Source organism: Dactylosporangium sp. NPDC049742, from assembly GCF_040674675.1.
In the GTDB taxonomy this organism is placed as follows: Bacteria; Actinomycetota; Actinomycetes; order Mycobacteriales; family Micromonosporaceae; genus Dactylosporangium; species Dactylosporangium maewongense.
This window is the reverse complement of sequence record NZ_JBFANF010000002.1, coordinates 360,177-417,847: the sequence shown is the minus strand read 5'-3', so window position 1 is coordinate 417,847 and position 57,671 is coordinate 360,177. Positions and strand designations below refer to the sequence as shown.

The 57,671-nt window shown below is 71.4% G+C and carries 46 protein-coding genes, 1 tRNA gene and 1 riboswitch (1 of these 48 only partly in view); of the genes, 25 read left to right on the top strand and 22 right to left on the bottom strand.

From position 1 onward, the window contains the following. The 3 genes in view from AB0J72_RS05345 to AB0J72_RS05335 are tightly spaced (at most 9 nt apart) and all read left to right on the top strand, a layout consistent with a single transcriptional unit that may run on beyond the window. A protein-coding gene (locus AB0J72_RS05345; protein WP_344513665.1) for a response regulator transcription factor crosses the window boundary here: on the top strand, positions 1-599 show its 3' portion. It extends 142 nt beyond the left edge of the window; 599 of the gene's 741 nt are visible here — the last part of the coding sequence; its start codon lies beyond the left edge, outside the window; the stop codon is at positions 597-599. Between the two features lie 9 nt (positions 600-608). Further along, positions 609-2,072, top strand: coding sequence for a HAMP domain-containing sensor histidine kinase (locus tag AB0J72_RS05340; RefSeq protein ID WP_363394624.1), 1,464 nt, complete (start codon positions 609-611; stop codon positions 2,070-2,072). Next, the gene (locus AB0J72_RS05335) at positions 2,069-3,733 is read left to right on the top strand and encodes a trypsin-like peptidase domain-containing protein (protein ID WP_363394622.1); all 1,665 of its coding nucleotides are present in this window, start codon (positions 2,069-2,071) and stop codon (positions 3,731-3,733) included. Before AB0J72_RS05340 ends, AB0J72_RS05335 begins: the two co-directional genes overlap by 4 nt. A gap of 77 nt (positions 3,734-3,810) precedes the next feature. Here the strand turns inward: AB0J72_RS05335 and glpK are convergent, their stop codons facing one another. Beyond that, a complete protein-coding gene (glpK, locus tag AB0J72_RS05330; RefSeq protein WP_363394620.1) occupies positions 3,811-5,283 on the bottom strand; it encodes a glycerol kinase GlpK in 1,473 nt (490 codons plus the stop codon). 108 nt (positions 5,284-5,391) lie between these two features. Between glpK and AB0J72_RS05325 the strand changes: the two genes are divergently transcribed. From AB0J72_RS05325 to AB0J72_RS05305, 5 genes are all read left to right on the top strand, one after another. Continuing rightward, positions 5,392-8,793, top strand: a complete 3,402-nt coding sequence (locus tag AB0J72_RS05325; RefSeq protein WP_363394618.1) for a cyclic nucleotide-binding protein — start codon at positions 5,392-5,394, stop codon at positions 8,791-8,793. 8 nt (positions 8,794-8,801) lie between these two features. Continuing rightward, positions 8,802-9,017 (top strand): hypothetical protein, encoded by a 216-nt coding sequence (locus AB0J72_RS05320; RefSeq protein WP_033358663.1) that lies wholly within the window; start codon positions 8,802-8,804, stop codon positions 9,015-9,017. 37 nt (positions 9,018-9,054) lie between these two features. Beyond that, a complete protein-coding gene (locus AB0J72_RS05315; RefSeq protein ID WP_363394616.1) occupies positions 9,055-10,458 on the top strand; it encodes a hypothetical protein in 1,404 nt (467 codons plus the stop codon). Positions 10,459-10,532: 74 nt separating this feature from the next. Next, entirely contained in the window at positions 10,533-11,780 is a 1,248-nt protein-coding gene (locus AB0J72_RS05310; RefSeq protein ID WP_363394614.1) for a CehA/McbA family metallohydrolase, read from the top strand. Between the two features lie 139 nt (positions 11,781-11,919). Continuing rightward, on the top strand, positions 11,920-12,297 hold the full coding sequence (locus tag AB0J72_RS05305) for a hypothetical protein (RefSeq protein ID WP_363394612.1): 378 nt from the start codon (positions 11,920-11,922) through the stop codon (positions 12,295-12,297). Here AB0J72_RS05305 and AB0J72_RS05300 read toward each other — a convergent pair. From AB0J72_RS05300 to AB0J72_RS05290, 3 genes are all read right to left on the bottom strand, one after another. Continuing rightward, positions 12,294-14,405: an EAL domain-containing protein gene (locus AB0J72_RS05300; protein WP_363394610.1), complete on the bottom strand. Its 2,112-nt coding sequence runs from the start codon at positions 14,403-14,405 to the stop codon at positions 12,294-12,296. The two genes, AB0J72_RS05305 and AB0J72_RS05300, sit on opposite strands and share 4 nt — an antisense overlap. Positions 14,406-14,419: 14 nt before the next feature. Then, entirely contained in the window at positions 14,420-15,214 is a 795-nt protein-coding gene (locus AB0J72_RS05295; RefSeq protein WP_363394608.1) for an SAM-dependent methyltransferase, read from the bottom strand. Positions 15,215-15,338: 124 nt separating this feature from the next. Beyond that, complete coding sequence (locus AB0J72_RS05290) at positions 15,339-17,189, bottom strand: bifunctional metallophosphatase/5'-nucleotidase (protein ID WP_363394606.1); 1,851 nt, start codon at positions 17,187-17,189, stop codon at positions 15,339-15,341. A gap of 209 nt (positions 17,190-17,398) precedes the next feature. Between AB0J72_RS05290 and AB0J72_RS05285 the strand changes: the two genes are divergently transcribed. From AB0J72_RS05285 to AB0J72_RS05275, 3 genes are all read left to right on the top strand, one after another. After that, positions 17,399-18,307, top strand: a complete 909-nt coding sequence (locus AB0J72_RS05285) for a glycoside hydrolase family 16 protein (RefSeq protein WP_363394604.1) — start codon at positions 17,399-17,401, stop codon at positions 18,305-18,307. 226 nt (positions 18,308-18,533) lie between these two features. After that, the gene (locus AB0J72_RS05280; protein ID WP_363394602.1) at positions 18,534-19,517 is read left to right on the top strand and encodes an NAD-dependent epimerase/dehydratase family protein; all 984 of its coding nucleotides are present in this window, start codon (positions 18,534-18,536) and stop codon (positions 19,515-19,517) included. Between the two features lie 416 nt (positions 19,518-19,933). Continuing rightward, complete coding sequence (locus AB0J72_RS05275; RefSeq protein ID WP_344513770.1) at positions 19,934-20,857, top strand: sigma-70 family RNA polymerase sigma factor; 924 nt, start codon at positions 19,934-19,936, stop codon at positions 20,855-20,857. Between the two features lie 699 nt (positions 20,858-21,556). Here the strand turns inward: AB0J72_RS05275 and AB0J72_RS05270 are convergent. Together AB0J72_RS05270 and AB0J72_RS05265 are read right to left on the bottom strand one after the other, a co-directional pair. Next, positions 21,557-22,303 (bottom strand): methyltransferase domain-containing protein, encoded by a 747-nt coding sequence (locus AB0J72_RS05270; protein ID WP_363394600.1) that lies wholly within the window; start codon positions 22,301-22,303, stop codon positions 21,557-21,559. 45 nt (positions 22,304-22,348) lie between these two features. Further along, positions 22,349-23,335, bottom strand: coding sequence for an NlpC/P60 family protein (locus AB0J72_RS05265; RefSeq protein WP_363394598.1), 987 nt, complete (start codon positions 23,333-23,335; stop codon positions 22,349-22,351). Positions 23,336-23,343: 8 nt separating this feature from the next. Further along, positions 23,344-23,488: riboswitch (cyclic di-AMP (ydaO/yuaA leader) on the bottom strand. 291 nt (positions 23,489-23,779) lie between these two features. On the opposite strand from AB0J72_RS05265, the gene AB0J72_RS05260 reads away from it, so the two are divergent. From AB0J72_RS05260 to AB0J72_RS05230, 7 genes are all read left to right on the top strand, one after another. Continuing rightward, a complete protein-coding gene (locus tag AB0J72_RS05260) occupies positions 23,780-24,553 on the top strand; it encodes an ABC transporter ATP-binding protein (protein WP_360560192.1) in 774 nt (257 codons plus the stop codon). Between the two features lie 16 nt (positions 24,554-24,569). Continuing rightward, complete coding sequence (locus AB0J72_RS05255; protein ID WP_363394596.1) at positions 24,570-25,334, top strand: ABC transporter ATP-binding protein; 765 nt, start codon at positions 24,570-24,572, stop codon at positions 25,332-25,334. After that, complete coding sequence (locus tag AB0J72_RS05250; RefSeq protein WP_363394594.1) at positions 25,331-27,130, top strand: AMP-binding protein; 1,800 nt, start codon at positions 25,331-25,333, stop codon at positions 27,128-27,130. The genes AB0J72_RS05255 and AB0J72_RS05250 overlap by 4 nt, the downstream gene beginning before the upstream one ends. Continuing rightward, positions 27,127-28,014 (top strand): branched-chain amino acid ABC transporter permease, encoded by an 888-nt coding sequence (locus tag AB0J72_RS05245; protein WP_344513697.1) that lies wholly within the window; start codon positions 27,127-27,129, stop codon positions 28,012-28,014. The genes AB0J72_RS05250 and AB0J72_RS05245 overlap by 4 nt, the downstream gene beginning before the upstream one ends. Then, on the top strand, positions 28,011-29,111 hold the full coding sequence (locus AB0J72_RS05240) for a branched-chain amino acid ABC transporter permease (RefSeq protein ID WP_363394592.1): 1,101 nt from the start codon (positions 28,011-28,013) through the stop codon (positions 29,109-29,111). The genes AB0J72_RS05245 and AB0J72_RS05240 overlap by 4 nt, the downstream gene beginning before the upstream one ends. A gap of 37 nt (positions 29,112-29,148) precedes the next feature. After that, positions 29,149-30,432: an ABC transporter substrate-binding protein gene (locus AB0J72_RS05235; protein ID WP_363394590.1), complete on the top strand. Its 1,284-nt coding sequence runs from the start codon at positions 29,149-29,151 to the stop codon at positions 30,430-30,432. A gap of 209 nt (positions 30,433-30,641) precedes the next feature. After that, complete coding sequence (locus AB0J72_RS05230; RefSeq protein ID WP_363394588.1) at positions 30,642-34,328, top strand: PQQ-dependent sugar dehydrogenase; 3,687 nt, start codon at positions 30,642-30,644, stop codon at positions 34,326-34,328. On the opposite strand, the gene AB0J72_RS05225 is transcribed toward AB0J72_RS05230, so the two are convergent. Together AB0J72_RS05225 and AB0J72_RS05220 are read right to left on the bottom strand one after the other, a co-directional pair. Beyond that, positions 34,329-35,165, bottom strand: coding sequence for a DUF5753 domain-containing protein (locus AB0J72_RS05225; protein WP_363394586.1), 837 nt, complete (start codon positions 35,163-35,165; stop codon positions 34,329-34,331). 76 nt (positions 35,166-35,241) lie between these two features. Then, complete coding sequence (locus AB0J72_RS05220) at positions 35,242-35,538, bottom strand: hypothetical protein (protein WP_363394584.1); 297 nt, start codon at positions 35,536-35,538, stop codon at positions 35,242-35,244. A gap of 702 nt (positions 35,539-36,240) precedes the next feature. Between AB0J72_RS05220 and AB0J72_RS05215 the strand changes: the two genes are divergently transcribed. Further along, entirely contained in the window at positions 36,241-38,904 is a 2,664-nt protein-coding gene (locus AB0J72_RS05215) for an EAL domain-containing protein (protein ID WP_363394582.1), read from the top strand. A gap of 627 nt (positions 38,905-39,531) precedes the next feature. Here the strand turns inward: AB0J72_RS05215 and AB0J72_RS05210 are convergent. After that, positions 39,532-39,798, bottom strand: coding sequence for a hypothetical protein (locus tag AB0J72_RS05210; RefSeq protein WP_363394580.1), 267 nt, complete (start codon positions 39,796-39,798; stop codon positions 39,532-39,534). Positions 39,799-40,089: 291 nt separating this feature from the next. After that, a complete protein-coding gene (locus AB0J72_RS05205; RefSeq protein WP_363394578.1) occupies positions 40,090-40,737 on the bottom strand; it encodes a hypothetical protein in 648 nt (215 codons plus the stop codon). Between the two features lie 149 nt (positions 40,738-40,886). On the opposite strand from AB0J72_RS05205, the gene AB0J72_RS05200 reads away from it, so the two are divergent. After that, a complete protein-coding gene (locus tag AB0J72_RS05200; RefSeq protein ID WP_363394576.1) occupies positions 40,887-41,948 on the top strand; it encodes an LLM class flavin-dependent oxidoreductase in 1,062 nt (353 codons plus the stop codon). 639 nt (positions 41,949-42,587) lie between these two features. On the opposite strand, the gene AB0J72_RS05195 is transcribed toward AB0J72_RS05200, so the two are convergent. Continuing rightward, a complete protein-coding gene (locus tag AB0J72_RS05195; RefSeq protein ID WP_344513716.1) occupies positions 42,588-43,307 on the bottom strand; it encodes a M50 family metallopeptidase in 720 nt (239 codons plus the stop codon). Positions 43,308-43,337: 30 nt separating this feature from the next. Between AB0J72_RS05195 and AB0J72_RS05190 the strand changes: the two genes are divergently transcribed. From AB0J72_RS05190 to AB0J72_RS05180, 3 genes are all read left to right on the top strand, one after another. Next, positions 43,338-43,844, top strand: a complete 507-nt coding sequence (locus tag AB0J72_RS05190; RefSeq protein WP_363394574.1) for a GNAT family N-acetyltransferase — start codon at positions 43,338-43,340, stop codon at positions 43,842-43,844. Positions 43,845-43,934: 90 nt separating this feature from the next. Further along, a complete protein-coding gene (locus AB0J72_RS05185; RefSeq protein ID WP_363394572.1) occupies positions 43,935-45,524 on the top strand; it encodes a serine/threonine-protein kinase in 1,590 nt (529 codons plus the stop codon). A 44-nt stretch (positions 45,525-45,568) separates the two neighbouring features. Further along, complete coding sequence (locus tag AB0J72_RS05180; RefSeq protein ID WP_363394570.1) at positions 45,569-45,940, top strand: DUF1801 domain-containing protein; 372 nt, start codon at positions 45,569-45,571, stop codon at positions 45,938-45,940. An 863-nt stretch (positions 45,941-46,803) separates the two neighbouring features. Here the strand turns inward: AB0J72_RS05180 and AB0J72_RS05175 are convergent. The 3 genes from AB0J72_RS05175 to AB0J72_RS05165 are packed head-to-tail and all read right to left on the bottom strand — an operon-like array spanning position 46,804 to position 49,572. Then, positions 46,804-47,550, bottom strand: a complete 747-nt coding sequence (locus AB0J72_RS05175; protein ID WP_363394568.1) for an FAD:protein FMN transferase — start codon at positions 47,548-47,550, stop codon at positions 46,804-46,806. Positions 47,551-47,559: 9 nt separating this feature from the next. Then, entirely contained in the window at positions 47,560-48,150 is a 591-nt protein-coding gene (locus tag AB0J72_RS05170) for an FMN-binding protein (RefSeq protein ID WP_363394566.1), read from the bottom strand. A 39-nt stretch (positions 48,151-48,189) separates the two neighbouring features. Next, a complete protein-coding gene (locus tag AB0J72_RS05165) occupies positions 48,190-49,572 on the bottom strand; it encodes a ferredoxin reductase family protein (RefSeq protein WP_363394564.1) in 1,383 nt (460 codons plus the stop codon). 144 nt (positions 49,573-49,716) lie between these two features. Between AB0J72_RS05165 and AB0J72_RS05160 the strand changes: the two genes are divergently transcribed. Then, positions 49,717-50,241, top strand: coding sequence for a hypothetical protein (locus AB0J72_RS05160; protein WP_363394562.1), 525 nt, complete (start codon positions 49,717-49,719; stop codon positions 50,239-50,241). Positions 50,242-50,407: 166 nt separating this feature from the next. Here AB0J72_RS05160 and AB0J72_RS05155 read toward each other — a convergent pair whose 3' ends face one another. From AB0J72_RS05155 to AB0J72_RS05125, 7 genes are all read right to left on the bottom strand, one after another. Then, positions 50,408-50,884: a GNAT family N-acetyltransferase gene (locus tag AB0J72_RS05155; RefSeq protein ID WP_344513730.1), complete on the bottom strand. Its 477-nt coding sequence runs from the start codon at positions 50,882-50,884 to the stop codon at positions 50,408-50,410. 144 nt (positions 50,885-51,028) lie between these two features. Further along, complete coding sequence (locus AB0J72_RS05150; protein WP_363394560.1) at positions 51,029-51,646, bottom strand: DsbA family oxidoreductase; 618 nt, start codon at positions 51,644-51,646, stop codon at positions 51,029-51,031. A 55-nt stretch (positions 51,647-51,701) separates the two neighbouring features. Further along, positions 51,702-52,910: a hypothetical protein gene (locus AB0J72_RS05145; protein WP_363394558.1), complete on the bottom strand. Its 1,209-nt coding sequence runs from the start codon at positions 52,908-52,910 to the stop codon at positions 51,702-51,704. A gap of 14 nt (positions 52,911-52,924) precedes the next feature. Beyond that, complete coding sequence (locus tag AB0J72_RS05140) at positions 52,925-54,451, bottom strand: alkaline phosphatase D family protein (protein ID WP_363394556.1); 1,527 nt, start codon at positions 54,449-54,451, stop codon at positions 52,925-52,927. Between the two features lie 91 nt (positions 54,452-54,542). Beyond that, the gene (locus AB0J72_RS05135) at positions 54,543-55,484 is read right to left on the bottom strand and encodes a helix-turn-helix domain-containing protein (protein ID WP_363394554.1); all 942 of its coding nucleotides are present in this window, start codon (positions 55,482-55,484) and stop codon (positions 54,543-54,545) included. Between the two features lie 85 nt (positions 55,485-55,569). Next, complete coding sequence (locus AB0J72_RS05130) at positions 55,570-56,013, bottom strand: hypothetical protein (protein WP_363394552.1); 444 nt, start codon at positions 56,011-56,013, stop codon at positions 55,570-55,572. Positions 56,014-56,090: 77 nt separating this feature from the next. Beyond that, positions 56,091-57,134 (bottom strand): nitronate monooxygenase family protein, encoded by a 1,044-nt coding sequence (locus AB0J72_RS05125; protein WP_363394550.1) that lies wholly within the window; start codon positions 57,132-57,134, stop codon positions 56,091-56,093. A gap of 151 nt (positions 57,135-57,285) precedes the next feature. Between AB0J72_RS05125 and AB0J72_RS05120 the strand changes: the two genes are divergently transcribed. Next, positions 57,286-57,486: a hypothetical protein gene (locus AB0J72_RS05120; protein ID WP_363394548.1), complete on the top strand. Its 201-nt coding sequence runs from the start codon at positions 57,286-57,288 to the stop codon at positions 57,484-57,486. 94 nt (positions 57,487-57,580) lie between these two features. Here AB0J72_RS05120 and AB0J72_RS05115 read toward each other — a convergent pair. Next, a tRNA-Arg gene (locus AB0J72_RS05115) sits at positions 57,581-57,656 on the bottom strand. Between the last annotated feature and the right edge of the window lie 15 nt (positions 57,657-57,671).

Sequence of the window (57,671 nt, the reverse complement as noted above, 5' to 3'; positions counted from 1 at the left end):
CGGTAGACGCGGTGACCACCGGTGCCGAGGCGGTCACCGCGGCCCGCGACGCGAAGCCCGACCTGGTCGTCCTCGACGTGATGCTGCCCGACCTCGACGGTTTCGAGGTCATCCGGCGGCTCCGCGAGGGTGGCGTCCGGCTTCCCGTCGTGTTCCTCACGGCCCGGGACGGCACCGAGGACAAGGTCCGCGGCCTGACGCTCGGCGGCGACGACTATGTCACCAAGCCGTTCAGCCTGGAGGAGCTCACCGCGCGGATCCGCGCCGTGCTGCGCCGCACCGCCGGCGACCCGGGGCCCAACCGGCTGGTCTTCCACGACCTGGAGCTCGACGAGGAGACCCACGAGGTGTCCCGCGCCGGGCAGACGATCGCCCTGTCGCCGACCGAGTTCAAGCTGCTGCGCTACCTGATGCTCAACGCGGGCCGGGTGCTGTCCAAGGCGCAGATCCTCGACTTCGTGTGGAACTACGACTTCCGCGGTGACGACAGCATCGTGGAGTCGTACATCTCCTACCTGCGGCGCAAGGTGGACATCGCCGAGCCGCGGCTGATCCACACCCTGCGCGGCGTGGGCTACGTGCTCCGCCTCCCCGTCTGAGGCCCGCCGATGGTGCGGTTCATCGCCGACGTGCCGCTGCGGGTCAAGCTGATCGCCGCGGTCCTCACGCTCGTCACCATGGCACTGCTGGTCATCGGCGTCGCCAGCGCCCTGGTCATGAAGAGCAGCATGTTCGACAAGGTCGACCAGCAGCTGCGGACGATGGCCGAGACCGTCGACCTGACCCGGCTGGCGCTGACCGACACCAGCCAGGACACGATCCTGCAGAGCAACTACTACATCGCCTGGGTCACGCAGCTGCGCTCCGGCAAGCTCGAGACCGGCGTCGTCGGCACCCGTCAGGACGCCGACGCGCCGCCCATCCCCGGCACGTGGGAGGACCTCGAGAAGCACCTCGGCGTGCCGTACACGGCGACCACCGCGAAGACGCATGAACGCTGGCGCATCCTGATCATCCAGCGCCAGGACACGCTGCTGCTCGTCGCGGAGAGCCTCTCGATGGTCGACAGCGCCGTCGACGAGCTCGTCGCCGCGGAGCTGTTCGTCGGCGCCGGCGTCCTCGTCGTGCTCGCCGCCGTCGGCGTCGCCATGGTCCGCGCCAGCCTCCAGCCGCTGCGCGAGATCGAGCGCACCGCCGCCGCGATCGCCGCCGGCGACCTCACCCGCCGGGTGCCCGAGAGCCCGCCGGAGACGGAGATGGGGCACCTCGCCGCCGCGCTCAACGCCATGCTCGCCCAGATCGAGGGCGCCTTCAGGCTGCGCGAGGCGTCCGAGGAGCGCATGCGGCAGTTCATCGCCGACGCCTCCCACGAGCTGCGCACGCCGCTGACCACGATCCGGGGCTTCGCCGAGCTGTACCGGGTGGGCGCCGTCAGCGAGCCCGCGGACACGCTGCGGCGCATCGAGGACGAGGCCTCCCGGATGGGCCTGCTGGTCGAGGACCTGCTCATGCTGGCCCGCCTCGACCAGGAGCGCCCCCTGGCACTGGCCGACATGGACCTGCGCGTCATCGCCAGCGACGCCGTGGCCGCCGCCCGGGCCGTCGCCCCCGACCGCACCGTCGACCTGGAGATCGAGCGGGACGAGCCGATCGAGGTCAACGGCGACGAGTCCCGCCTGCGCCAGGTCGTCGGCAACCTCATGACCAACGCCCTCACCCACACGCCCGCCGGCACGCCCGTCGCCCTGCGCCTGCGCCGCGACGGCACCGATGCCCTCATCGAGGTCGCCGACCACGGCCCGGGCCTCACCGAGGAGCACGCCGCCCGCGTGTTCGAGCGCTTCTACCGGGTAGACAAGGCGCGCACCCGCAGCAAGGCCAGCGGCTCGCACAGCGGCAGCGGCCTGGGCCTGGCGATCGTGGCCGCCCTCGTCTCCGTCCACCACGGCACCGTCTCCGTCTTCAACACCCCCGGCGGCGGCGCCACCTTCCAGGTCCGGCTTCCTCTCACAGGCGGTTCCCAGGCCGCGGTCAGTGGTTTGCAAGCTGCCGTCGCCAAGCTCAAATCATGAGCGAACAGCAGGGATGGGCGCCGAACCCAGCCGAAGAGCAGGGTCGGGCGTCAGCCCCGGCCGCACAGCCGGCCACCGAGCCGGCCGGCACCACCACCGGGCCTTCGAGCCCCACGCCGCCCGGCATCCCGCCGGCTGACGGCACGCCGGCGGGCGCCGCCCCGGCCTTCGGCACCACGCAGGACCACCTGATGCGGTCCGAGACGCCCCCCACCTGGCCGGCGAACCCGGCCGCTACGGCCGCCGGTGCCGCCGACATCCAGGACCCGGCCCGGACCTGGCCCACCACCCCGCAGGCTCCACGGGCCATGCCGGTCACGCCGGTCACGCCGGCCGCGCCCACCGCCCTCGGTCCGCAGACCGTCGCCTTCGGCCCGCAGACCGCCGCCCTCGGCCCGCAGCCTGCCGTCCCTGGCTCGCCGCCCGCCGTGCCCGCTGGTCACGACCCCCAGACCGCCGCCTTCGGCGTGCAGCCCGCGGTGCCCGCCGTCCCCGGCGCGCAGCCCGCGGTGCCCGCCGGTCACGGCTCGCAGCCCGCCGCGCATGGCGCGCCCGGCGCGCGGCCCGGCGCCGACGGACCCATCCAGACCTGGCCGGCGTCGCAGCACGCAGCTCCGCAGGCCGGCCACCTCCGCTCCGTCGCGCAGAGCGGCCCCATCGCGGCCGGGCAGAACGGGCCGTACCCCTTCTCCGGACAGCAGCCCGCCGCCCAGCACCACGCCGGACAGCAGCCCGTCGGGCAGTACCTCGGCGGACAGCACCCCGGCGGGCAGGAGCAGCCGCACCTGCCGACGGCGCAGCTGCCCCCGCACGTGCCGCACATGCAGCGGCCGGTCCACTGGCAGCAGCAGCCGCAGCCCGGGTCGGTGTTCGCGCCGCCCGCCGCGCGCGGGCGCAGCCGGGTCGGGCTCGCCGTGGCGGGGATCGTCGCGGCGATCGGGCTGTCGGCGGTGTCGGCGTTCGGCGGCGGGCTCGCGGCCCTCGAGCTGCGGCCGGCGGCCTCGCCCGCGGTCGTCGGCGCCGCCAACTCGTCCGGCTCGGCCGGCTCCTCCACCACCCTGTCCGACGTCGCGGCGCAGGTGCTGCCCAGCGTGGTGTCGATCAGCACGGGCAACGCGGTCGGCTCCGGCGTGGTCATCACCGACGACGGGGCGATCCTCACCAACAACCACGTGGTCGCCACGGCCCGGGGCACGTCGGTGCAGGTGACGTTCTCCAGTGGGCAGACCGCCCAGGCGAAGATCGTCGGCACCGAGCCCGCCACCGACCTGGCCGTGGTCAAGATCGTGGGGGGCGGCACCTACACGCCGCTCGTGTTCGGCGACAGCTCGACCGTCAAGGTCGGCGACACGGTGCTCGCCGTCGGCAGCCCGCTCGGCCTCGACGGGTCCGTCACCGCCGGCATCGTGAGCGCCGTCAACCGCACGATCGACGAGGGCAACGACGGCCAGTCCGCCGCCGCGAAGATCAGTGGGGCCATCCAGACCGACGCCGCGATCAACCCCGGCAACTCCGGCGGCGCGCTGGTCAACACCGCCGGTCAGCTCGTCGGCATCAACACCGCGATCGCGACCTCGGGCGACACCGCCGGCAACATCGGCGTCGGCTTCGCCATCAGCAGCAACACCGCCAAGACCGTCGCTCAGCGCCTGCTGAGCTAGAAGCTGGTTTCCCCTCCAGAAAAAGAGATCCGGTGGTGCGCCTGGCGGGGCGCCCACCGGATCTCTCTGTGCGGGCCTCAGACCCAGCCGAACGAGCGCTCCACCGCCTTCAGCCAGGACGCGTGCCCCTTGTCCCGGGTCTCCGCGGACATGGACGGCGACCACTGCCGGTCCACCCGCCACTTCTCCCGCAGCGTCTCCGTGTCGGGCCAGAACCCGACGGCGAGACCCGCGGCGTACGCGGCACCCAGCGCCGTCGTCTCGGACACCGTCGGGCGGACCACCGGCACATCCAGTACATCGGCCTGAAACCCCATCAAGAGGTCGCTGGCCGTCATCCCTCCGTCGACTTTCAGGGTCTCCAGCGGCACGGCGGACTCGGCCATCATGGCGTCCACGACGTCCTTGACCTGCCAGGCAGTCGCCTCCAGGGCGGCCCGGGCGAGGTGCCCCTTGGTGACGTAACCGGTCAGGCCGGTGATGACGCCGCGCGCGTCGGGGCGCCAGTGCGGGGCGAACAGGCCGGAGAACGCCGGCACGATGTAGCAGCCGCCGTTGTCGGCGACGGTGGCGGCCAGGTCGTTGATCTCCGGCGCCGAGCTGATGAGGCCCAGGTTGTCGCGCAGCCACTGCACGAGGGAGCCGGTGATCGCGATGGAGCCTTCCAGGGCGTACACGGCCGGGGCGTCGCCGATGCGGTAACCGACGGTGCTCAGCAGGCCACGCGTGCTCGCCACCGGCTGGTGACCGGTGTTGAGCAGCAGGAACGAGCCGGTCCCGTAGGTGCACTTCGCCTCGCCGGGCGCGAAGCAGGCCTGGCCGAAGAGCGCCGCCTGCTGGTCGCCGAGGGCGCTCGCCACCGGCACGCCGTGCAGCAACGTCTTCGCCTCGCCGTACACGTGCGAGGAGGGGCCGATCTCCGGCAGCATCACGCGCGGGATGCCGAACGCCGACAGCAGCTCGTCGTCCCAGTCGAGCGTGGTGAGGTTCATCAGCATCGTCCGGCTGGCGTTGGTGACGTCGGTGACGTGCCGGCCGGTGAGCTTCTCGATGAGCCAGGTGTCGACGGTACCGAAGTGGATCTCACCCGCCTCGGCGCGGGCGCGCAGGCCGGGCACGTTGTCCAGCAGCCAGACCGCCTTCGGCCCGGCGAAGTACGTCGCGAGCGGCAGCCCGCACCGCTCACGGAAGCGGTCGGGGCCGGCGTCGCCGGCGAGGGAGCGGATGAGGGCGTCGGTGCGGGTGTCCTGCCAGACGATCGCCGGGTGCACCGGCTCGCCGGTCTCGGCGTCCCACAGGATCGTGGTCTCGCGCTGGTTGGTGATGCCGATGGCGGCGACGTCGGCGCGGGACAGGCCCGCCTGGTCGAGGGCGCGGGTCGACACGGCCTGGACCTGGTGCCAGATCTCGACCGGGTCGTGTTCGACCCAGCCCGGTCTCGGAAAGCTCTGGCGGTGTTCGCGCTGGTCAAGCGCCACGATGGCGCCGTCGGCGTCGAACACGATCGCACGGGTGGAGGTCGTGCCCTGGTCGATGGCGAGGATGTACACGCTGCCATCTTCGCCGAAGAGTTGTCACGTTCGGGACGGAACCTTCCCGTGGTCGCGTTCGCCGCCTACGCTGCCTGCCGGGAAACAGTGGCCCTATCAGGAGCGATCGTGGCCGTCATCGAGACGCGCATCAGTGTCTGGGAGGCCCTCGCCGGGCGCGCCCCAGGAGTCCCGCTGGGCCCGGCCGACCATGGTCTGTGGCAGGCGGTCACCGACCGGCTCAACCCTGCCCGGGCCCGTCCAATCCTGCGCAAGGCGGTCGAGGCGGTCACGCTCACGTCCGCCCGCGGCGTCGACTACGTGATGGTGCGCTCGCCCGACCGCGGTGAGGCCTGCTACCTGCGGCTCACGCCGGACGAGTGGAGCCTGGCGCAGCTGATGGACGGCACCCGGACCGTCGCGCGGCTCGTCGCCGACTTCGCCCGCATCGCCGGCCGGCTCGCCCCCGACCAGGTCACCCGGGTCGTCGCCGACCTCGCCGGCAACCGCATGCTCGACGAGCTGCCGGTCGACGCGTTCCACCGGCTGCACCGCGTACACCGGCGGCCGTGGCCGATCCGGCTCGGCAAGGCGATCGTCGCGACCGCCCAGGGCCGCCGGGTGGTCATCGCCCGCGTCGACCCGATCGTCACGTTCCTGTACAAGGCCGGCGGCCGGCTGTTCTTCACCCGGGTCGTCGCGGTGCTCGCCGGGCTGGTCGCGCTCGCCGGCCTCGGCGTCTTCGTCTTCAACTGGTTCCGCGCCGACCAGTCGGTGTTCCTGACCGACGACTCCTACTTCACCGGCGCCCTGGTGCTGCTCGGCCTCAACGTCGTCGCGCTCGCCTGCCACGAGCTGGGGCACGCGCTGGGGGCGAAGCACGCCGGCAGGAAGGTCCCGGTCGCCGGTTTCCTGGTGTACTTCGGGATCCCGTCCGTCTTCGTGGACACCACCGACGTCTGGATGGCCGGCCGGCGCGCGCGGCTCGTCACCACGATCGCGGGCCCGGCGACCGGTCTGGTGCTCGCCGGCGCCTGCCAGCTCGTCGGGCTGTTCTACCCGGAGCTGCAGCCGTGGACGTTCAAGCTGGCGTTCGCCTGGTACCTCAACGCGCTGTTCAACCTCAACCCGTTCATGGCGCTCGACGGTTACTACCTGCTCATGGACTGGCTGGAGGTGCCCAACCTGCGGGCCCGCGGCCTGGCCTGGGTCATCGCCCGCCTGCGCCGGCGCCCGCCCCGCTTCGGTGAGCTCGACCGGGAGGGCCGCCTCGTCGCCCTGTACGGCATGCTCGCCGTCGTCTGGCTGGCCATCGCCGTCAACCTGATGTACCGGATCTACACCGACCGGGTCGCGGGCGTCGTCACCGGCCTGTGGAACGCCGGCTGGGCCGCCCGCGCGCTGCTCGCCGTCATCGTCGCCGGGCTGCTCGCCCCGCTGGTCTACCTGCTGTTCTCGTGGCTGCGCCGGCGGGCCCGGCGGGTGCGGGACCGGATGGGGGAGCGCAAGCTGTCCCGCGACGAGCCGCGCCGGCTCGCCGCCCTGCGCGCGTCCAAGCTCGCCGACCTGCCGCCGGCCGCGCTCGCGAAGCTCGCCGAGCAGGCCCGCTGGGTGCACCCGCGGACCGGTGAGCAGCTGGTCTTCGCCGGCGCCGCGCAGCAGTCGGTCTACGTCGTCGTCGACGGCGCCCTGGAGGCCCGCCGCCCCGGCGACCCGACCGGCACCGTCCGGGAGCGGGTCGGCCGCGGCGGCGTCGTCGGCCTCGCCAACGCGATCACCGGCGCGCCCGCCGCGCTCGGCTGGCTGACCGCCGGCACGACCCTGCTCGCGATCCCGCCGTCCACGGTCGCCGCGGCCGTCGGCCCGCTGTCCGGCCCGCCGCCGGTGGAGTGGGCCGAGCTGGAGGCGCTGCTGGCGGAGGCGCCGGCGCTGGCCGACCTCGGCGCGGAGGACCGCCTCGGGCTCATGAGCCGCGCGCACCCGGCGCAGCTGATGCCCGGCCAGCCGGTGCACCTGGAGACCGGCACCGATGCGATCGTCGTCGCGTCCGGGTCGCTGCTGCGGCCCGATGGCGTGCAGGTCGGCCGTGGCGAGATCGTCGGCCCGTACGGTGAAGGCCCGCCCGGCCAGGTCGCCACCGCCCGCTCCGCCGCCCGCGTCTGGGTGCTGCCCGCCGTCGCCGGCCTGCCGCTGCTCATCGGCGCCTCCACGGCGGCCGGCGCTGTGGCCGGCTCTGCCGCCGGTGGTCGCGCGCCGTCCTCGGGTGCCCACCCGCCGTCGGCGTACCCGCCGCTCGCCGCGCCGCCCGGCGTCCACGGCCCGTCCGACGACTCGGTCGACAAGCGCTTCGAGCGCAAGCTGTGGTGGCTGCTCGTACTGCTGCTGATCTTCGCGCTGTTCCTGACCGGCAGCAATCTCTTCTCCGCGCCCGTGTGGGCCGAGATGCCGACCGACCGGGCCCTCATCACGGCCACGCGGGGGCAGACGACGATCACGATCCACGGCGAGCAGCACACCCTGCGCCGCGACGGCAAGATGTACGTCGAGCTCGGCGACGCCGTCTCCGTCGCGGACCGCTCCACGGCCACGATGACGTTCCGCGGCGGCAGCGTCACGGTCCTGTGCGCCGGCGCCCGGCTCGACGTCGGCGAGCTGGTCAGCTCGGTCGACCGCCGCCCGATCCAGCCGACCGGCGCGTACGCGCTGCGCTCCGGCCGCACCCTGGTCGACACGACGAGCACCACGACGGCCTTCGAGCCGCTGAAGCTCACCGTCACCGGCGCCGGCGACCCGGTCGCCAACGACGGGCGGGCCAGGTTCGCCCTGACCGCCGGCAGCTCGTCACCGGAGGTCGGCTCGGGCGTCGTCACCCAGGGCGGCTCGGCCGTCACGGTGGACCCGTCGGCCGACCTGACCTGCGGCGACGGCATCGCCCTGCCGAAGCCGGGCGGCACGCCGACCGTGTCACCGGGACCGTCGCCGTCGGACACGCCCTCGGAGTCCCCGTCACCGTCCGCGTCCCCGTCCGCCTCGGAGAGCGCGTCGGCCACCCCGACGCCGGGCACCACCCCGACGAAGACGAAGACGCCCACTCCGACCCGCACGACCGCAGGGCCGCCACCGCCCACCACTTCTCCTCCACCTCCACCGGACACGACGCCGCCTCGGTTGGCCAACGCGGGCATCGGTGCCGGGCGCTTTGCCCAGACTGCACCACGAGGCTGGTCCTCCTGCGGCTCGCCTGCATCGACAACGGTCACGGTCACGACATCCGACCCGTCGGGCATCAAGTCGGTGACGTTCACCTATCACGTGGCCACCAAGATTCCGTTCGACGGGACGGTGACGATGACCGGTCGTGGTGGCACCTACACCGGCCAGCTGGGGCCGTTCGCCTGGGACTCCAGCAACGTGGCTGGTGGCACCATTACCGTCCGAATCACAGCAGTTGATGGCGCGGGCAACTCCGCTTCGTCGGGCGCGTTGACGACTGTGTTGTTGTCCTGCAATCCCACACCGCCGATCGGCTAGGAGAGAACGTGCTTTGTTGGTTCTGCGCCAAGGCGGCGCGGGGGTCGTGCCGGTTCTGCGCGCGTGGGCTGTGCGAGGACCATGCGAAGTTCGGCCCGTACCTGCTGGAGGTGCACCGGTCGCAGAGCCGCGGCCGGGCCGAAGGGCTCGTCGTGGAGGACGCGGTGCAGTGCGGCACCTGCCGTCCCCGCCCGCAGCCCGTGCCCATGCCTGAGCTCGACTGACCTTACGACCTGTGCCATAACTGGGGGGACTGTTCCGATGAGCGACTTCGACGACGTACTCGAGCGGCTGCTGACCGATCCCGGCTTCCAGGCGCGCCTGGCGGCCGACCCGGCGGGCGCGCTCGCGGGGTACCAGCTGAGCGCCGACGAGCTGGAGCTGCTCCAGGCACAGGTCGGCGGCGCCGACGCGGGGCAGTCGCGGGTCGAGCAGCGCACGAGCAAGGCCAGCATGTTCGGCCTGTTCTCGTCGATCGGCTCGGGCATCGGCGACGTCGTCCACGGCCACGGCGGCGGTCCCTCGTTCGACCACGGCGCCGGGCACAACCTGGGCGACGGCGATCAGGGCTCCGGCGCGGCGCACAGCGCGGCCCGCGGGCTGGGCGCGCTGGAGCAGTCCGGCGGCCGGCACGCCGCTCCCGAGCCGGAGCACCAGCACGGCGGCCTGGCCGCGCACGTGCAGGACGCCGTCGGCCACGGCGCGCACGCGTCGGCCGGCGGTGCCGAGGCGCACGCGGGCCCCGGTGGCGCGTACGCGTCCGCCGGCGGCGTCGAGGCGCAGGCCGGCTACGGCGGCGCGGGCTTCGACCAGGCGCAGCCGGGCTACGGCGACGCCGGGCTCGCCGAGGCACCGGACCCCCAGGGCGCCGGCCTGTCCGAGGCGCCCGACGACCCCCGCTCCTACGCGTCGGCGGGCTATGGCGGCGATCAGGACGGCGGTTACGGCGGTCTGTCCGAGGCGTCCGACGACCCCCGTTCCTACGCGTCGGCGGGCTACGGCGGCGATCAGGACGGCGGTTACGGTGGCCTCGCCGAGGCGCCCGACCCGCAGGGCAGCGAAGGGCTCGCCGAAGCGTCCCCGTACGGCGTCAGCGAGGTCCACTCCAGCGGCCAGGGCACCGTGTACCGCAGCGCGAGCGCCGGCATCGGCGAGGCCGTCGGCCAGGGCGCCCACGCCGGCTCCGGGCACGCGGAAGCCGGGGTCGGCGGGGCCCACGCGGACGCCGGGTTCGGCGAAGCGCAGGCGCACGCGCAGGCCGACGGCGGTGGGCGGCACGGGATCGCCGGCGGGCTCGACAACATCGCCGGTGCGCACCAGCCGGGCCACGGCAGCGGGACGGGTGTCGCGGGTGGCATCGCCGGCACGCTCCGGGACGGTGTGCCCGGCGGGGTGGGTCAGGCGCCCACCGACGGCTACCACACCCGGGTCGACTGGGACGGCGACGGCCGGTGGGACCAGCACACCTACGTGAACCGGGCCGACGGCGGCGTCGACATCGTCGTGGACGCCGACGGTGACGGGCGGGCCGAGTTCGTCGGCCACGACACCGACCGCGACGGCCTCATCAACTCCTCCGAGATCGACACCAACCGTGACGGCGTCATGGATCAGCGGTACGAGGACCTCAACGGCGACGGCTGGCTGGACCGCCGTACCCGCTGAAATGTGAACGGATTTCGCCTGGCGGACATCAACATGTATCGACGTGTTGCGCCGGGTGGCGTGTGCTGTCGGGCATGACTGGAGACCACTCCCATCACCGTCACGAAGGAATCGACCGCCGGGGCCTGCTCGCCGCGGGCGCCGGCGGTCTGCTCGTCCTCGCCACCCCCGGCGTCGCGGCCGCGGACAGCCGGACCACCCGCGCCGAGACCGGCACGGCCGCGACCGTCGGCGCCGGCCCGGCCGCGCTGACCGGGGCCGCCCGGGCGTCCGCCATCACCGCCGGCACCGGCCTGGTCCACGCCGACCTGCACAACCACACCGTGATGTCCGACGGCGACGGCGACCCCGCCCTCGCCTTCGCCTCGATGCGGTCGGCCGGCCTGGACGTCGCCGCGCTCACCGACCACACCACCCTCTTCGGCATCAGCGGCCTGTCGAAGTCGGAGTGGGACCGCACCGGCGCCCTCGCCAACGCCGCCGACGACCCCGGCAACTACACCGCCATCCGCGGCTTCGAGTGGTCGCACCCGCTGCTCGGCCACGTCAACGTCTGGTTCACCAACGGGTTCACCGATCTCGGCGGATCGAGCAACATGGGCGGCCTGTACAACTGGATCACCGGCAACGGGGGTGTCGCCAGCTTCAACCACCCGGGCCGCGAGGTCGGCCGCTTCGGCAACTTCTCCTACTCGGCGGCCGCCCGCGACGCCATGGTCAGCCTGGAGATGTTCAACCGCGGCGACGACTACCTCTTCGACGGCTGGTCCGACGGGCGCACCTGCGCCCTCAACGCCTGCCTCAACGCCGGGTGGCGGACCGGGCTCAGCGGCGTCTCGGACGAGCACGGCACCGACTGGGGCTTCCCCGAGGGCAAGGGCCGCACCGGGCTCTGGGTGACGCAGAACACCCGCGCCGGGGTCCTGGAGGCGATGCGGGCCCGCCGCTTCTTCGCCACGCGGGTCTCCGGCCTGCGCGTCGACGCCACCGCCAACGACGTCCGGATGGGCGGGGCGCTGCCGCTCGCCCGCGGCGACGTGCGCTTCGCGCTGGACCTCGACCGCGGCCCGGACTGGCAGGGCAAGCCGATCCGGATCCAGGTCCTGCGGCCCGGCGTCGCGGCCCCGACGGTCGCGGACGTGATCGACACGGTCGCCAACCAGGTGGTGCGCTTCACCGTGCCGCTGGACGTGGCGATGGGCAACTGGGTGGTGCTGCGCGTCTCCGACCCCACCCGGCCCAACCCGAGCCCCGGCCCCAACGGTCACCCCTGCAACGACTTCGGCCTCGCGTACACCAGCCCGTGGTGGCTCCAGCCGTAAGCCGTAAAGCTGTAAAGCCGTAACCAGCAAGGCCGTCGAGCCGTAGAGCCCGAAGTCGGTCATGGCACGTTTCGGGGATCAGCCGATCGGCGGATCCGCCTACCGTTTTCCAGGTAACCAGACGAGCCGGGAGCGGGCCATGAGCGACTACGACATCGACTGGGAGATGGAGGACGGCCTCCACGTCGACCCCGACGGTGGCGCTGACCTGCTCTCCTCCGACCAGCAGTTCGACGAGCACCACGACGACTTCGGCGTCGACACCGAGGGCCACGACGGCGCGCACACCGTCGACGGGGACCCGTTGGGCGACTACCAGGACGAGCAGCCGACCTTCGGCGACGTGAGCGACGAGTCGCAGTACATCGACGAGACCGACCTGCCGGAGTTCCACTTCGATCCGGGCTTCACCGACGGGTCCTACGACCTGGTCGGCGCCGACCGGCACGAGGCGGACCTGTGGTCGCAGCTGATGGTCGACATGAACGAGGACGTCAACCCGTACGCGCTCGGTTAGAGCCTGATCGCGGACGGGGGTCCGGCGCTCGCGTAGTACCAACCCTGTGCGGTGTCACAACCGAGGGCCAGCAGCCGGTCGGCCTGCTCCGCCGTCTCGACGCCCTCGGCTGTGACGCTCAGGTTCAGGGCGTGGGCGAGGCCGACCACCGCCGCGATGATCTTCTGGTCGACCGGGTCGGCGCCCTCCGGCGGGCGCAGCCCGGCGACGAACGAGCCGGCCAGCTTCAGGCTGTGCACGGGCAGGTGCCGCAGGTAGGCGAAGTTGCTGTACCCGGTGCCGAAGTCGTCGATCGCGATGCGCGGGCCGAGCTCGGCGAGGGCGTTGAGCGCCTCGGTCGGCTCGCCGCCGCTGCCCATGACGGCGCTCTCGGTCAGCTCCAGCTGCAGCCGGTCGGGGGCGAGGCCGGTCTGCTGCAGGATCGCCTTCACGTCCCGGACGATCGTGCGGTCGCGCATCTGCCGGACCGCCAGGTTGACGCTCATCACCGGCGCCCGGTCACCGTGCTCGCGGTGCCAGCGGGCGGCCTGCTTGCACGCCTCGTGCAGCACCCACCGGCCGAGCGGCACGATCAGCCCGGTCTCCTCGGCCATCCCGATGAACGCGTCCGGACCCAGCACCCCGAATCGCGGATGCCGCCACCGTACGAGCGCCTCGACGCCGATCGTCACGCCGTCGCCGAGGCGGACCAGCGGCTGGTACTCGACGAAGAACTCGCGCCGCTCCAGCGCGGCCGGCATGCTCGCCGACAGCTCGTAGCGGGTCACCTCGCGGGCGTGCCGCTCGGCGTCGAAGAGCGCGAGCCGGTTGCGGCCGTCGGCCTTCGCCCAGTACAGCGTCGTGTCGGCGGCCTTCATCAGCTCGCCGGTGCTGGTGCCCTGCAGCGGCTGCTCGACCACGCCGATGCTGGCCGAGATGCTGATCTCGTGCCCGCCGACGTGCACCGGCGCGCGGACGGTGTCCAGCGCCCGCTCGGCGACCGCGACGACCTCGTCGGTGCCGCCGGCCCGCTCGATGAGCACCACGAACTCGTCGCCGCCCATCCGGGCGACCAGCTGGCCGTCGCCGGAGATCGAGCGGGCGAGGCGCCGGGCGACGGTCTGCAGCAGCTGGTCGCCGACGTCGTGCCCGAGCGTGTCGTTGATGACCTTGAACCCGTCGACGTCGAGGTAGCACACGCCGACCCGCGACTCGGGCTCCTCCTCGGCGCCGGCGAGCAGCTCGGCGAGCCGGTCGAAGAACATCGTCCGGTTGGGCAGCTGCGTCAGCGGGTCGTGCAGGGCCTGGTGCCGCAGGCGCAACTGCAGCAGGTAGCGCTCGGTGATGTCCTCGACCATCGCGACCAGCCACTTCGGCTCGCCGTCCTCGTCGCGGATGATCGACGCGACGAGGTCGGTCCACACCTGGTGGCCGTCCTTGTGGATGTACGGCTTCTCGATCCGGAACTGGTCGCGCCCGCCGGACAGCAGCTCCTCGAACATCCCGGCCGCGACCGGCGGGTCCTGCGGGTGCACGAAGTCCTCGAAGGTCATCGCCCGCAGCTCGTCCTCGGAGTAGCCGAGCATGTCGCACAGCGCCTGGTTGACCTCGATCACCACGCCGTCGACGGTGCTCACGCTCATCCCGATCGCGGCGCCGGCGAAGACCGCACGGAAGCGGGCCTCGCTGACCCGCCGGCTCTCCTCGGCGCGGGCCCGGGCCCACAGCGCCGCGGTGCGGATCTCCTCCTGCTCGTCGAGGATCCGGTCGCGCAGCGCCTGCGCGTAGCCGGCGGCGAGCGCGCCCTGGATCTCCGCGACCCGCCTGGTCGGCGCCTTCGCGAACTGCTCGCTGAGCACCGCGACGGTGCGCTCCAGGGTCGTCGGCTCGGTGAAGTGCGCGGCGACGAGCGTGGAGCCGACCTCGCGCACGTCGCCGAGGTCGAGGGTCTCGGCCGTGAGCGCGTGGATGAGCCGGGTCGACAGGGCGGTGAGGAAGTCCTGCACCTCCAGGCCGCTCATCGATACGTAGCTGGTGCCGGCGATGGCCAGCGACCAGCTGCGGGCGAGCCGTTCGGCGGCTCGGTGCGGGCGGTCCCACGACGTCTGCGTGGGGCTGAGGGCGGTCATGATCGGTGGGTGCACTAGTCCTTGCGGGCGACGGCGGCGCAGCCGATCGCGTTGCCGTCGGGTGGGGTCTCGTCGTCCGGGTCCGGCCGCCAGTCGTAGGTCGCGACCACGCCCGGCTCCACGATCGTGAGGTCGCCCAGCAGCTTCCTGACCTTGTCGCTGCCGCGCAGGATCAGCGGCGTCGGGGACTTGCGGTAGACCTCCCACGCCGCGTCCTCGGCGGGGGTGAGCGGCCGGTCGAGGCCGGCGTGGGACAGCACGACGTGGCTGCCCGGCACGCCCGCGGCGGCGTACCCGCTGACGATGTCGGCGGGGCGCTCCTCGTCGGGCACGAAGTGCAGCACCGCGGCCAGCACGAACGCGACCGGCTGGGTGAAGTCGATCAGCCGCTGGACCTCGGGGGTGGCCAGCACGTCCGCGGGGGCGCGCAGGTCGGCGGCGACGACGGCGGTGTCCGGCACCTCGGCGAGGATGGCCCGGCTGTGCGCGACCGCCACCGGGTCGTTGTCGACGTAGACGACCTTGCCGCCCGGGACGAGCTCGTGGATGTTGCCCACGGTCGGGATGCCCGAGCCGAGGTCGATGAACTGCCGGACGCCCTGCCCGCTCAGCATGGACACGGCGCGGCGCAGGAAGGCCCGGTTGCTGCGGGTCAGCGCGGCCACGGCGGGCATGAACTTGAGGACCTGCTCGGCGAACGCCCGGTCGGCGGCGAAGTTGTGCGAGCCGCCCAGGTAGTAGTCATAGACGCGGGCCACGCTCGGCTGATCGAGGTCGATGTCCGCAGGTGCCCAGCTCGGTCGCTCCACCGATCAACGCCTTTCGACCTCGGTCGTGCAGTCCGCACGTGCGTGCTGCGGTTCTTCGGGCGCCTGCGAGCATACGTGCGGGCGGGCGGGAGCAAAACCCACCGCCCGCCCACACGGACATCGATCAGGCGATCTTCGTGATTCGGTTACCCGGGCCCGGAGTGATCGGACCGGTCGCGAGGTGCGCGGTGAGGGCGTCGACGTCGAAGCCCGGCGCGTACACCCGGGCGGCGCTCGGCTGGTTCAGGTTGCTGAAGCCGTCGCCGCCGTTGGCCAGGAAGTCGTTCGTGGTCAGCTGGTACGTCGCGGCGGGGTCGATCGGCGTGCCGTTCAGCGAAAGGTCGCTGACCTTCGAGCCGAGCGGGGCCGACGCGCTGTAGGTGTAGGTGAGCCCGGCGGACACCTGCAGGATCTTCTGCGTGGTCTGCCCCTCGAAGCCGGTGAACTGCTGCTCGAGGACCTTCTTCAGCTGGGCGCCGGTGATCGGCTGGGTGACGACCAGGTTGTTGAACGGCTGGACCGTGAAGGCCTCGCCGTACGTGACCTGGCCGGGCGCCTCGCCACCGGGCGAGTTCGCGTAGATCAGCGACGACCGGATGCCGCCCGGGTTCATCAGCGCGATCTGCGCGCCCGCAGCGGCGGTGTACTTGAGCTGCGCGTCGGCGATCACGTCACCGAGCGTCGACTCGCCGCTGGCCAGCGCGCTGTTGGTGATGTCGGCGGTGATGCTGCCGATGACCTTGTTCGCCAGCGGTGCGACGGCCGTGCGGTACTTGTCGGCGATGACCTTGACCTTCGGGTCGACCAGTGCCGCGTTGCGCACGAAGTTGCCCGCCGCGTCCTTCTGCCACGTGCCGTCGGCGTTCTTCACGCCGTTCTCGACGATGACGTTGGTCGCGGAGGCGTCGACGAACTTGCGCGACTTCTTGTCCAGCGTCACGCGGATGTCGGTGACCAGGGTGCCGGCCGTGCCCGCGCTCGTCACCAGCGAGTTGGCGCCGGAGGAGTTCGGCAGCTGGCAGGTGTAGAAGCGGTGCGTGTGGCCGGACACGACGACGCCGTAGGCCGGGTTGAGGCCCTTGACGATGTCGGTGATCGGGCCGGCGAAGTTGGCGCAGCCGGACGGGTCCAGCGGCGCGGGCGGGCTGCTCTGCAGGCCACCCTCGTGGATCAAGAGGACCATCGACTTGATGCCGAGCCAGCCCAGCAGCGTCGCGTACTGGTTGGCCGTCTCCACCTCGTCGCGGAAGTCGACGCTCTTGATGCCGGCCGGGTTGACGATGCCGGGCGTGCCCTCGAGCGTCATGCCGACGTAGGCGACCGGGACGCCCTCGTAGAGCCTGATCGTGAACGGCAGCAGGATCGGCAGCTTGTTGGACTTGTTGGTGACGTTCGCCGCGAGGTAGGGGAACTTCGCGCCGGCGAAGCCGTCGCCGTCCTGGCAGCCGTCGACGGGGTGGCAGCCGCCGAACTGGATGCGCTTGAGCTCGTCGATGCCCTCGTCGAACTCGTGGTTGCCGACCGAGGAGATGTCGACGCCCATCGCGTTGAGGACCTCGATCGCCGGCTCGTCGTGGAACGCGGCGCTGACCAGCGGGGTGGCGCCGATGCTGTCACCGGCCACGACCGTGTCGCTGTTGCGCACGCCGTCGGTCTTCGCCGCGGCGCGCAGCTTCGTCAGCCAGGTGCTCAGGTACTCGGCACCGCCGGCGGGAGTGCCGTTGATGAGCCCGCCGCTGCCGGTCGGCGGGTCGATGTTGCCGTGGAAGTCGTTGAACCCGAGCAGCTGCGCGGAGGCCGTTGGACCCGTCTTCTGGGCGAATGACACGTTGGCCGGCGTGAGCGGCGTCCACTGGTCGGACTGCTCGGGCGCGCCGGACTTGGCTAAGGGCAGCAAGGCGACAACCGCGACGGCGAGCGCCGGCACCGCGAGGTGCTGGGCGATCCGCCGCGCGCGGGCGCGGGGCTGGGCCATGATCTCTCCTTTTGGAAGACATGCGTCGACGGACATCCTTCCGCAGGCGTCGATCCGGCACGAGCGTCGGCGGGATACGGCTGGATTGCATGCGGGTGAATGCGAGGGTCCGTATCCGATCGGGCCGCCAAGTACACACGATCGTCGACGCTCCGCAGCGCTGTGCGGACGCAAGGTATCCGGTAGGTTTTTCGAAAGGAGGCAGACACATGTTGAGGCGAGCCGCGACCGTCATGGTCGTCGTCACGTCCGCGATCTGGGTGGCTCCCGCGCCGGTCCTCGCCGTCGACCAGGCCGACTGGACGCCGGTCTTCTCCGACTCCTTCGACGACCCGGGCACGCTGCCGTCCGGCTGCGCCGCCTACGACGGCTCGTCGGAGGGCGCCGAGCCGACCTACTTCCGCCCCGAGGCGGTCACCGTCTCCGGCGGCCGCCTGCACCTCGCCCTGCACCGGCGCACCTACGGGGGCAAGCAGTTCGTCACCGGCGAGCTGCGCTGCCTCGGCGCCGCCCAGCAGTACGGGCGCTACGAGTTCCGGGCGCGCGTGCCCGTCGGCGCGGGCATCTCCTCGATCGCGATGCTGCGCCCCGTCGACCAGCAGGCGCCCCAGGACGAGTCACAGCTGGAGATCACCGCCCGGCCCGGCGCCGAGACCGCCCTGGTGCGCAACGGGTCGGGCACCGGCACCTCGGTGCGCACGCTGCCCGGGCCCTTCAGCGACTGGCACTCCTACGCGATCGAGTGGTCCCCGGCCGGCTTCAAGGTCTTCGTCGACGGCAAGGAGCGCTCCGCCGACCCCGGTGCGTCGCCGGCGCAGCGCTGGTTCGGGTTCGCGGTGACGACCAGCGAATCGGGCGCCCCGGGCACATCGACGACGCTGCCGGCGGAGTTCCAGGTCGATTATCTGCGGGTGTACGCGTTTGCTCCGGCATCCTCGCTGCCGGCGGTGGCGGCGCAGCCGTCGACCGCGCAGAACGGGATGTCCGGCTCGCCGGGCGGCCACCGGTGGTCGCTGTGGCTGGCGGTCGCGGCCACGGTGATGGCGGCGGTCGCCCTCTTCGCCCTGGTGGTGCACAAGACCCGCCCGCACCGGCCGCCTCCGTCGCACCGCGCGTAGCGCGCCGCGACGGCGCCCGTTCGCGTCCGGCTTCTGCCCGGCACCCGCGCGCTGCGCCCGCACTCGGGGCCCGCGCTTCGCCCCGGGCTCACGACCGGGCTCACAGGCAGCTCATGACCGGGCTCATGGCCGGGGCTCGTGGTTGCGGCTCGCGGCTCGCGGTCGTGGCTCACGCTCGTGGCGAACAGGGCTGCCGGATCGGCCGGCGGCGGCGAAGGATCGCCGGATGAGAATCCTCGTACTCGGCGGCACCGTGTTCCTCGGCCGGGCGGTCGCCCGGCAGGCCCTCGCCGCGGGCCACGACGTCACCTGCGCCGCCCGCGGCACGTCCGGCGACCCGGTCGACGGCGCGACGTTCGTCACCGTCGACCGGGAGGAGGCCGGCGGCCTGGGCGCGGTCGAGGGCACGTTCGACGCGGTGGTGGACGTCGCCCGCAAGCCCAGCCACGTCCGGCACATGGTCGCCGAGCTGGCCGGCCGGGCCGGTCACGTGACGTTCGTGTCCAGTTGCTCCGCGTACGCCGACGCCGCGACGCCCGACCAGACGTCCGACACCGCGCCGCTGCTCCCGCCCGCCGACCCCGCGAACGAGGACCCCGCCGCCGGCGCCGAGGAGTACGGCCGGTGCAAGGTCACCTGCGAGGAGCTGGTCCGGGAGGGCTTCGGCGAGGTCCTCGTCAACCGGGCCGGGCTGATCGTCGGGCCCGAGGACCCCACCGGCCGGTTCGACTACTGGGTGGCCCGGCACGCCCGCGGCGGCGAGATCCTCGCCCCGGGCGACCCCGACGAGCGGGTGCAGTACGTGGACGTCCGCGACCTGGCCGACTGGATCCTGCGCTGCGCCGAAGAGGGCCGCACCGGCACCTACGACGGGATGGGCGCCCCGATGACCCGCCGCGAGTTCCACGCCGGGCTGCAGGCCGGGACCGGGGGCACCGGGACCCTCACCTGGGTGCCGCAGGACTTCCTGACCGGCCACGCGGTCGTGCCCTGGTCAGGCCCGCGGTCCCTGCCCCTGTGGCTGCCGCTGCCCGAATACGCCGGGTTCCTCACCCGGGACGTCACCCGGTCGCTCGCCGCCGGCCTGCGGACGCGGCCCCTTCCCGAAACGGCGGCCGCCACACTCGCGGCATTCAGTGACACTCGCCACATTACTGGTCTCACCGAAGAGGAAGAAGTCGAGCTGTTGCGGGAATGGCACGCTCGGTAGGGGGTGGTGTGACGAGCCAGTCAGCATTTCGACAGACCGCTGCCCGCGTCGATTCCTGCGGATACATGTGCATTTGCCTGTCATGCGGGCGACTCTTGCCGATGAACAGCGGTGACCCCGGTCCCATCGAACGTCGTTCCCAGGGAACTCACAGCGAGTTTAGGCGTCTGACGGGCAGGAATACCACGTATCACTTGTTGCAACCGAAGCGAACCGGAGCTGCTCCCGAGTCGTCTAGGTAAGTGGTGCAACTCTCACGGGTCGTCACCGGAATCGCCCGCGAGGGTGGAATTCGGCAGGCCACGTGACCGTTGTGTAGGGGGCATACCCGGGGGGCACCCGTTTTAGCAGGGTGAAACGGGGAAGGCGAAGGATGGACGGGGAGGGGCCCGAAGGTGGAGAACGTGAAAGTGGAGATGCGACCCGATACAGGTGCCGAAGAGCGTGACCTGGTTGGTGTGTACCTGCATGAGATCTCCCGCACGCCGCTGCTCGACGCCGCTTCTGAGGTCGAGCTTTCCAAGGCGGTCGAGGCTGGTCTCTATGCGGAGCACCTGCTGGACGAGGGCCGGTTGCCCGACGGTGTGAGCGCCGCCGAGCTGCAGCGCCTCGTCGACGAGGGCGAGCGGGCGAAGGACCGGTTCATCCGGGCCAACCTGCGGCTGGTCGTGTCGATCGCGCGGCGCTACGTGCGGTCCGGCATGCCGATGCTCGACCTCATCCAGGAGGGCAACACCGGCCTGGTTCGCGCCGTCGAGAAGTTCGACTACGTGCGCGGCTACAAGTTCTCGACATACGCGACATGGTGGATCCGCCAGGCGATCAGCCGGGCGATCGCGCAGCAGGAGCGCACGGTCCGGCTGCCCGTTCACCTCGTCGAAGACGTCAACCGGATGCGCAACGTCGCGCGTCAGCTGACCCGCGAGCTCGGCAACGACCCCGAGCCCGAGCAGCTCGCCACCGCCCTCGGCGTCCCCGTCGAGCGCGTCCACGAGCTGAAGCGCTGGTCCCAGGACACCGTCTCGCTCGACACGCCGGTCGGCGACGACGGTGACACCAGCCTCGGCGACCTGGTCTCCGACTCCGACGCGCCGTCGCCGGAGGACGTGGTCCTCGCCGCCCTGGAGCGCCAGCGCATCGAGGGTCTGCTCAATCACCTCGACGACCGGTCCGCGGGCATCATGCGCGCCCGCTACGGTCTGGAGGACGGCCGCGAGCACTCGCTGACCGAGGTCGCGAGCCGGTTCTCCCTCTCTCGTGAGCGCATCCGCCAGCTGGAGATCCAGGCCCTCGGCCGTCTCCGCGAGCTGGCCCGTGCCGAAGGCCTCCAGGCCGCCTAGCCCGCAGACGACCCGCAGCCCCTGACTGTCCCGGTCGGGGGCTGCTTCCACATACTGGGACGCTTAGGTCTCGTTTAGGTCACCGACCATCGATCGACGCCCACGTCCCGTAGCGGTGCCGGCTCGCCCTCAACGTTGCGGAACGGGACCCCCGGGACCGGCCGCCGGAGCCCGGCCCGTAACGCAGCGTCAGGAACGGCCCGGCGGTGCCCGGTTGGCGGCGCGGTGCCGGGAATCGCCCGCCGGGTCCCTTCGATGACGCGTCGCCCGGCTCGCGCCAGCGGTGCGCCGTCCAGCCCAGCCGACGACGCCCCGACCTGGGTGACAGGGGCGTCCTGGCCGTGCCGCGTCCAAGGCGTGCCGCGGCCCGGGTGGTGGCGGGGTGTTCCGGCTGGTCGGCGGCGTCCGGGCCAGCTGTTCGGCGCTCCTGCCCGCCCTGCCCTGCTGCGTCCGTGCCCTGCCGCCTCCTGGGCGTGCCGTGTCGCGGTTCGGGTGGCGGGGCGTCTTGGCTGGTCGGCGCTCCTGCCCTGCCGCGTCCTGGCTGTGCCGCGTCCTGGCCGTGCCGCGTCCTGGCCGTGCCGCGTCCTGGCCGTGCCGCGTCGCGGTCCGGGTGGCGGCCTGGCTGGGTGCGCAGTATCAGAGCCCCTGGGTGCGGTGTCAGAGCCCGGCGCGGTGGGCCGGCGGGCGATGTGGGCTGGGTCAGGGGCGCCGGGCCACGACGAAGAGGCGCGGGAAGGGCAGGATCGTGCCGAACGGTTCGCGGGGGTAGCGCTCGCTCAGCGCGGCGGCCACCCTGGCCCGGAAGTCGTCGAGCTCCGCGCCGGACAGGGCGTCGAAGTAGGGGCGCAGGCCGGTCCCGCTGAACCACTCCAGCACCGGGTCCTCGCCGGGCAGGACGTGGAAGTACGTCGTCTCCCACGCGTCCACGGCCAGGCCGAGCCCGGCGAGGGTGCGCACGTACCAGGCCGGCTCCCGCACCGGCGTCGCGCCGCGCGGCCCCAGGACGGTCGGGTCCAGGATGTCCGCGTCGAGGATCGGCCCGCCCGTCGGGACCTGGAACGCGAGCGTGCCGCCGTCGTCGAGCGCCGCGGCGAGCGTGGGCATCAGCGCGGCGTGGTCGTCGACCCACTGCAGGGAGGCGTTGGCGACGATGACGTCCACGGAGCCGCGCTGCGGCCGCCACCCGGCGATGTCGCCGAGCTGGAACGACAGCTGCGGGGTGCCGAGCGCTGCCGCCTTCGCGAGCATCTCGGGGGAGGAGTCGATGCCGAGCACCGCCGCGTCCGGGAAGCGCGTCGCGAGGGTCGCGGTCAGCGTGCCCGGCCCGCACCCGAGGTCCACGACCGCGACCGGCGCGGTGGTCTGGATACGCGCCACCAGCTCGTGGAAGGGCCGCGCCCGCTCCTCGGCGAAGCGGCTGTACTGCTCGGGATCCCAAGAGGCCATGCCCCAATCTTGCCGGGCATGGCCTCTTGGACGTGCTGTCAGGGCTTACTTGTGCGGTCTGCCGTAGCCGTACGTGTCGCTGCGGCCGTCGATCGACTGGACCTCGACGTTTCGCCCCGTCGTCGGTGCGTGGATCATCTTGCCGTTACCGATGTAGATGCCCACGTGCCCCAGGCCACGGAAGAACGCCAGGTCGCCGGGGGAGAGCGCGGACCGTGAGATGTGCGTGGTCTTGCTCCACTGCTGCGCCGCGTTGTGCGGCAGGATGACGCCGGCCGCCTTCCAGGCGCCCATGGTCAGGCCGGAGCAGTCCCAGCTGCTTGGTCCGGCGGCGCCCCACTTGTAGGGCTCGCCGAGCTGGGCACAGGCGAAGGCCACCGCCGCGTTCGCCGGTGACGTGCACTCGGCACCGAGCGCGACCTTGACACCCGTGGAGCCGGTGCCGCCGCCGGTCGTCGAGCGGCGGCGGAGCGCCTCGAGCTTCTTGACGTCGCCCTCGATCTTCTTCTTCTTGGTCTCGAGCTCGGTCTTCTGCGCGGTCTCCGCGGCGAGCGTCTCGTCGATCTTCTTCTTCTCTTCGTCCAGCTTCGACTTGGCCGACGTGAAGTCGGCGATCTCGTGCTGCTGGTGCTTGCCGATCTGCTGCAGCGTGGTCAGCTGGTCCATGAGCGTGTCGGACGACCGCGCGTTGAGCACGATGCTGAGGTTCTGCAGGCTGCCCGCGCCCTTGAACGCCGCGACGGCGATGACGTCCACGTTGGCGTTGGCGTTGGCCATGTTGTCGACGTAGGGCTGGAGCTTCTTCTGCAGCTCGGCGGCGGCCGCCTGAGTGGCGGCCAGATCGCCATTGATCTTGTTGTAGGCCTCGACCAGGTCTTCGAGCTCGTCGCCCGCCTTCTGGATCTGGGCGTCGATCTCAGCCGCTGTCGGATCGGCCTTGGCGACACTCGCGGGCGCCACGATCGCCAGCGACACGACCCCGATGAAGAGTGTGCGCAGCAGGGACCGTTTGGTGCGGTGTCCAGCGGACAAGGGATGACCCTTCTTCACCGACCGCCTACCGGGTTAGCTGACGGGTTCGGGCGGGAAGAGTGCGCCCTACCGCGCTGTGCGGATTCACCCCAAGGACCCTGGGTCCCCGGCTCGACAGCGCCAGAGCGGCGCTCGACTCGGCGGCGCTTGCCCGGCGCCGCCCGGGGTGGGCGACGGACTGCCGTGCAGGCCAGGACATAACTTAACGTGATCACCAACGAAGCGAAACCCGCGAGCGTTGTTGAATATCGATTACCCCAAAAGTCCGAATCACGGCGGGTTGTCGCTCCACATCGGACAGTGACGCACCACAGAAGATGGTGTTGACGGACACACAATTGGGGCTTGATTCTGCTCTGAGACCCGGTTAAATACACGTAACTTTATTCACCGTCGATGCACATAGTTCGCCCACTCCGAACACCCCCGGAGGAGCGTCACCGGATGTTGCGTGTCCAGAACCTCGAGGTCGTCTACGACGACGTGATGCTGGTGCTGCGAGGCGTCAGCCTGCAGGTCCCACCAGGACGCATCGTCGCGCTGCTCGGCGCGAACGGTGCCGGCAAGACCACGCTGCTGCGGGCCCTGTCGGGCCTGCTCGGCGTCCACGACGGCGCCATCACCAAGGGCGCCGTCACGCTCGACGAGAAGCCCATCCACCGGCTCAAGCCGGCCGCCGTGGTCCGCCGCGGCGTCTCGCAGGTGATGGAGGGGCGCAGGACCTTCGCCGAACTGACCGTCGAGGAGAACCTGCGGCTCGGCGCCCACACCCGCCCGAAGGGCCGGGCGGAGGCGATGGACCGCATGTACACCCTGTTCCCCGTGCTTGCGCAGCGCCGCGGCAGCATCGCCGGCTATCTCTCCGGCGGCGAGCAGCAGATGCTGGCGATGGGGCGGGCGCTCATGTCGGACCCGGCGTACCTGCTGCTCGACGAGCCCAGCCTCGGGCTCGCGCCGCGCCTGGTCGAGCAGGTCCGCGACCTGATCGTGCAGATCAACCAGGCCGGCACCGGCGTGCTGCTGGTCGAGCAGAACGCGACCATGGCGCTGTCGATCGCCGAGCACGGATACGTGCTGGAGACGGGCAAGGTCGTGCTCGACAAGCCCGCCGCCGAACTGCTCGCCGACGACGACATCCGCGAGTTCTACCTGGGACGGGCCGAGCGGTCCTTCCGCGACGTGAAGCACTACAAGCGTCGCAAGCGCTGGCTGTCATAGAAAATCAGGAGTCGCCGTGCTGCGTTTCGAAGACGTCCGGCTCAGCTTCGCCGGCGTCAAAGCCATCGACGGGGTTTCGTTCACCGTCGCCAAGGACGAGCTCTTCGCCGTCATCGGGCCCAACGGGGCCGGGAAGACGTCGATCTTCAATGTGATCTCCGGGGTGTACCGGCCGCAGCAGGGCAAGGTGTCCCTCGACGGCGCCGACCTCACCGGACTGCGCCCGGACAAGGTCGCCAAGCTGGGCGTGGCGCGCACCTTCCAGAACGTCGAGCTGTTCCAGCACCTGACCGTGCTGGAGAACCTCATGCTCGGCCGGCACCACCACATCCGCTACGGCACGCTCGCCGCGATCGCGTGGCTCGGCCGGGCCCGGCGCGAGGAGATCGCCAACCGGGCCGTGGTCGAGGACATCGTCGACTTCCTCGAACTGGCGCAGTGGCGCCGGCTGCCGGTGGGGTTGCTGCCGTACGGCGTGCAGAAGCGCGTCGAGCTCGGCCGGGCCCTCGCGATGGAGCCGAAGCTGCTGCTGCTGGACGAGCCGGTCGCCGGGATGAACCTGGAGGAGACCGAGGACATGGCCCGCTTCATCCTCGACGTCCGCGAGGAGCTCGGCGTCCCGATGATCCTCGTCGAGCACGACATGGGGCTCGTCATGGACCTCGCCGACCGGGTGATGGTCGTCGACTTCGGCGTGCCGGTGTCCACCGGGACCCCGGCCGAGGTGCAGAACAACCCCGACGTCCTGCGTGCCTACCTGGGGGAGGTGGAGCGGGCATGACGATCGCCGAACTGGTCAAGCAGCACGCGGAGCGCACGCCCGGCGCCGTCGCCATGCGGGAGAAGCACCGCGGCATCTGGCGCGAGATCACCTGGCGGGACTACTGGAAGACCGCGGAGACCGTCGCCCGGGCGCTCAGGTCGCTCGGCGTCCAGCCCGGCGACCGGGTCGCGATCCAGTCGGAGAACCGCTCCGAGTGGCTCTTCGTCGACGTGGCGACCGTCGCGGTGCGGGCGGCGACCGTCGGGCTGTACCCGACGAACCCGCCGGACGAGGTGCGCCACATGCTCGCCGACTCCGGCGCCCGGATCCTCTTCGCCGAGGACCAGGAGCAGGTGGACAAGGCCCTGGAGGTCCTGGACGACTGCCCCGGCCTGGAGTGGATCGTCTACCTGGAGCCCAGGGGCATCCGCGGCCGGTACAAGCACCCGAAGCTCATCGCCTGGAGCGACCTCCTGGCGTCGCACGCGGATGCGGAGCCGGTCGAGCTGACCTCGGAACCGGACGACGTGGCCACGCTGATCTACACGTCCGGCACGACCGGGCGGCCCAAGGGCGCGATGCTCACCGTCGCCAACGTGGACTTCGCGATCCGGGTCCTGGTCGAGGGCGGCGGGTTCACCGACCCGCCACCGGGGCCGCACGACCTGACCCTGTCCTACCTGCCGCTGTGCCACGTCGCGGAGCGGGTCTTCACGGTCTGGTTCAACGCCGCCGCCGGCGTCACCGTCCACTTCGGCGAGTCGATCGCGACCGTGCAGGCCGACCTGCGCGAGGTGCAGCCGACGATCCTGTTCGGGGTGCCCCGCATCTGGGAGAAGATGATGGCCGGCATCACCGTCCGGCTCGGCGGGGCGTCGCCGCTCAAGCGGGCCAACGCGCGGCTGTGGCTGCGGGTCGCGGACCGCATCGGCGCCACCCTGGAGGCCAACGGCGGGCGGCACACCGCCGGCAGCCGGCTGCGGTACGCGATCGGCTGGCTGCTGTGCTACCGGGCGCTGAAGGATCGCATCGGCGTCCGCCGGGTCCGCTACGCCGCCAGCGGCGCCGCCCCGATCGCCCCCGACGTGCTGCGGTTCTTCATGGGCATCGGGGTGCCGATGTACGAGGTGTACGGCATGACCGAGAACACCGCGATCGGCACCGCCAACCGCCCGGGCCGGATCAGGCTCGGCACGGTCGGCGAGGCGCACTCCGGCGTCGAGATCCGCATCGCCGACGACGGGGAGATCCAGACCCGGCACCCCGGCACGTTCGCCGGCTACTTCCGCAACCAGGCGGCGACCGACGAGGCGATGACGGCGGACGGCTGGCTGCGCACCGGCGACGTCGGCGAGCTGCTCGACGGTACGCACCTGAAGATCACCGACCGGTCGAAGGACATCATCATCACCGCCGGTGGCAAGAACGTGGCGCCGAGCGAGATCGAGAACGCGCTGAAGGCGTCGCCCTTCGTCAAGGAGGCCGTCGTCATCGGCGACCGGCGCGCGTACCTGACCGCCCTCATCGGCATCGAGCTCGACACCGTGGGGGAGTGGGCGCAGCGCCGCGGCATCGGCTACACCACCTACCGCGACCTGGCCGGCAAGCCCGAGGTCATCGCGCTGATCCAGGGCGTCGTCGACGCGGTCAACGCCGGCCACAACCCGGTCGAGCAGGTCAAGACGTTCCGGATGCTGCCCAAGGAGCTCGACCACGAGGACGGCGAGCTCACCGCGACGCAGAAGGTCCGCCGCGGCGCCGTCGCCACGACCTTCGCCACGCTCGTCGACGACATGTACGGGAGCAAGGTGTGAAGGACTTCCTCGAGAGCGTCCTGCGCGGCATCGGCACGGGCAGCGTCTACGCGCTGCTCGGCCTCGGGTTCGTGATCATCTACAAGGCGACCCGGGTCATCTCCTTCGCCCAGCCCGCGTTCATGCTGGCCGGCGCGGTCCTGGTGACCTACCTCGCCGGGCCGCTCGGCTTCTTCCTCGCCCTGGCCGCGTCCGCCGTGCTCACCGGCGGCATCGCGCTCGGCGTCGAGCGGCTCGCGGTCCGCCCGATGATCGGCCGGCCGGTGTTCACCGTCGCGATCATCACGCTCGGCATCGACATCGCCGTCCGGGTCGTCGTCAACGGCGCCATCGGCCTGGACGTGCGGCAGGTCGGCGACCCGTGGGGCCTGAAGGTGTGGAAGCTGCCCGGCGGCGTCCAGGTCGAGCAGCGGCACGTCGCGATGGTCCTCACCACCGCCGTGCTCATCGCCCTGCTGTTCGTGTTCTTCCGGTACACCCGGACCGGCCTGGCGATGCGGGCCGCCTCCTACGACCAGGAGGCGGCGCTCGCCCAGGGCGTCAGCGTCGGGTCGGTGTTCGCGCTGTCGTGGGCGCTCGCCGGCGCGCTCGCCGCGGTCGCCGGCACGTACGCCGCCGTCGGCGGCAGCGTCAGCGAGTCGCTGTGGCTGATCGCGCTGACGGCACTGCCGGTGATCATCCTCGGCGGCCTCGACTCGCTGCCCGGCGCCGTCATCGGCGGCCTCGTCGTCGGCACCGTGCAGGAGCTCACCGCCACCTATCAGGGCTCGGTGCCCTGGCTCGGCGGCAACATCTCGGTCGTCACGCCCTACGTGGTGATGTTCCTGGTCCTGCTCGTGCGCCCCTACGGCCTGTTCGGCACCCGGGAGGTCGAAAGGGTATGAGAAACCGTCCGCTGCTGCGCACCTCGTACAACCAGGAGCTGGCGCTGCTGGACACCACCTCGAAGAAGGTGGCGGTCGGCATCCTCCTCGCGGTCGGGGCGGCGCTGCCCTGGCTGGTCGAGGACCAGCTGCTCCAGCTGATCGGGCTCGCCTGCGTGACCGCGATCGGCGCGATCGGGCTCAACATCGTCACCGGCTACGCCGGGCAGGTGTCGCTCGGGCACGCGTTCTTCCTCGCCATCGGCGCCTACACCGCGGCCGCCATCGCCGGCGACCCGGACGCGCGGACCATCGGGTTCGGGGTCCAGGAGATCCTGATCTGGCTGCCCGCCGCCGGTCTCGTCGCCGCGGTCGCCGGTGTACTGGTGGCGCCGCTCGCCACCCGACTCCGCGGCCTGTACCTGGCGATCGTGACGCTCGGCCTGGTCTTCATCGGCGGCCACGTCATCAACGAGTGGTCGGAGCTGACCGGCGGGCCCGGCATCGGCCGGCAGCCCCCGGCGCCGAAGCTGCTCGGCTACGACCTGAACAGTTCCGACGCGTTCCTCACGAGAGATCAGAAGCTGTACCTGCTGATGCTCGTGCTGCTCGTCCTCGCGGCTCTCGCGGCGCGCAACCTGGCGCGCTCGCGGGTGGGCCGGGCGTTCACGGCCATCCGGGACCGCGACATCGCGGCCGGCGTGATGGGCGTGAACCTGGCCAGGTACAAGACGATCGCTTTCGGGGTGTCGTCGTTCTACGCCGGCTGTGCCGGCGCGCTGCTCTACGTGGGGGTCGGCTACTTCGACCCGACGACCTTCAACCTGCTGCTGTCGGTGCAGTACATCGCCATGGTCCTCATCGGCGGTGCCGGCACGGTCAGCGGCGCGATCCTGGGCGCCTTCCTCATCACGCTGCTGCCGCGGCTGATCCGTGAGGTGCCGTCATTCCTGCCGTTCATCAGCAACTCGCCCGCGGAGTCCCCAAACGCCTACCAGCTCGAAACCGTCCTGTACGGCGTGTTGATCATCGTGTTCCTGATCTTCGAGCCGCGCGGGCTGTTCGGCATCTGGATCCGGCTCCGCACGTACTGGAAAGCCTGGCCGTTCTCGTACTGACCTCGTCGTAAGGAGCCCCTCAATGAAGAGGTTGGGCATGATTGCCCTAGCCGCGGTGCTGACCGTCGGCTCACTCGCCGGATGTCGCGGCGGGGACAACACGGACAACAAAGGTTCGTCGGGCCCGAAGTCGGACGTCGGGATCACGAAGGAGCCCTGTCCCAAGTCGGAGCACAAGGACCGGGGCTGCATCTACCTCGGCATCATCTCCGACCTGACGGTCGGGCCGTTCCACGTCCTCGCCGTGCCGATCACCGACGCGCAGAAGGCGTTCTGGAAGCGGGTCAACGCGCAGGGCGGCATCGGCGGCTACGACATCGACGCCGAGACCTACGTGCGGGACAACAAGTACAACCCGCAGACGCACAACGAGGCGTACCAGGAGATGAAGGGCAAGGTCCTCGCCCTCGCGCAGAGCCTCGGCTCGCCGACGACCGCGGCGATCCTGCCCGACATGAAGCAGAACAACGTCATCGCCGCCCCCGCGGCGTGGACGTCGGCGTACGCGTTCGAGGACAACATCCTCGAGTCCGGCGCCAACTACTGCATCGAGTCGATGAACGCCGTCGACTACGCCAACGAGACGTTCAAGCCCAAGACGGTCATGGCGGTGCACCTCGCCGGCGACTACGGCGACGACGCTGCGGCCGGGGCGAAGATCGCCGCGGAGAAGCTCGGCATGACGTTCATCAACGTGAAGACCGACTCCGGCACCGACAAGCAGGCCGGCGCGGTCACCGCGATCGTCACGCAGAAGCCCGACCTGGTCATCCTCACCACCGGGCCGGCGGACGCGGCCGCGATCGTCGGCGGCGCCGCCCAGCGCGGGTTCAAGGGCCGGTTCATCGGCACCAGCCCGTCCTGGAACCAGGGCCTGCTGGCGACCGCCGCGGCGCCCGCGCTGAAGGCGCTCTACGTGCAGTCCTCGCCGTGGAAGTCCTGGGCCTCCGACACCCCGGGGCACAAGGCGATGCGCGAGGCGCTGCCGGGCGTCACGCCGAACGACGGCTACACGTCGGGCTGGGTCTGGTCGTACCCGCTGCTCGCCGCGCTCAAGAAGGCCCAGGCCGACGGTGACCTGACGCGGGCCGGCCTGCTCAAGGCCGCCAAGTCGCTCACCAAGGTCGACTACGAGGGCATGCTGCCCGACGGTGCCGGCAACTACGCCGCCGGCGCGGACGGCATCTTCCGCCAGTCGCTCATCTACAACCCGACCGTCGGCGCGGGCGGCCCCAACGACATCAAGCTGGAGAAGGACTACTTCACCGGCTCGGTCGCGAAGGACTACAAGCTCGACAAGCCCTGCTACGAGAAGCTGTAGACACCCCTGCGATGACGACGACCCGTTCGGCCGCTGGCCGAACGGGTCGTTTTTTCCGGGCCGGTGTCCGGAGTGGTCGGATTCGAGGCGAAGTCGCACGTCGCGGGTCGGCAACGCGACATTTCCCCGCCATGAGGCGATCGGTACGCTGGCGCAATTTCCGGACTCCCGTCTCTCTGTAACCCCCATCGAGAGGACGGTTCATGTCGATGCGTCGACGTACCGTGCGCGCCTTGCTCGCCGCCCTGCTCACCGCCGGCACGCTCGTGCCGATCGCCGGCTCGCCGCCGGCCGCCGCGTCGACGCTCCCGACCGGCTTCCAGGAGCAGGTCGTCTTCAGCGGCCTGACCAACCCGACCAACATCGAGTTCTCGCCTGACGGGCGCGTGTTCGTCGCGGAGAAGCGGGGCCTGATCAAGGTCTACGACAGCCTGTCGGACCCGACCCCCGACGTCTTCGCCGACCTGCGCACCAACGTCCACGACCAATGGGACCGCGGCATGGTGGGCCTCGCGCTCGCGCCCGGCTTCCCGACGAACCCGTGGGTCTACGTCCTGTACTCCTACGACGCGCTGCCCGGCGGCACCGCGCCGAAGTGGAACGACGTCTGCCCCGACCCCAACAACGGCAACTGCGTCATCACCGGCCGGCTGTCGAGGCTGCAGGCCAGCGGCAACCAGATGGTCGGCACCGAGCAGGTGCTGATCACCGACTGGTGCCAGCAGTTCCCCAGCCACTCCGTCGGCGACCTGCAGTTCGGCGCCGACGGCGCGCTCTACGCCTCCTCCGGTGACGGCGCCAGCTTCAGCGCCACCGACTACGGCCAGTTCGGCAGCCCCGCCAACCCGTGCGCCGACCCGCCGTCGCCGGCCGGCACGGCGCTGAGCACGCCCACCGCCCAGGGCGGCGCGCTGCGCTCCCAGGACGTCCGCACCCTCGCCGACCCGACCCAGCTCAACGGCACGATCATCCGGATCGACCCGGTCACCGGCGCGGCCCTGCCGACGAACCCCAACTCCGTCCTGGGCGACGCCAACGCCCGGCGGATCGTCGCCTACGGCATGCGCAACCCCTTCCGGTTCACGTTCAAGCCCGGCACCAACGAGCTGTGGAGCGGCGAGGTCGGCTGGAACACGTACGAGGAGATCAACCGGATCGCCAACCCGGTCGCCAGCACGATCGGCAACTACGGCTGGCCGTGCATCGAGGGGCCGAGCCCGCAGAGTGGCTACGACGGCGCGAACCTGAACATGTGCGAGCCGATGTACGGCGCGAACCCGGCCGTGCCGAACGTCCAGCCGTACTACTCCTGGAACCACAACGCGAAGGTCGTCGCCGGCGAGAGTTGCCCGAGCGGCGGCTCTTCGTCCTCCGGCGTGGCGTTCTACCCGGACAGCGGCCCCTACCCGGCCGCCTACCGCGGCGCCCTGTTCTTCTCCGACTACAGCCGCGACTGCATCTGGGCCATGATGCCCACGGCCGCCGGTGGCCTGCCGTCGACGTCGAACATCATCACGTTCGCCGCCGGTGCCGCCAACCCGGTCGACCTCGCCGTCGGCCCCGGCAACGAGCTGTACTACGTGGACCTCGGCGGCACCGTGCGCCGAATCCGCTACTACAACGTCAACCAGCCGCCGGTCGCGGCGATCACCGCCAGCCGCACCTCCGGCGGCACGCCGCTGGCCGTGACCTTCGACGGCTCGACGTCCTCCGACGCCGACCCCGCCGACCAGGGTCTGCTCACCTACCAGTGGGACTTCACCAACGACGGGACCGTCGACGCCACCGGGGTGACCGCGAGCTTCACGTACACCACCGCCGGCACCTACACGGCGAGGCTGCGCGTCACCGACACCCTCGGCGCCACCAACGACAAGACGATCACCATCACGGCCGGCAACGACTCGCCGACCGCGGTCATCGACACGCCGGCCTCCTCGTACACCTGGGCCGTCGGCGACGCGATCAGCTTCTCCGGTCACGCGAGCGACCCGCAGCAGGGCGCGCTGCCCGCGTCCGCGCTCAGCTGGACGACCGTGCTGCACCACTGCTCGTCGCCGGGCGTGTGCCACGAGCACCCGCTGCAGACGCTCAACGGCGTCGCCAGTGGGACGCTCACCGCGCCGGACCACGAGTACCCGTCATACCTGGAGCTCAGGATGACGGCGACCGACGCGGGCGGGCTGACCAGCACCACCACCGTCAACGTGCAGCCCAAGACGGTCGACCTGACGTTCGTCAGCAACCCGGCCGGGCTCAACCTGACGGTCGGCGCGACGAGCCAGGTGGCACCCTTCACCCGCACCGTCATCCAGGGGTCGACCAACACGGTCAGCGCGCCGACGCCGCAGCTGTACAACAACGTGCCGCAGACCTTCGGCAGCTGGTCCGACGGCGGGGCGCAGACCCACGTGATCACCGCTCCGGCGACCGACCGCACGTACACCGCGAGCTTCACGTCCTCGTGCACCGACACCTTCGGCTACGTCTGCTCGGCGTCGCCCCGGGCGTTCGTGCCGGCCGACGGCACCGTGCTGCCGCTGACCGGTGACGACAACATGAGCCAGGTGACGCTGCCGTTCGGCTTCAAGTTCTACGGCACGACCTACACCTCGGCCTGGATCGACACCAACGGCCGGCTGAGCTTCGCCAACCAGGGCTCCTCCACCACGGGGCACGGCGCGATCCCGTCCACGGCGACGCCGAACTCGTCGGTGTACGCCTACTGGACCGACCTCGTCGTCGACGGCTCGGCCAGCGTCCGGACCGCGGTGACCGGCTCGGCGCCCAACCGGCAGTTCATCGTCGAGTGGCGCAACGCCTACCAGTACGGGTTCACGTCCCGGCGGATCAACGCCGAGGCGATCCTGTACGAGAACGGCGACGTCGTCACCAACTACTCCGGCATCGACAACACCGCCGAGGCCGGCGCGTCGTCGACGGTCGGCATCGAGAACGCCACCGGCACCGTCGGCATCCAGTACTCCAACAACACCTCGGCGCTGCAGAACGGCATGGGTGTGCTGTTCAAGGCGCCGGGCGGCGGGGAGGACCCACCGCCCGTCACCGGCACCGTGACCGGCACGGTGACCAACCAGGGCAGCGGCACGCCGGTCGCCGGTGCGACGGTGACGCTCACCCCGGGCGGGGCGACGAAGACCACCGCCGCCAACGGCACCTACACGTTCACCGGCGTGCCGGCCGGGTCCTACACGGTGACGGCCTCCGTCGGGTCCGGCGGGCAGTGCGGCGGGGGCGGCGCCTCGGCACCGGTGACCGTCGCGGCCGGCACCTCGACCGTCAACCTGGCCCTGACGCAGGGCGCCGACGCGTTCGGCTACACCTGCGCCGACGGGCCGCGCGCGTTCATCGACGCCGACACGCCGCTCACCCTCACCGGTGACGACGCGATCGTCCAGCTGACCACGCCCTTCCCGGTCAAGCTGTACGGCACGTCGTACACCTCCGTCTGGGTCGACACGAACGGCAAGGCGAGCTTCGTGAACCCCGGCGCGGCGAACGCCGACCACACGACCCTGCCGACCACGGCGGCGCCGAACGCGACGGTCTACCCGTTCTGGTCGGACCTCGTCGTGGACGGCCAGTCCAGCGTCCGCACCGGGACAACGGGTGCGGCGCCGAACCGGGCGTACGTCATCGAGTGGCGCAACGTGTACCTCTACGGCAACACGTCGCGGCGCCTCACCTTCGAGGCGGTCTTCTACGAGAACGGCGACATCGCGTTCGCGTACAAGGAGCTCGACAACGCGTTCGAGCAGGGCAGCACGGCGACGGTCGGGATCGAGAACGCGGCCGGGACCGTCGCCTACCAGTACTCCAACAACCAGCCGGTGCTGGTCAGCGGCAACGGGGTGCTCTTCCGCCCGCCGGCCTGATCATCCCCTCTTGAGTTCCGCGGCGACCTGCCGCATGAGGTCGATCGAGGCCTCGTGCGGCAGGGCCTTCGCCGCCAGCCGGCGCAGCCCCTCGGCGTGCTGGGCGATCATCTCCGGCTCCTCGATCAGCTGGCCGCCCTTGTGCAGCATGCCGTCGTCGGCGCCGAACTCGAGCACGGTGAACGCGCCGTCCCACCCGACGTGGTAGCCGGCGTTGAACGGCACGATCCGCACGTCGGTGTACTCCCGATGCGCGAACTCCACCGCGTGCTCGATCTGGTCGACGAGGACGGCCTCGTCGTCGTGCAGCGGCAGCCGGCGCAGCACCGACTCGTCGATCAGCGCCTGGAACTTGGACGGCTGGTCACGCTCGAACAGCTCACTCTGCCGCCGCAGCCGGAACTCGACGCGCTGCTCGTGATCGCCGGCCCTCTGCTCGGCGGTCGTCGCGGTCGCGTAGCGCCGGGTCTGCATCAGCTCGGGGAACTGCATCGGCTCGAACGTGCCGACGAACACCGCCTCCGCCTCGAACCCCACATAGGTGAGCAGGGGACCGGGCAGGGTCGCGCGGTACTCGTCCCACCACATCCGCCGTTTCGCCGCCCGAGCCAGCTCCAGCAGGTCGTCGACCAGCTGGGTGTCGTGCAGCCGGTAGTACGCCAGCAGGCTGCGCAGGTCGCTGACCGAGATGGCGACGGTGCCGTTCTCGATCCGGATCAGCTTCGACAGTGACCACTCCATTTCGGCGGCCACCAGGTCCTGGGTCAGTTCACGTTCTCTCCGGAGCCGGCGCAACTCGGCTCGAAGGCGACGCTTGCCCACGATCGGTCCACTCATGGACTGTTCCCCCAAATCGCGTCCAGATGGCAACGCGGCGTCTCTACCCGATTCGCGGCGAATGCACCTGGTGATTTCAGCCCACGTCTGCTTGGGAGGGGGCGTGCGCCGCCAGGAAGATCTCGGCCATCGCGCTGGCGGGAGCACCGGCGGCGCCGCTGGGTGAGCCGCGGCGGGCGAGGTTCAGGCCGACCAGGACGCCGGCGGCGACCGCGAGCGCGACGATCACCACGCCGACCGCGATCCACCACGCCGTGGTGCTGCTCATCCGGCCCGGTGCCTGGACGACCTGGGCGGCCTGGACGGCCTTCGGCGGGGGCGCCTGTTCGAGCGGCTGCTGGATCGGCATCTGCTCGTTGGCCGGGCGCTGCATCGGTACAGCTGCCGTAGTGGCTTTTGTGGCTTTTGTGGCTTTTTGCGCTTTTTCCGGATTCTTCCTGTTTGGTCGCACCGGCGGAGGTGGGGGCAAGACCTCCGCCGGTGCATACGTGTCCTCGTCCAGGAGCTCGTCGCCCTCGGTCGTCGCCCAGGGGGAGGGGCGGACGGTCCAGTTGGACGCCCGGGCGTAGTAGACCGGTGCCTCCGGCGGGTGCGTGTCGCCGGCCTGCCGCCTGGGTGGTGGCTGGCTGGCGGGCGGTGGCGTCCCGGGTGGAGGGGCCGGCGGGATCTCCGGCGCCTGGCGGTCCGGTGTGGTCGGTGCCCAGGGGGAGGGGGCGACCGGCCGGACCTGTGGCGTTGTCCGGGAGCGAGGCACCTCACGCGGCGGCGGGAAGTAGATCCCGTCCTCCGCATGGTCGTCGTCGCGACGTCTGTGGTGCCGGCCCTCGGTCATCGAGTTCCTTTCTCGTCGGCGAGGCCGCTACGCAGCGCAAGGATGAGGAAGCACGCTGCGGTCAACCTAGCACTGGGAACCGTCGATGTGTGACCGCTCGGCTACTCCTTGATCAAAGGTCCTTAGCGGTATCTGAGGATCGCGCAATCGGGACATTTTTCTGGAACCTCTCAGATCTGGCGCCGTACGGCCGAATGTCCTGCACGTTCGGGCGGGCATTCGGTATTGGTGGTGGATCTGTCGATGTCGGTCGATGTGCGGTCGGTGCGGTCGCATCGTGCCCTGCGCGCCGCCGTGATCCTCGCCGTGCTCAGCACCGGCTGGCTCGCCGCCCAGTGGCCGCACGCGCTCATCCACCCGGCGATCGGCTGGATCCCCGTGCCGCTCAGCGCGGGTCTCGCCGCCGCCGTGTGCTTCCGCACCGCACGTGTCGCGGGCGAGGCCGGACGCTTCTGGCGCCACCTCGGCGTCATCATGCTCATCCTGCTCGCCGGCGTCCTCAGCAGCGCCGTGGACAGCCTGGTCGGCCCGGGCGCCCCGACCCAGCGCTCCGGCGGCCTCACGATGGTGCTGTACCTCGGCGCCGTCCTGGTCCTCGTCTGGGCCCTGCTGCGCCTCCCCGTCCGGCGCCGCATGATCACCTTCAGCCTCGACCTCGCCGTGGTGGTCTGCGCCACCACGCTCGTCGCGTGGTTCTTCGCCGTGCAGCAGTCCCTGGAGGTCGCCCGGGTCACCGGCACCGTCTGGACCATCTTCGGCATCCTGCTCATGCTGTTCGCCGGCCTGCTCGCCGTCGCGAAGGTCGCCCTCGCCGGCACCGGCGGCCTCGACCGCGCCGCCCTGTGGGTCCTCGGCGGCACCGTCCTCATGGGCGCGGGCCTCGGCGCGATCGCGCCGCTGCTGGAGTCCCGGCCCTACCTCAACGACTGCCAGCTGTCGATCCCGGTCTGCGCCGCAGGCATCGTCCTCGCGGCCCTCGTCCAGCGGCACGCGACCCCGGCGTCCCTCGCCACCCCGCGCAAGCCGTCGCGGCCGTTCAGCCCGCTGCCGTACCTGGCGGTCGTCGTCGCCGACGGCTTCGTCCTGGCCGGCATCGGGCCCGACCAGACCCAGACCCGGATCCTCGTCGGCGGGTCCGTCCTGCTCACCCTGCTCGTCGTCGCCCGCCAGCTGGTCGCCTTCTACGAGAACAGCAGCCTGCTCGCCCGCGTCGACGCCAGCATGCTGGAGCTGCGGCGGCACGAGCGCCGGTTCCGCTCCCTCGTGCAGAACTCCAGCGACATCTTCGCCATCACGGACGCCGCCGGCCGCGTCACGTACGCCAGCCCGAGCCTCATCCGCTTCTACGGCATCCCCGCCGACCGCTTCCTCGGCAGCGTCGCCAGCGAGCGGGTCCACCCCGACGACCTGGCCCCCCTGCGCCGGCAGCCGGCCGTGCCCGGCGCCGCCCGCACCGCGCAGATGCGCCTGCGGCACGCCGACGGCACCTGGCGCTGGTTCGAGGTCGTCACCACCAACCTCCTGCACGACCCCAGCGTCCGCGGCATCGTCAGCAACGCCCGCGACATCACCGAGAGCCGCCGGTATCAGGACCAGCTCGCGTACCAGGCGTCCCACGACGCCCTCACCGGCCTCGCCAACCGCGCCCTCTTCAACGCCGGCACCGTCCAGGCCGTCCGCGACGCCCAGTCCTCCTCCAGCGGGCTCGCCCTCGCCCTCGTCGACCTCGACGACTTCAAGGCCATCAACGACCGCCTCGGCCACGCCGTCGGCGACGCCCTCCTCGTCGAGGTCAGCGAGCGCCTCCGCGCCAGCATCCGCCCCGGCGACACGGTCGCCCGCCTCGGCGGCGACGAGTTCGCGGTCCTGCTGCCCGACGCCACCGCCGCCGAGAGCGCCCGCATCGCGGAGGCCTTCATCGACGCGCTCGCCGTCCCCGTCCGCGCCGCCGGCTACGAGCTGCTCATCCAGGCCAGCATCGGCGTCGCCCGCCACACCGCCGACTGCGACGCCTCCGACCTCCTGCGCCGCGCCGACATGGCCATGTACGCCGCGAAGGAGCTGGGCAAGAGCCGCTGGGTCGAGTACGGCCCCGAGCTCGACGCCCACGCCGTCGAACATGCCCAGGTCGCCGCCGAGCTGAGCCAGGCCCTCGACCGCGACGAGCTCTTCGTTCTCTACCAGCCCATCGTCGGCCTCCCGCACGGCGAGGTCCGCGGCGTCGAGGCCCTCGTCCGCTGGCGCCACCCCACCCGCGGCCTGGTCTCACCGGTCACGTTCATCCCCGTCGCCGAACGCACCGGCCTCATCGTCCCCATCGGCGCCTGGATCCTGCGCTCGGCCTGCGCCCAGGGCGCCCGCTGGGCTCGCGAACTGGGCCCCCTGGCCCCGTGGAAGATCAGCGTCAACGCCTCCGCCCGCCAGCTGCTCGAACCCTCCTTCGTCGCCACCGTCGCCGCCACCCTCGCCGACACCGGCCTGGACCCCGCCCGCCTCACCATCGAGATCACGGAGACAGCGGTCTTCGGCGGCGGCCGCGCCCTGGACACCGTCCGCGCCCTGCACGCCCTCGGCGTGAAGATCGCCCTCGACGACTTCGGCACCGGCCACTCCTCCCTCGGCCTGCTGCGCACCTGCCCCGTGGACGTCCTCAAGGTCGACAAGTCCTTCGTCGACGGCGTCACCGGCACCGTCGAGCAGGAGGCCATCGCGACCTCCATCAGCGAGATCGCCCAGGCTCTCCGCCTGGAAGCCGTAGCCGAGGGCGTCGAGACCGCCGCCCAGGCCGACCGCCTGCTGGAGCTCGGCTACCACCTGGCCCAGGGCTTCCACTTCGCCCGCCCCCTCCCAGCCGACGAGATCGCCCCCCTCTGCACCCACCCCGCCGTCCCAAACCTGACCCACTGACCGTTCCGGTCTCCGCGCCGACACCACCCAGCCCACCAACCGCCGCCTCCTCACGCCCCGGCACTTCACCGCACCTCCGCGCGGCGATCCGGGCTTTCACGGCGCGGAGACCGTAGTGCTCCGGATTCGCGCAGAGGGTGAGCTGGTCGGTTCGGGTTCGCACGGCGGTCTCGAGCCTGACTCGAGCACCACGACGCCCGGGACGCCGCGACGGGCGGACGTCACGGTTCGGGGCCGCCGGGGGTCCGCGCGGCGGTTTCGGGCTTGGCCCAGCAGCCGCGACACAAGGACACCGCGACGTGCATGCAATGGCGGGTGGATCTCGCGTCGCGGGCGCTCACAGCAGGCATTCGACCGATTGAGGCCGGGGATGCGGAGCGGCCTCGGGCATAACGGCACGCCACGACACGGAACCACATGCAAGCGGCCACCCCCCCCCATGATCCGGAAGACTTTGTGCAGCCGGAGGCCTGCGAGCGAACCCGCCAACGCCAGGGACACCGCGCCACGGTGATGTCATTGCGCAGGCATACGGGACGACCCCGGCACGGCGCAGGGTAGGACGGCGCAGCGACGGGGATGTCAGTGCGCGGGCACGCAGGGACGGTCGTCGACGGCCCACCATCGTCACCGCGTGGGCCGCGGCGTCTGACCGCGGCCAGACGGCACCTTCGCGTCCCTGGCCGTGCGCCCCGGCGACACGGTGGCCGCGGGGCAGGCGCTGGCGGAGACGGCGCGGCGACGGGCGGCGCAACCGCCAGCGTTGGAGCCGAGGTCGACCTGCAGGAAGCGCGGGGCGGTGCCGGTGCAGAACTTGTACATGCCCGGCGCGCCCTCGGACTCCATGGAGTCCTCGGCCTCGGCCTTCGCCGTCGCCCTGTTCGCGAAGGCCACCGGCGACACCGCCAACTACAACTCGCCGCGGCGTGGGGGTGGGACGGCGCAGGGAGGGGATGTCATTGCGCGGGCACCCAGAGACAGCGCGGCGACGGGGGCAGCGGCGACAGGGACAGCGCGGCGACGGCGCGGGACAGGGACAGCGCGGCGACGGCGCGGGACAGGGACGGCGTGGCGACGAGAGGGCGCGGGGGTGGGACGGTGTGCGGGCCGGCGAAGCGCGGCAGCGGACCAGAGCGCGTCTGAGGGGAGGCGCGCTCCGGTCCGCTGCCGCTGGCGAAGGAAGCGTCAGGCGGGCGTGCCCCACATCGCGGCGAACGCGGCTGCCTCGCCGGCGAGCCACCGCTCCACCTCGCCCGGCTTGACCGACGGGTCGGGGCGCAGGACGTCGCCGCGGCGCAGGTCGACGAGGACGGGCGTGGCGTTGGGCAGGACCAGGTCCATGTGGCGGGTCATGAGGTGCAGGGTGGCGACCGCGGCCTCGTCCTGCGGCGGGTCCTCGTCGAAGTGCAGGCGGACCGCCTCGCCGTGACCGTCCGCATACCGCAGGCCGAAGTGCGGGTTGATCTTCACAGGAAGGCTGCCCAGCATGCCGAGGGCGTCGCGCGTCGGGGTGACCTCCACCTGCGACAGGTCGCCGATCGACTCGATGTAGCGCAGCGCGCCGGGGACGACCGACTCGTACAGTGGCCGCCAGCGCGAATTGACCTGCTCGACGACCGCGTTGAGGTAGGTGCCGCCGGTGCGGAACCGGATGTCGGCCTTCAGCGCCTTGACCAACTGGCCGTGTGGGTTGAAGCCGGAGCCCGACTCTCGCTGACGGCGCAGCCCGCCCACGAAGCTCGCCTTGCGAGGGCCGGTGCGGCCGACATAGCGCGTGAAACTCAACAGCGTCGCATACGGAACGGACCCCGGGGTGACGGTGGACACGGTCACTTGCGCTCTCCTCCCAGCCAACGAAACCGGCTCAAGAACCCCAGCTCAAGAGCGACTTTCGTACACACATTCTAATCGATCGGCGCCACATTTCCCAGTCTCGGGAGACTGTCGGTGAAACACACCGGTTAAGTAGGTAAGGTGGCATCATGACGACGTACCACTGGTTCCTGCCGACGACCGGCGACGGTGATCAGGTCGGCGCCGCGACCGTCTCGGCCGGAGCCGCCGCACACGTCCGGACACCCACCGTCGCGTACCTGTCGGAGGTCGCCCGCGCTGCCGAGGAGGCCGGATTCGCGTCGGTGCTGACACCCGTCGGCGCCGGCTGCCTGGACCCTCTCGTCATGTGTACCGCGATCGCCCAGCACACGACCACGCTGCGGATGCTCGTCGCGTTCCGGGCCGGCTTCACCCTGCCGACCCTCCTCGCCCAGCAGGCCGAGGCGTTCCAGTGGATCTCCGGCGGCCGCCTCGCCCTCAACGTCGTCACGGGCGGTGACCAGCAGGAGCAGCGAGCGTACGGCGACTTCGTCGAACACGACGCCCGCTATGCCCGCACCGCCGAGTACCTCCAGGTGCTGCGCAGCACGTGGAAGGGCGAGCGGTTCGACTTCCACGGCGACTACTACCACGTCGAGTGCGGCGGCCTCGGTACGCCACTCGCCGACGTCCCACCCATCTACTTCGGCGGTGCGTCGCCCGCCGCCGAGGACGTGGCCGCACGCCACGCGGACGTCTACCTCATGTGGGGCGAGCCGCCGGCCGCGATCGCCGAGCGCGTCGAGCGCATGCGGGCCAAGGCCGCGGCGTACGGCCGGACCCTGCGCTTCGGCCTGCGGATCCACGTCATCGTCCGCGGCGACGCCGACCAGGCGTGGGCCGAAGCCGACCGGCTGCTGCGCGGCATGGACCCCGCGAGGATCACGGCGGCGCAGGCCCGGTTCGCCAGGATGGACTCCGTCGGCCAGGCAAGGATGACCGCGCTCAACGCCGGCACCACCGACGGCCTGGTCATCGCCCCCAACCTGTGGGCCGGCATCGGCCTCGTCCGCGAGGGCGCCGGCACCGCCCTGGTCGGCAGCCCCGAGGAGATCCGCCTACGCCTCGCCGAGTACGAAGGCGTCGACGAGTTCATCCTCTCCGGCTGGCCCCACCTGGAGGAGGCTCACCGGGTCGCCGCAGCGGTGCTGACCCCGGTCCCGGCCTGACCCACACGTCCAACGACGCGGCGCCTGTCCTTGGTCCCGAGCCATACCCACCACGGCAGCGGACGCGAACGGGCGTGATCGATGCAGCGGACGGGCGGTGCCCCGTTCCGCACGGTTCACCGCGCTGCTCCTGGGTTCTGCGGTGAACGCCGCGCTGCTCGTGGGGTCCGCAGTGAGCGCGCGCTTGCTGGGCGTGACGCTGCCCGTCGGCAGCCGCCGTCCGCGGCCGATCGGCGTGATGCCTCACCTCAGCGCTGTGGAGCATCGCGATCGATCGCCGGCGGTGCCCGGCTGCGACGACGCCTCTCCGCCGTCTGGCGCTGCGCTGCTCGCCGCGAACCGACCGCCATTGCGGTGGGTCGTCGAAGCTAGGTCGAGCCGGCCGGCTGCAATCGCGGTGTGCTGGACCTGCTCCAGGGCGCTCAACCCCCAGACGCCGATTCGACGCAGCGTCGTCGTCGGAGCGGGTGGATCGAGCTCGCCGTCTGCTGCCGCGGTAGGTCGAGCTGGTCGGTTGCTGTCGTGGTGGGTTGTCGGAGGGGCGGGTCGGGCCGGTCGGCTGCTGTCGTGACGGGGTCGTCGGGATGGCTGGGTCGAGGCGGGCGGCCTGGAGCGGGTCGGTGACGGGTGGGGGAGGTGTCAGCCCGAGATGAGGTCCGCCACGGGGCCGAGCATGAGCCGGGTGCCGAACGCGAGCGACGCCAGCGACACGATCACGAAGAACGCGACGTACACGATCGCGGGCACGCGGGTCAGCCGGCCGATCTGGTCGGCGTCGGAGTTGGGGGCCTGGCGGCGGAAGCGGGACTGCTGCAGCTCGAACACGGCCCGCACGCCGCCGAGCAGCATGAACCAGGAGAAGGCGTACGCGAACGCGCCCTGCACCTCCGGCGAGCCGAACCACGAGACCGCGAAGATGATCGCGCCGGCGACCACGACGGAGACCATGCCGTAGACGTTGCGGATCATGATGAGCATGGCGACGAGCAGGAGCAGCAGGAGCCAGAGCAGCACTGTGATCCGGCCCACGCCGAGGATCGCGGCCGCGCCGAGGCCCAGCAGCGACGGCGTGATGTACCCGGCGAGTCCGGTGACCACCATGCCGAGCCCGTTGGGCCGGCCCCTCGACAGCGTCAGGCCCGACGTGTCGGAGTGCAGCCGGATCCCGGAGAGCCGCCGGCCGCTCAGCACCGCCGCCAGGGCGTGGCCGCCCTCGTGCGCGATGGTGATGAAGTTGCGCATGACCCGCCAGGCGGGCCGCAACAGGACCGCCAGCAGCGCCACGACGGCGGTGGCGATGACGACCTCACGCGGGGGCGCGGGCAACCGGCTGAATGCGTCGCTCAACACATCGAACACGAATGCAGAGCCTGCCACCTGACGTGTTGAATGAACAGCGTGGAGATCAGGCGCTTTGTCGACGACGACTGGCAAGGCCAGCACTCGGGCCTCTGGGACGTGTGGCACGAGGTCGTGTCCGCCGGCGAGAGCTATGACAACGACCCAAACTCCACCGAGCAGGACGCCAAGTCGCACTGGCTGCTGCCGCCCCCGTTCGAGGTCTGGGTGGCGGTCGAGGACGGCGACGTGCTCGGCACCTACAAGGTCGGCCCCAACAAGGGCCGCCTCGGCGACCACGTGGCGAACGCCAGCTTCATGGTGTCGACCCGCGCCCGGGGGCGAGGCCTGGGCCGCACCCTCGGCGAGCACTGCCTCGACCGGGCCCGCGAGCTCGGCTTCACGGCGATGCAGTTCAACGCGGTCGTGTCCACCAACACCGTCGCCGTGCGGCTGTGGCGCTCGCTCGGCTTCATCATCGTCGGCACGATTCCGGACGGCTTCCGCAGCACGAAGTACGGGTTGGTCGACTTCCATATCATGTATCGGCGCCTGTGAAGGTCCACGCCGCTCAAGGGGTCCCCCACATGGGGAGTATTGCCTGGTAACGGTTGTGACCTTCATCTTGCATTCTGTACGAATACCCCGATGCGTACTCCCCCCGAAGCGCGCGACGACACCGACGACGGTCTCCGGTCGCTCAGCGAGGACCTCACCGGTTACCGCATCGGTGACGCCTACCAGCTGATCGAGCCGATCGGCGGCGGTGGCACCGGGACCGTGTGGCGTGCCCGCGCGCTCCAGGGTGACGATGAGGTCGCCGTCAAGCTGCTGCGCGAAGACCTCATGGCGGAGCCGAAGGCGGTCAACCGCTTCGTCCAGGAACGCGCGATCCTCCTCATGCTCCGCCACCCGCACATCGTGCGGGTCCGTGACCTGGTCACCGTCGGCACGTCGCTCGGCCTCGTCATGGACCTCGTCGACGGTGGCAGCCTCCGCGACCACCTGCACCAGCGCGGCACGCTGCCGCCGGCCGAGGCCGCGACGCTGCTCGCCCAGGTCGCCGACGCTCTCTCGGCGGCGCACCGGCGCGGCATCGTCCATCGCGACCTGAAGCCCGACAACATCCTGCTCGACCGCGACGGCGGCCAGCCGCACACCCGCCTCACCGACTTCGGCATCGCGCGGGTGCTCGACACGCCGAGCATGACGACGCCGGGCGCGCTCGTCGGCACCGCCAACTACATCGCGCCGGAGACCGTCTACGGCGGCCGCCCCGCGCCGGCGGCGGACGTCTACGCCCTCGGCGTGGTGCTCTTCGAGCTCGTCGCCGGGCGGCCGCCCTATGCCGGGGGCCCGGCCTGGGCGATCCTGCGGCGGCACGTGGACGAGTCGCCGCAGCGTGTGGAGGGGATGCCGGAGACCGTCTGGCGGGTCGTGGGGGCTTGCATGGACAAGCGTCCAGGCCGCCGCCCGACGGCGAAGGAACTCGCGCACACGCTGCGCGTGGTGGCGAAGCGCACCGCCGACGATCCCGCTCTGCCGCCCCAGCCAGTGATCCATGAGCTGCTGCCCTCCTTCGAGCCGCCGGTGCCGAAGCCCCGACCGCCGACATCATCGCGCTCACGTATGACAGTTTTGGCCGTCGTACTGGCGGCGCTGGCGGTCGTCGCTGTCCCCGCCTGGCGGGTCGTGCACCGGCCCAGCGCGCAGACAGCGGTCCAGCGTCCGGTCGCGCTGCCGCCGAGCGTCGCCGGTCAGCCCGCGATGCCGCAGATCGGTGTCACGCCGTCGGTGCGCGGCGGTCGTACATCTGGCGGCGAGAAAATCAGAGGCGGTGTGCCCACCCGCTCGGCCGGTCCTGTCGAGGCGATCGTGTGGGGTGCGTGGCAGTGCGCCGAGGAGTACACATGGGACATCGGGCATCCGGTCCTCGCGAAGCCGTGCCATCAGACCAGCTCCGCCGCGGTCCGGATGGTGGGGCACGTCTCGGCGCTCCCGGCGATCCAGGCCGACATCTCCATGTCGCTCGTCGACGCTGAGACCAAGAACGTCGTCGACGGCCCGCGCGTGTGCCGTGAGCTGATGTTCACCGACTTCGCGCCCAGCCACGACTGCGGTCCGTTCGACGTCACTCCGCCGCGCGGCCGCCAGTACTACGTGGTGGAGAATTGGGTCTACACAAACCGGGCGATCCTGCCCGGCGGGTCGGTCCAGGGGCCCACGTTCGACTGGTAGGAAAAGCCGCTGGAATTGTCGTACCCATGTGGTGAGGTGTCGGCATGATAGCCATCGAGCCTCCCGGCCTCGACCAACTTCTCGCCGATAGCTGCCCAGACATCGCCGCGCTCGCCCGCCACCTGCGGGACGTCATCGTGGAAGCCCGGCCCGAGTTGACCGAGCGCGTCTATCGAGGCTGGCACGGCTTAGGGTTCCACCATCCTGAGCGGGGCTATGTCGCGGCCATCTTCCCCGGCACCGACTCGGTGTCGGTCGGCTTCGAGCACGGCGCCGACCTGCCCGATCCGCACGGGCTGCTGCAGGGGACGGGCAAGCGGCTGCGCTACCTGCACTTCACACCTGACATGTCCGCGCCGACCCATGTGCACCTGCTCGAGTACCTGGACCTGGCCGTCCCGAAGCCGGCGTCGTAGACGGGCTGGAGCCAGGCGCGGGAAGTGGGTCGCGGGGCAGGAGCCGGGCGAGGCGGGCCGCGGTCCGGAGGCGGGTCGCGGTCCGGGAGGCGGACACGAGGGAGGTCTCGTAGGCGGGTCGGAGCTGGACGCGAAGCGGGCCGCAGGCTGGTGCCGGGCTGGAGCTGGGCGGGTAGCACTTCGTGGGCCGGAGCCGGGCGGCGAACTGGTCGTGGCCAGAGCTGTGCCGAGGTCAGGCGCGATGCAGGACACCGGCCGAAGTCGGTGCGTGGAGCGGATCTCGTTGGAACGTGGAGCGGGTCGCGGGCCGGAGGCGAATAGCAAGCCGGTCGCGGGCAGAGTCGGGTGCGAGGCAGCCACGGGCCGGAGTTGGGCGGAAGCGGGTCTCGAGGCGATCCGGAGCCGGGCTGAGGCGCGAACCCCGGTCCCGGGCGGAGTCGGGCGGGGAGCCGACCTATGGCGGGTCGAAGCGTGCCGCGTGCCGGAGCAGGCGCGAAGCCGGTTGCGGGCAGAGTCGGGCTGGGCTGGGCGGCAGTGGTGGCGGGTTTGTGGGCCTGTCGGGCGCGAAGCCGGTCGGCCATCCGGTCCCCTCGCGAGGCTGTGCCATCAGACCAGGTCGGCCGTAGTCCGCACCGTTGGGCACGTGCCGGTCACGGGGCTGGAGCCGGGCGGGAAACAGGCAGTGAGTCGGGCGGAAACGGGCGGGCAGCGGGTCTCGTAGACGGGCTGCAGCCAGACGCAGGAATTGGGTCGCGGGGTGGGAGCCGAGCGCGAGGCGGGTCTCGGAGCCGGACCGGGGCCAGGTAGGAGCGGGGTGCCATGGCGGGCCCGACGGCGGTCTGTAGTCGTGCCGTTGGGGGCGGTCAGGTGCTGGGGGCCACCGGCAGGCCGTCGGAGCGCATCGCGCGGCCGTCCTCGGTGACGACGGCGCACTCGTGGTCGGGGAGTTGGGCCAGCCAGTCGATGCCTGCCTCGCCCATGGCCAGGGCCGCCGTGGCGTAGGCGTCCGCCGTGCCGAGGTCCGGGCCGACCACGGTGACCGAGCGCAGGGCGGCGGCCGGCTCGCCGGTGAAGGGGTCGACGACGTGCAGGCCGCGCTCGTACGTGCCAGAGGTCGCCACCGCCATGTCGGTGACCTCCAGGACCCACGCGAGGGACATCGCCTCCCAGGGGTGGCGGATGCCGACCCGCCACGCCGAGCGGCCAGGGGCGGCGCCGCGGACGAAGACGTCGCCGCCGGCGTTCAGGCAGTGGTGGGAGGAGCCGAGCAGCAGCAGGCGGTCGCACGCGCGCTGGACCGCCCAGCCCTTGACGTAGCCGGAGGGGTCGAGGCGGCCGCCGGCCATGATGTCGAAGTAGCCCCGGGTCTCGTCCCAGAGCTCGGCGCACCGGTCGAGGACCTCGCCGACCAGTGGCGAGCAGTCGGAGCGGCGCAGCTCGCCGCGGCCGAGGCGGCTGATCTCACTGGTGGCCTGGTAGGTGCTGAAGGTGGTGTCGACCAGGCGCAGCCAGTCGAAGACCTCGTCGGCCAGGCGCTCCAGCTCGGGCACCGGCAGCGGGTCGGCCAGGTCGAGGCTGACCGCCATCCCCATCACGTGCTCGACCCGCACGAGCACAGGTCACGCCTGGAACGCGCGGTCGATCGCCGACTGCAGCGACAGCTTGTAGCCCGAGCTGGTGTAGGTCGCGCCGGAGACGGTGTCGATGTCGGCGCTCTGCTTCGAGAGGGCCTGGGACTTGAGCTTCGGGAGGGCGTTGTTGTTGATCTGTACGGAGCGCGAGTGGTTGCTCGGCGAGTCCAGGACCTTGATGTCGGTGATCTTGCCGCCGGAGACGACGATCGAGAGCTCGACCGAGCCGTACTCGACGTAGACGCTGTTGCCGCCGAAGGTGCCGTCTTTCATCGTGGTGCGGGGCGGCTTCGGCGCCGCCGTCGTGGGCTTCGGCGCGGTGGTCGTCTTGGTGCCGCCACCGGCCGGGGGCGCTGCGGCGGTCGTCGTGGCCGTCGTCGTGGTGGGCGCGGCGCCGTTGCCGGGCGGCATCGTGACCGCCGAGGGCGGGCCTCCGGACGCCGACGGCACGGGGCCGGTCGCGCCGGCGGCCTGCGGGTTCAGGGGGCGGTCGGTGGGGCTGCTGAAACCGGCCTTGGCGCCCACCAGCAGGACGGTGCCCGCCGCGGTGCCCATCAGGGCGATCATCGCGCGTCTCACGAAGGACCAACTCTCAACAAGAAGCTGGAAAACAAGAAGCTAGAACTCGAAGGGGTCGAGGTGGATCTGCCGGCGCGGGACCCGCAGCCGCCGCAGCACCTGCAGCGACTGCGTGACCAGCCCGTCGGGGCCGCACAGGTAGATGTCGCGTTCGGTGATGTCGGGCACCAGCTCCCGCATCCCGGCGGGCGTGAACAGCCGCCGGGGGCCGGGGTCGCGTCGGTCGCCGACCACGAACCACAGCGTGGCGTGCCGCAGGTCGGCCAGGTGCTCCAGCTCGTCGCGCAGGTGCAGGTCGTGCACGGCGGACGCCCGGTAGATGACCACCGCGCCGGGCGGCAGCTCCTCCAGCAGCGCGCGGATGGGCCCGATGCCGCTGCCCGCCGCGATGAGCACGGTCCGCGACTTGACCCGGCGGCTCGCCGTGAAGTCGCCCCACGGGCCCTCGACGAAGATCCGCACGCCGGGGCGCAGGTCGCGCATCGCCATCGTGTGGCTGCCGACGGTCTTGACGGTGAGCCGCAGCCAGCGGCCGTTCGGCGCGGCGGACAGCGAGAAGGGGTGCGCCTGCCACCACAGCCCGCGCGACAGGAAGCGCCACCGGAAGAACTGGCCGGCCTGCGCGTCCATGTCGTGCAGGCGGTTGCCGGTGATGTAGATCGACACCATGTCGGGGCCTTCGGCGACCACGTCGGCCACCTGGAGCCGGTGCCGGAGGTTGAACGTCAGCGGCGCCACGATGCGCCCCCAGACGACCGCGGCGACCATGACGACGTAGAAGGCGATCCACAGCGTCCGGCCGAGGCCCGGCTTGAAGAGCTCCTGCCCGTTGGAGAACTGGTGGGCGAAGCCGAGCAGCAGCGCCAGGTACGCGGTCAGATGCAGGAAGTACCACAGCTCGTAGGGCAGGGCCCGGCGCAGTCCGCGGATGCTCAGCAGGCCGATGCAGACCAGCATGCCGGCCGCGAGGAAGGCGGTGACCATGTCCTCGTACTCGGTCAGGATCGTGCCGAGCTCGCTGACGAAACCGACCCGGTCGGCGTACGCATAGCCGACGGTGATCAGCGCCGCGTGGGCCAGGATCATGATCAGGACGGAGCCGCCGAGCTCGCGGTGCCACAGGCCCAGGTGGCGGGCGCCGATCCAGCGCTCCAGGACGGCCAGCCGGCTCATCAGGATCACCTGCACCAGCAGCAGGTAGCCGGCGATCAGGCCGGTGACCCGGCCGGCCGACTGGAAGATCTCCGCACCGGTGTCGATCGTGCCGGCCTTCGTGCCGAGCCACCAGGGCAGCAGCGCGAGCGCGAGACCGCCCCAGAACAGGGTGCGCAGCAGGAACCGTCCGGCGCTGTTGTGCTCGACGGGTCGTGCCGCCGGGGCGGCAAGGCTGCTCGCCGGGCGTTGTTGCCGGGGGACGGTCATGGTTGATCGTGTCTCATGTGGTTCCACTGCCATTGGTCGTATCAGAACCCGCTGGTCGGGGACCATGGGCTTAAGCCGGACTTCAACCTGCGCACAAGATGCTCGCACGAGTGACCGGCGGGCGGGCGCCCCTAGAATGACGCGATGCAGCGCTTCTGGCGAATCGCCCTGATCGTCCTCGCGGTGGTCGCCGCGTTCGCTGCGACAGGGCTCGGCGTGGCGTACACGCTCGGAGTCTTCACCGAAGCGGGGCGGTTCAGCGCCGCACCTGACTGCGCAGTGCTCGACGCTTCAGCGGTGGCGGCGGTGGTACCGGCGGCGAAGGTCGAAGCCGACGGCGCCAACTGCACGGCGGGGGACGGCAAGACGCAGCTCAATGTCGGCTTCACGGTCGTGCCCAAGAAGGGCACGGTCGGCGGCCCGGAGCTCGCCTCCCGCTACCTCGAAGTGACCAGCGGCACCGAGAGCGAGCCCCTCGACGGCGTCGGCGACCAGGCGGTCCGCCAGCGGGTCCGCGCCATCGGCCAGCCGCAGATCATCACGATGCGGGTCAGCAACCTGATAGTGGTGCTGTCCGTCGCCAACCTCGGCGGCGGCGAGCTCCCCGCCGCCGCGGACACGGGCCTGGTCGAGGTGGCCAAGACCCTGGCCGCCAAGCTCAACGCCTGACCCGAGCCAAGCGCCCCGACGAAAGCCGGGCCGAGGAAGCGGCGAGACCGCCCAGGAAACGACGAGGCCGCGCCGCAAGGAGCTGGCGAAGCTGTGGACAACGGCGCGGCAGCGGAAGCGAATCTCACCCGCCCTGCACAAAATCACAAAGGGGGTGAAAAGGACATCAGGGGAGTTGCCTCAGGAAGCGCCCCGCCGCGTCGGAGCGGTCCGAGTACCCCAGCGCCTTGTAGAACGCGTGCGCGCCCTCGCGGGTCCGCAGGCTGGTCACCTCGACGCTGTGGCAGCCGCGCATGAGGCCGAACGTCTCCGCCGCCGCGACCAGGCTGGTGCCGATCCCACGCCCACGCGCCGAGTCGGCGACGGCGAGCGCGACGATCCGCAGCCACGACCCGTCCTTCTCGAACGACGGGATGATGTGCGCAGCGATGACACCCAGCAGGCGGCCCCGCTCGTCCCAGACGAACGCGCCCCCGTCGGGGTGGTCGACCCAGGAGCGCAGGCGCCCGGCGGTGTCGGTCCCCTCCTGGGGATAGCCCAGCTGCTCCAGCAGCGTCGCCACCTGCTCGGTATCGTCGGTGGACAACCGGCGAACACCGCGGGCGACCTGCATACGGTAGGCGTGCAGCACGTCAGCGCTCATGCAAGCAGCGTAGAACCGGTGACGCGGTTTGTGTCGGCCTGAACGCAGTCATTCACGTCCGCGGTGCACGTGCATCACAAACCTGCCACTTGACTGTGCGCCTGTGACCTCTACCATTCGCACCCGCAAGTGCACGTGAAGCGATCAGGACCGCAGCGCCTTCTCGAACACCTCGACGGGCTGCGCGCCGGACACGCCGATCCGCTGGTCGAAGACGAAGAACGGCACGCCGCTGATGCCGTACGCGCGGGCCTGCGCGAAGTCCTGACGGACGTCGGCCTCGAACGAGCCGTCGGCGAGGGCCTGCTTGGCCGCCACCTCGTCCAGCCCGACCGTGGCCGCGAGCCCCGCGAGCACCACCTGGTCGCCGATGTCGGCGCCCTCGGTGAAGTACGCGTGCATGAGCCGTTCCTTCAGCTCCGCCTGCAGGCCGTGGGCCTTGGCGAAGTGCAGCAGCCGGTGCGCGTCGAGGGTGTTGGCGGTGCGGGCCCGGGCGAAGTCGTACGCCAGACCCTCGGCCGCCGCGAGCTGCGTGACGTGCTCGAACATGCCGTCGATCTGAGCCTGAGGCAGCCCCAGCTTCGCGCCCAGCGACTCGCCGACCGGCCGCGGGTCGCCCACCGGCGTCGACGGGTCCAGCTGGAAGCTGCGCCACTGCACCGAAACCGCCCCGTCGAACGTCGACAGGGCGGTTTCGAGGCGTCGTTTGCCGATGTAGCACCACGGGCAGACGATGTCGGACCAGACCTCGATCGTGATCATGCGCGCTCTTGTTCGTTGACGGTTCAACAATAGCGCGCCCATCAGGCCAGAGGCGTCACCAGTCGGAGTTGCTGCCTCCCGTACCGAGGATGACCTGGTCAAACGTGTTGCCGTCGTTGTCGTCGGTGTACGCGACGCTGACCTCGCCCCACGGCGACACCGCGACGACCTGCTGCTCCTGCCGGCCCGTCGCCGTCTGGCTGAGGACCTGCGAGGCGAGGCGGCCCGTGCCGGTGCCGTCGGGGTTGAACCCGCGGACCCACACGTCGAGCCCGCCCACGGTCCAGCCGACGACCGTGTTCGCCTGGTCGTCGATGCCGACCGAGGGGGCGGCGCCACCGTTCGCCGACAGGACCTCCACGTGCCGCGGCGTGCCGTCGGCGAGGAACGAGCGGGTCCACACGCCGGCGGTGCCGGTGTGGTCCGACTCGTACGCGACCGCGAAGGCGCCCGAGAACGACGCCGCGATCTCCGCCCGCCGCTGCTGGCCGTCGCCGAGGCTGTTGGCGGTACGGCGGGAGAGGTTGACCGCGCCGTTGGCCTTCGCCAGGCGTACGAGACCGATGTTGTAGAACCCGTTGGCGTCGGCGTCCTCGTCCCAGACGACCAGGGCGTCGCCGGACGCCGAGACCGCGACGTCGGGCCGGTGGTGCGCGCCGGTGGTCTGCGACGCGAAGACCTCGTAGGCCTTCGTCGCCGGGCCCGTGTACCCGGCGGCCTTGACCCTGTACGTGGTGCCCTGCACGTCCTCCCACACGACGCTGAACGCGACCGCCCCGGTGCTCGGCGCGCCGTCCGGGTCGACGGCCACCTTCGGCAGGATCTGGTCGCCGGTGGCGTCCGCGTTGGCCCGGCCGGACGCGGTGACCGTGCCGGTGGGGGAGACGACCCGGTAGACGATGTTGAACGCGCCGTTGCCGTCGGGGTCCTCGGCCCAGACCACGACGGCGTTGCCCTTGTCGTCGAGGCCGACGTCGGGGCTGATGTGCTTCCAGTTCGTGCCGGAGGTGCCGCCGGCCGACAGCTTGAGCTCGTACTTCGCGACGCCGTCGGTGAACAGCCGCAGCCAGACGTCGGAGTGCGAGTTGTTCTCGGGTGCGGTGCTGTCCCGGTCGTCCTCCCAGACCACGGCGACCTGGCCGTTGCGGTTGGCGGCGATGGCCGGCGTGTCCTGGTCGCCGGTGGCGACGCTGTTGGCCGTCGTCCACGTCATCGACGTGGCGGCGAGGGTCGCGGCGAGCGCGACCGAGGTGATGGCTGCCATTGAAAAGGTTTCTCCTATAGGGCCCGAAGGCCGGGCTGGCCGTCGAGGATCGCGAACGACTTGAGGGTGGTGGCGGCCGCGCCGTGCTCGGTGACCGAGCTGACCGCGCGGAAGTCGGCCCGCACCTGCGCGGGGCTGATCGTGGTCCGGACGTAACCGCGCAGGTTGGAGTAGAACTTCAGGTGCGGGTTCGTGCCGGCGTTGGGGATCGTGGTGGTCGTCGAGCCGTTGCCGCCGGACGTGATCGACGTGCAGACCAGCTCGGTGCCGATGGTCGCGGAGGAGCTGCTGGCGTAGTCGGCCTTCAGGTCGTTGCCCCACGCCGCGTGTACGTCGCCGGTGAGCACGAGCGGGTTGCGCACCGACCGGTCGATCCAGCCCTGCTGGATGCGGGACCGGGACGCGCGGTAGCCGTCCCAGGCGTCCATGTTGGCGGCGCCGCCGGCGTCGTACTGCCGGGCGAAGAACACCTGCTGGCCGAGGATGTCCCAGGTGCCGTAGTGCTGGGCGAGGCCGTCGAGCAGCCACGCCTCCTGCGCCGCGCCCGTCAGCGACCGCGACGCGGTGTCCGCGGCGGCGCACACCTTCCAGCCGTCGCCGCAGGCCTGGTCGTCGCGGAACTGCCGGGTGTCGAGCATGTGGAACGTGGCGAGCGTGCCCCAGTTGACCCGGCGGTACAGGGGGATGCTGTTGCCCGTCGGCGCCTGGCTCGGCCGCAGCGGCATGTTCTCGTAGTACGCGCGGTAGGCGGCGGTGCGCCGGGCGGTCCACTGCGCCGCCGTCAGCACCGGGCTGCTGTCGTTGCGCACCATGTTGGCGTAGTTGTTCTCGACCTCGTGGTCGTCGGGCACGACCAGCCACGGCGCGATCGCGTGCGCCGCCTGCAGGTCCGGGTCCGACTTGTACTGCGCGTAGCGGCGGCGGTAGTCGGCGAGCGAGACGATCTCGGCGCCGGCGTGCTGGCGGACGCCGCTGGAGCCCGGGCCGCCCTCGTAGATGTAGTCGCCCAGGTGCAGGATCAGGTCCGGGCGGTCCTCGGCCATGCGGCGGTAGGCCGTGAAGTAGCCCGACTCGTAGTGCGAGCACGACGCGAACGCCATCACCAGGTTGCGGCCCACGGTGCCGGGCGCGGGCGCGGTGCGGGTCCGGCCCACGGGGGACAGGTGGCCCTGCGCGCGGAAGCGGTAGTAGTACTCGGCGTCGGGCGCGAGCCCGCCCGCGACCACGTGCACGGAGTGCGCGTCCGCGTAGCGGGCGGTGACCGACCCGGACGCGACGAGCGAGCTGAACGTGTCGGTCGTGGACACCTGCCAGTCGACGGTGACGTCGGCGTTGGCCATGCCGCCCTGGCCGTCGGCGTTCAGCGGCGACGGAGCGAGCCGGGTCCACAGCACGACGCTGTCTGAGGCCGGCTCGCCCGAGGCGACGCCGAGCTTGAACGGGAACGGGACGGCGGCCTGAGCGCTGGTCAACGGCAGTGCGACGGCCCCGGCGGTGGCCAGTCCACTGAGGACGAACGTGCGGCGGCTGAGCCTCTTCATGTCGCACACTTTTATCAGAGTCGATGAACGCCCGGTGTCCTTCAGCTAGCCGCGGCCTGCATTCGATGTACGGCTGGAAGCGTTCTTGCATTCACTCACGGGCTTCTTTTGGCGTCCGGCCGAACTGTTTGCGGAACGCCCGGTGAAAGCTGGCCACGTTGCCGAAGCCCGCCTCGGTGGCGACGTCGATGACCCGCAGGTGCCGCATCGCCGGGTCGGCCAGGTGCCGCGCCGCGCGCTCCAGCCGCAGCCGCCGTACCGTGGCCGCGTAGGACTCCCCCTGCCCCGCTCCGGCCCCTGCTCCCGCTCCCGAGAAGAGTGCGTGCACCGTCCTGACGGAGATGCCGAGGCGCCGCGCGGTCGCCGCCGGGGACAGGTCCTCGTCGGTCAGATGCCCTTCGATGTCGTCGATGCACGTCCGGTACGTCTTGGGCGACCGCACCGGTGTCAGGATCGACGGTTCGAGCGCGATCGACAGCATGCCCGCCGCGTGCGTGGCCAGCCGGTTCGCCGCCGACTCCCGCATCGGCCCCCTGGCGAGGGTCTCCATCGAGTGCCGCACCGCCGCCCCGACCCCGGTGACGGTGTCGATCGCCGTCGCCGTCCGCACCGGTCCGTTGGCTCGCAGTGTCTTCGCCGGTACGAACAGCGACAGCTGCCGGAAATCGCCGCCGAACTCGAACCGGAACGGCTCGTCGGCGTCGACCACGGCCAGGTCGCCCGGGCGGAGCGTGGCCACCCGCCCGTGCTGCACCATCAGACTCATGCCGCTGACCTGCAGATTCGCATAGAAGCCGCCGATCGGGTCGCTGGCGACGGCGGCTTCCGTCCGGTACACCACCTGCCGCTGCGACTCGATCCGCGCCAGGCTGTGCTCGCCCAGCCGCCACTGCGTCACCGACCCGGCGAACCCGTCCCTCAGATCCGACTCCGGCGTCAGCGCCAGAAACGCCTCGCAGATCAGCTCCCGCCAATGCGTGAACTGCTCGGCCGGTGCGAGTGCCGACGTCGTCCAGTAGCTGCGGTTGTCCACTGCACGTCTCCTATGCCGCTCCCAGCAGCCATGCAACGCCCGCTCCCACCACCGCCGACATGGTTGCGACGCCCTTCCGACAGCGTCACCGATGCTTTCTGAAGTACTGGTTCGCCGACCCGGTGAACATCAGCGGCACGGCCGCCCAGACCGCGACCACGTGCAACGTCCTGGCCGCCGCGATCGCCCACCAGGTCAGGTCCGCGTCGGCGGTCGCCGCGCTCAGCGAGTTACCGTCGGCCAGCCGCGAGACCGGCTCGATGACCAGCGACAACGTGCCGACGATGCCCAGCACGACGGCGAGGGTGATCCGGGCCCACCGCCGCCCCGCCCGCATCCGCAGCGCGGTCAGCACCGCCGCCGCGTACACGACGCACCGGAACAGCACCCCGAACAGGGGATTCTCGCCGGCCTGGCCGGCCCCCACGACGATCACCGTCTCCACCGCGCCGAGCGCGACGGCGCCGATCCACAACCCGGTCGCCGCGCGCACCGCGACGGGTGGCCGGCCGGAGTCCAGAAGAATCATGCCCTTCACTGTCCGCCGCCGCGCCCCGCCTCACACACCCCCTGACCACCGTCTTCGTGCTGCGGCTAACCCCCGTGTCAGCCTTCGTGGCGACCTTCTTGTCGGCCTTCGTGGCGGCCTCCGTACCGCCCGAGCATCGCCACCGCGTCGGCCGTCATCGCCGCGATGATCTCCGCCGCCGGCCGCAGCTCGGTGACCAGCCCGACGCCCTGCCCGGCGAGCAGCGGCATCTCCTCCAGATCACCGGTGGTCAGCCCGCGCATCGGCACCAGGTTGGAGAACCGGTGCATCGTCACCGTCTCCCCACCCAGCACCGTCTCCCCGATCACCGGCAGCGGCGCGTCGTCCGCCTCCGCCGGCGGCGCGTCCAGCCACTCGCGCACGACCCGGTTGCGCAGCACCCGCATCGGGTTGAAGTCCGGCATGTCCGGCCCGAACATCGACGTGCTCACCGTCTCCGTGGCGTCCGAGCTCAGCAACCGGCTCTTGTACCCGTCGTGCGCCCCCGACTCCCCGCTGGCCACGAACCGCGTGCCGACCCACGCCCCGTCCGCCCCCAGCATCAGCGCCGCCGCCACGCCCCGCCCGTCCGCGATCCCACCCGACGCCAGCACCAACGCCGGCGCCACCGCGTCCACGACCAGCGGCACCAGCGCGAACACCGGCAACGTCGCCGCGTTGTGCCCGCCCGCCTCCTGCCCCTGCGCGACGACCACATCCACCCCGTCGTCAACCGCCCGCTTCGCCGCGTCAACCGAGCTGAGCTGCTCGAACACCCGCACCCCCGCCCCGTGCAGCTGCTCGATCCACCTCCGCGGCGGATGCCCCCAGTGAAACGACACCACCGCCACCCCGGCCTCACACACCGCGTCGATCTGCGCCTGCTCCGTGAACACCGTGATGAAGTTGACGTTGAACGGCCGATCCGTCTTCGCCTGAATCGCCGCCACCGTCTGCGCCAACGCCGCCGCCGGCATCAACCCCACCCCGAGCGACCCGAGCGCCCCCGCGTTGCTGACCGCCACCGGCAACTCCGGCGTCATCCCCACGAACGCCATCCCCGCCTGCGCGATCGGCGTCGTGAGCCCGAACGCCTCCGTGAACCTGGTCCTGAGTCCCATACCCCGAACCGTGCCCCACCCGCACCCCGCCCGTGTTGCCTCCCGCGCAGCCCACATCGCATTCCGTGCAGACGTCACCCACCCGACACCCGACCTCGACCCGCTGGGCGCCGCCCCCGTACCGCGCAGGACCAGGAGCGAAACTTCACCCGTGACGATCGACGAGCACCGGGCCCTCTGGGAATCACACGCCGACCGCTACGTCCTGTTGCGCGTGCCCAGCGGCCACGCCATCTTCGACGTACAAGCCCGCGGCACAGTGATCATCGAGGACGACGACCTCTACCGCGAGGTGAAGCAGCGGATGCTGGACAACGGCGTCGCCGTCGTCGACCGCCCCCCAAACCCTTAGCCGGCACCCGTCTCCCCGCCGCCCGGCAGGACACGCCCCGCAGGCGCCTCTTCGGTGTACAGCGACCGAACAGGCGCCTGACCAGCGCTGAAAGTGGTGCGCCCGGTAGGGATCGAACCTACGACCTTGGGATTAGAAGTCCCCTGCTCTATCCGCTGAGCTACGAGCGCATGTCGTCGGACAGG

What these genes read in the sequence shown, in the direction of transcription:
- AB0J72_RS05160 (WP_363394562.1), top strand. Translation starts at nt 49,717, where the DNA reads ATGCAGCGCTTCTGGCGAATCGCCCTGATCGTCCTCGCGGTGGTCGCC.
- AB0J72_RS05300 (WP_363394610.1), bottom strand. Translation starts at nt 14,405, where the DNA reads ATGACCGCCCTCAGCCCCACGCAGACGTCGTGGGACCGCCCGCACCGA.
- AB0J72_RS05285 (WP_363394604.1), top strand. Translation starts at nt 17,399, where the DNA reads ATGTTGAGGCGAGCCGCGACCGTCATGGTCGTCGTCACGTCCGCGATC.
- AB0J72_RS05125 (WP_363394550.1), bottom strand. Translation starts at nt 57,134, where the DNA reads ATGGGACTCAGGACCAGGTTCACGGAGGCGTTCGGGCTCACGACGCCG.
- AB0J72_RS05130 (WP_363394552.1), bottom strand. Translation starts at nt 56,013, where the DNA reads ATGATTCTTCTGGACTCCGGCCGGCCACCCGTCGCGGTGCGCGCGGCG.
- AB0J72_RS05305 (WP_363394612.1), top strand. Translation starts at nt 11,920, where the DNA reads ATGAGCGACTACGACATCGACTGGGAGATGGAGGACGGCCTCCACGTC.
- AB0J72_RS05190 (WP_363394574.1), top strand. Translation starts at nt 43,338, where the DNA reads ATGAACAGCGTGGAGATCAGGCGCTTTGTCGACGACGACTGGCAAGGC.
- AB0J72_RS05340 (WP_363394624.1), top strand. Translation starts at nt 609, where the DNA reads ATGGTGCGGTTCATCGCCGACGTGCCGCTGCGGGTCAAGCTGATCGCC.
- AB0J72_RS05220 (WP_363394584.1), bottom strand. Translation starts at nt 35,538, where the DNA reads ATGCAGCGCCCGGCCAACGAGCAGATGCCGATCCAGCAGCCGCTCGAA.
- AB0J72_RS05140 (WP_363394556.1), bottom strand. Translation starts at nt 54,451, where the DNA reads ATGAAGAGGCTCAGCCGCCGCACGTTCGTCCTCAGTGGACTGGCCACC.
- AB0J72_RS05230 (WP_363394588.1), top strand. Translation starts at nt 30,642, where the DNA reads ATGCGTCGACGTACCGTGCGCGCCTTGCTCGCCGCCCTGCTCACCGCC.
- AB0J72_RS05260 (WP_360560192.1), top strand. Translation starts at nt 23,780, where the DNA reads ATGTTGCGTGTCCAGAACCTCGAGGTCGTCTACGACGACGTGATGCTG.
- AB0J72_RS05275 (WP_344513770.1), top strand. Translation starts at nt 19,934, where the DNA reads ATGCGACCCGATACAGGTGCCGAAGAGCGTGACCTGGTTGGTGTGTAC.
- AB0J72_RS05240 (WP_363394592.1), top strand. Translation starts at nt 28,011, where the DNA reads ATGAGAAACCGTCCGCTGCTGCGCACCTCGTACAACCAGGAGCTGGCG.
- AB0J72_RS05200 (WP_363394576.1), top strand. Translation starts at nt 40,887, where the DNA reads ATGACGACGTACCACTGGTTCCTGCCGACGACCGGCGACGGTGATCAG.
- AB0J72_RS05215 (WP_363394582.1), top strand. Translation starts at nt 36,241, where the DNA reads ATGTCGGTCGATGTGCGGTCGGTGCGGTCGCATCGTGCCCTGCGCGCC.
- AB0J72_RS05310 (WP_363394614.1), top strand. Translation starts at nt 10,533, where the DNA reads ATGACTGGAGACCACTCCCATCACCGTCACGAAGGAATCGACCGCCGG.
- AB0J72_RS05335 (WP_363394622.1), top strand. Translation starts at nt 2,069, where the DNA reads ATGAGCGAACAGCAGGGATGGGCGCCGAACCCAGCCGAAGAGCAGGGT.
- AB0J72_RS05290 (WP_363394606.1), bottom strand. Translation starts at nt 17,189, where the DNA reads ATGGCCCAGCCCCGCGCCCGCGCGCGGCGGATCGCCCAGCACCTCGCG.
- AB0J72_RS05250 (WP_363394594.1), top strand. Translation starts at nt 25,331, where the DNA reads ATGACGATCGCCGAACTGGTCAAGCAGCACGCGGAGCGCACGCCCGGC.
- AB0J72_RS05150 (WP_363394560.1), bottom strand. Translation starts at nt 51,646, where the DNA reads ATGATCACGATCGAGGTCTGGTCCGACATCGTCTGCCCGTGGTGCTAC.
- AB0J72_RS05280 (WP_363394602.1), top strand. Translation starts at nt 18,534, where the DNA reads ATGAGAATCCTCGTACTCGGCGGCACCGTGTTCCTCGGCCGGGCGGTC.
- AB0J72_RS05315 (WP_363394616.1), top strand. Translation starts at nt 9,055, where the DNA reads ATGAGCGACTTCGACGACGTACTCGAGCGGCTGCTGACCGATCCCGGC.
- AB0J72_RS05270 (WP_363394600.1), bottom strand. Translation starts at nt 22,303, where the DNA reads ATGGCCTCTTGGGATCCCGAGCAGTACAGCCGCTTCGCCGAGGAGCGG.
- AB0J72_RS05145 (WP_363394558.1), bottom strand. Translation starts at nt 52,910, where the DNA reads ATGGCAGCCATCACCTCGGTCGCGCTCGCCGCGACCCTCGCCGCCACG.
- AB0J72_RS05225 (WP_363394586.1), bottom strand. Translation starts at nt 35,165, where the DNA reads ATGAGTGGACCGATCGTGGGCAAGCGTCGCCTTCGAGCCGAGTTGCGC.
- AB0J72_RS05235 (WP_363394590.1), top strand. Translation starts at nt 29,149, where the DNA reads ATGATTGCCCTAGCCGCGGTGCTGACCGTCGGCTCACTCGCCGGATGT.
- AB0J72_RS05155 (WP_344513730.1), bottom strand. Translation starts at nt 50,884, where the DNA reads ATGAGCGCTGACGTGCTGCACGCCTACCGTATGCAGGTCGCCCGCGGT.
- AB0J72_RS05185 (WP_363394572.1), top strand. Translation starts at nt 43,935, where the DNA reads ATGCGTACTCCCCCCGAAGCGCGCGACGACACCGACGACGGTCTCCGG.
- AB0J72_RS05180 (WP_363394570.1), top strand. Translation starts at nt 45,569, where the DNA reads ATGATAGCCATCGAGCCTCCCGGCCTCGACCAACTTCTCGCCGATAGC.
- AB0J72_RS05165 (WP_363394564.1), bottom strand. Translation starts at nt 49,572, where the DNA reads ATGACCGTCCCCCGGCAACAACGCCCGGCGAGCAGCCTTGCCGCCCCG.